Origin of the sequence: Chryseobacterium sp. HMWF035, assembly GCF_003094695.1 — a bacterium.
In the GTDB taxonomy this organism is placed as follows: Bacteria; Bacteroidota; Bacteroidia; order Flavobacteriales; family Weeksellaceae; genus Chryseobacterium; species Chryseobacterium gambrini.
In genome coordinates this window covers 1-57671 of record NZ_QEHP01000001.1, presented here as the reverse complement: position 1 = coordinate 57671, position 57671 = coordinate 1, and the positions used below count along the sequence as shown (strand labels likewise).

Annotated in this window: 52 protein-coding genes and 1 tRNA gene (1 of these 53 running past the window's edge); 30 read left to right on the top strand and 23 right to left on the bottom strand. The window is 35.7% G+C overall.

Annotated elements, in window-relative coordinates; translation table 11 throughout:
* The 14 genes from nhaA to DD829_RS00205 all read right to left on the bottom strand — a co-directional run.
* A protein-coding gene (gene nhaA, locus DD829_RS00270) for a Na+/H+ antiporter NhaA (protein WP_108411132.1) crosses the window boundary here: on the bottom strand, window positions 1-483 show its 5' end (the start). The gene continues 699 nt to the left of window position 1, outside the view; only the first 483 of its 1182 coding nucleotides appear in the window; the start codon lies at window positions 481-483; the stop codon falls past the left edge of the window.
* A 2-nt stretch (window positions 484-485) separates the two neighbouring features.
* Window positions 486-2696 (bottom strand): RelA/SpoT family protein, encoded by a 2211-nt coding sequence (locus tag DD829_RS00265; RefSeq protein WP_108411131.1) that lies wholly within the window; start codon window positions 2694-2696, stop codon window positions 486-488.
* A 112-nt stretch (window positions 2697-2808) separates the two neighbouring features.
* Window positions 2809-3174 (bottom strand): hypothetical protein, encoded by a 366-nt coding sequence (locus tag DD829_RS00260; protein WP_108411130.1) that lies wholly within the window; start codon window positions 3172-3174, stop codon window positions 2809-2811.
* A gap of 148 nt (window positions 3175-3322) precedes the next feature.
* A complete protein-coding gene (locus DD829_RS00255; protein ID WP_116547421.1) occupies window positions 3323-4297 on the bottom strand; it encodes an XAC2610-related protein in 975 nt (324 codons plus the stop codon).
* Window positions 4298-4375: 78 nt separating this feature from the next.
* On the bottom strand, window positions 4376-6307 hold the full coding sequence (gene acs, locus DD829_RS00250) for an acetate--CoA ligase (RefSeq protein ID WP_262497936.1): 1932 nt from the start codon (window positions 6305-6307) through the stop codon (window positions 4376-4378).
* A 79-nt stretch (window positions 6308-6386) separates the two neighbouring features.
* The gene (locus tag DD829_RS00245) at window positions 6387-8273 is read right to left on the bottom strand and encodes an AMP-binding protein (RefSeq protein WP_108408693.1); all 1887 of its coding nucleotides are present in this window, start codon (window positions 8271-8273) and stop codon (window positions 6387-6389) included.
* A gap of 108 nt (window positions 8274-8381) precedes the next feature.
* Window positions 8382-8741: a response regulator transcription factor gene (locus DD829_RS00240; RefSeq protein ID WP_108408692.1), complete on the bottom strand. Its 360-nt coding sequence runs from the start codon at window positions 8739-8741 to the stop codon at window positions 8382-8384.
* Between the two features lie 138 nt (window positions 8742-8879).
* The gene (tnpA, locus tag DD829_RS00235) at window positions 8880-9317 is read right to left on the bottom strand and encodes an IS200/IS605 family transposase (protein WP_108408696.1); all 438 of its coding nucleotides are present in this window, start codon (window positions 9315-9317) and stop codon (window positions 8880-8882) included.
* A gap of 71 nt (window positions 9318-9388) precedes the next feature.
* Complete coding sequence (locus tag DD829_RS00230; RefSeq protein ID WP_410493794.1) at window positions 9389-12100, bottom strand: ATP-binding protein; 2712 nt, start codon at window positions 12098-12100, stop codon at window positions 9389-9391.
* Window positions 12093-12287, bottom strand: a complete 195-nt coding sequence (locus DD829_RS00225) for a hypothetical protein (protein WP_108410728.1) — start codon at window positions 12285-12287, stop codon at window positions 12093-12095. Before DD829_RS00225 ends, DD829_RS00230 begins: the two co-directional genes overlap by 8 nt.
* Window positions 12288-12365: 78 nt before the next feature.
* Window positions 12366-12593, bottom strand: a complete 228-nt coding sequence (locus DD829_RS00220; RefSeq protein ID WP_108410729.1) for a DUF6814 family protein — start codon at window positions 12591-12593, stop codon at window positions 12366-12368.
* A 43-nt stretch (window positions 12594-12636) separates the two neighbouring features.
* Window positions 12637-14217, bottom strand: a complete 1581-nt coding sequence (locus DD829_RS00215; RefSeq protein ID WP_108410730.1) for an MFS transporter — start codon at window positions 14215-14217, stop codon at window positions 12637-12639.
* 229 nt (window positions 14218-14446) lie between these two features.
* A complete protein-coding gene (locus DD829_RS00210; RefSeq protein ID WP_108410731.1) occupies window positions 14447-15826 on the bottom strand; it encodes a porin in 1380 nt (459 codons plus the stop codon).
* Window positions 15827-16017: 191 nt separating this feature from the next.
* Window positions 16018-16434: a terminase gpP N-terminus-related DNA-binding protein gene (locus tag DD829_RS00205; protein ID WP_059137148.1), complete on the bottom strand. Its 417-nt coding sequence runs from the start codon at window positions 16432-16434 to the stop codon at window positions 16018-16020.
* 160 nt (window positions 16435-16594) lie between these two features.
* On the opposite strand from DD829_RS00205, the gene DD829_RS00200 reads away from it, so the two are divergent.
* From DD829_RS00200 to argH, 8 genes are all read left to right on the top strand, one after another.
* A complete protein-coding gene (locus DD829_RS00200) occupies window positions 16595-17191 on the top strand; it encodes a GNAT family N-acetyltransferase (protein WP_116547419.1) in 597 nt (198 codons plus the stop codon).
* On the top strand, window positions 17163-18350 hold the full coding sequence (argG, locus tag DD829_RS00195; protein ID WP_108411367.1) for an argininosuccinate synthase: 1188 nt from the start codon (window positions 17163-17165) through the stop codon (window positions 18348-18350). The genes DD829_RS00200 and argG overlap by 29 nt, the downstream gene beginning before the upstream one ends.
* Before the next feature lie 253 nt (window positions 18351-18603).
* Window positions 18604-19569 carry an N-acetyl-gamma-glutamyl-phosphate reductase gene (gene argC, locus DD829_RS00190; RefSeq protein ID WP_185140295.1) on the top strand — a complete coding sequence of 322 codons (966 nt, stop codon included), beginning with the start codon at window positions 18604-18606 and terminating at the stop codon, window positions 19567-19569.
* A gap of 617 nt (window positions 19570-20186) precedes the next feature.
* Entirely contained in the window at window positions 20187-21326 is a 1140-nt protein-coding gene (locus DD829_RS00185; RefSeq protein ID WP_116547418.1) for an aspartate aminotransferase family protein, read from the top strand.
* 306 nt (window positions 21327-21632) lie between these two features.
* A complete protein-coding gene (locus DD829_RS00180) occupies window positions 21633-22604 on the top strand; it encodes an acetylornithine carbamoyltransferase (RefSeq protein WP_108411534.1) in 972 nt (323 codons plus the stop codon).
* 82 nt (window positions 22605-22686) lie between these two features.
* A complete protein-coding gene (gene argB / locus DD829_RS00175; RefSeq protein WP_108411535.1) occupies window positions 22687-23481 on the top strand; it encodes an acetylglutamate kinase in 795 nt (264 codons plus the stop codon).
* On the top strand, window positions 23456-24538 hold the full coding sequence (locus DD829_RS00170; protein ID WP_116547417.1) for a M20 family metallo-hydrolase: 1083 nt from the start codon (window positions 23456-23458) through the stop codon (window positions 24536-24538). Before argB ends, DD829_RS00170 begins: the two co-directional genes overlap by 26 nt.
* Window positions 24539-24970: 432 nt before the next feature.
* Window positions 24971-26275: an argininosuccinate lyase gene (argH, locus tag DD829_RS00160; RefSeq protein WP_116547416.1), complete on the top strand. Its 1305-nt coding sequence runs from the start codon at window positions 24971-24973 to the stop codon at window positions 26273-26275.
* Window positions 26276-26422: 147 nt separating this feature from the next.
* Here argH and DD829_RS00155 read toward each other — a convergent pair whose 3' ends face one another.
* The gene (locus tag DD829_RS00155) at window positions 26423-26884 is read right to left on the bottom strand and encodes an Lrp/AsnC family transcriptional regulator (RefSeq protein ID WP_076393695.1); all 462 of its coding nucleotides are present in this window, start codon (window positions 26882-26884) and stop codon (window positions 26423-26425) included.
* Window positions 26885-27048: 164 nt separating this feature from the next.
* Here DD829_RS00155 and DD829_RS00150 point away from each other — a divergent pair, with 164 nt between their 5' ends.
* From DD829_RS00150 to DD829_RS00095, 12 genes are all read left to right on the top strand, one after another.
* Window positions 27049-28035, top strand: coding sequence for an L-histidine N(alpha)-methyltransferase (locus DD829_RS00150; protein WP_108408633.1), 987 nt, complete (start codon window positions 27049-27051; stop codon window positions 28033-28035).
* Between the two features lie 21 nt (window positions 28036-28056).
* Window positions 28057-29238 (top strand): ergothioneine biosynthesis protein EgtB, encoded by a 1182-nt coding sequence (gene egtB, locus DD829_RS00145; RefSeq protein WP_108408632.1) that lies wholly within the window; start codon window positions 28057-28059, stop codon window positions 29236-29238.
* A 9-nt stretch (window positions 29239-29247) separates the two neighbouring features.
* The gene (locus tag DD829_RS00140; protein WP_108408631.1) at window positions 29248-30153 is read left to right on the top strand and encodes an ABC transporter ATP-binding protein; all 906 of its coding nucleotides are present in this window, start codon (window positions 29248-29250) and stop codon (window positions 30151-30153) included.
* Window positions 30153-31715, top strand: coding sequence for an ABC transporter permease/substrate-binding protein (locus tag DD829_RS00135; RefSeq protein ID WP_108408630.1), 1563 nt, complete (start codon window positions 30153-30155; stop codon window positions 31713-31715). Before DD829_RS00140 ends, DD829_RS00135 begins: the two co-directional genes overlap by 1 nt.
* A 190-nt stretch (window positions 31716-31905) precedes the next feature.
* Entirely contained in the window at window positions 31906-32580 is a 675-nt protein-coding gene (locus DD829_RS00130) for a DNA-3-methyladenine glycosylase family protein (RefSeq protein ID WP_228408089.1), read from the top strand.
* Window positions 32581-32764: 184 nt separating this feature from the next.
* A complete protein-coding gene (locus tag DD829_RS00125; protein ID WP_108408629.1) occupies window positions 32765-33655 on the top strand; it encodes an aspartate carbamoyltransferase catalytic subunit in 891 nt (296 codons plus the stop codon).
* A 312-nt stretch (window positions 33656-33967) separates the two neighbouring features.
* Entirely contained in the window at window positions 33968-35044 is a 1077-nt protein-coding gene (locus tag DD829_RS00120; protein ID WP_108408628.1) for a carbamoyl phosphate synthase small subunit, read from the top strand.
* 3 nt (window positions 35045-35047) lie between these two features.
* Window positions 35048-35494, top strand: coding sequence for an IS200/IS605 family transposase (gene tnpA, locus DD829_RS00115; RefSeq protein WP_116547415.1), 447 nt, complete (start codon window positions 35048-35050; stop codon window positions 35492-35494).
* A gap of 180 nt (window positions 35495-35674) precedes the next feature.
* A complete protein-coding gene (gene carB / locus DD829_RS00110) occupies window positions 35675-38854 on the top strand; it encodes a carbamoyl-phosphate synthase large subunit (protein ID WP_108409345.1) in 3180 nt (1059 codons plus the stop codon).
* A 118-nt stretch (window positions 38855-38972) separates the two neighbouring features.
* Complete coding sequence (locus DD829_RS00105) at window positions 38973-39461, top strand: hypothetical protein (protein ID WP_116547414.1); 489 nt, start codon at window positions 38973-38975, stop codon at window positions 39459-39461.
* 137 nt (window positions 39462-39598) lie between these two features.
* A complete protein-coding gene (locus DD829_RS00100) occupies window positions 39599-40219 on the top strand; it encodes a hypothetical protein (RefSeq protein WP_116547413.1) in 621 nt (206 codons plus the stop codon).
* A 12-nt stretch (window positions 40220-40231) separates the two neighbouring features.
* Entirely contained in the window at window positions 40232-40663 is a 432-nt protein-coding gene (locus tag DD829_RS00095) for an SRPBCC family protein (protein ID WP_116547412.1), read from the top strand.
* A gap of 40 nt (window positions 40664-40703) precedes the next feature.
* Here DD829_RS00095 and DD829_RS00090 read toward each other — a convergent pair whose 3' ends face one another.
* Window positions 40704-40943 (bottom strand): hypothetical protein, encoded by a 240-nt coding sequence (locus DD829_RS00090; RefSeq protein ID WP_116547411.1) that lies wholly within the window; start codon window positions 40941-40943, stop codon window positions 40704-40706.
* A 34-nt stretch (window positions 40944-40977) separates the two neighbouring features.
* Window positions 40978-41823 (bottom strand): hypothetical protein, encoded by an 846-nt coding sequence (locus DD829_RS00085; protein WP_116547410.1) that lies wholly within the window; start codon window positions 41821-41823, stop codon window positions 40978-40980.
* A 112-nt stretch (window positions 41824-41935) separates the two neighbouring features.
* Between DD829_RS00085 and DD829_RS00080 the strand changes: the two genes are divergently transcribed.
* From DD829_RS00080 to DD829_RS00055, 6 genes are all read left to right on the top strand, one after another.
* Complete coding sequence (locus DD829_RS00080) at window positions 41936-43087, top strand: ATP-binding cassette domain-containing protein (protein ID WP_108411685.1); 1152 nt, start codon at window positions 41936-41938, stop codon at window positions 43085-43087.
* A gap of 21 nt (window positions 43088-43108) precedes the next feature.
* Window positions 43109-44986 carry a hypothetical protein gene (locus DD829_RS00075; protein WP_116547409.1) on the top strand — a complete coding sequence of 626 codons (1878 nt, stop codon included), beginning with the start codon at window positions 43109-43111 and terminating at the stop codon, window positions 44984-44986.
* Window positions 44987-45202: 216 nt separating this feature from the next.
* On the top strand, window positions 45203-45808 hold the full coding sequence (locus DD829_RS00070) for a DUF2911 domain-containing protein (RefSeq protein WP_108411168.1): 606 nt from the start codon (window positions 45203-45205) through the stop codon (window positions 45806-45808).
* A 2-nt stretch (window positions 45809-45810) separates the two neighbouring features.
* Window positions 45811-46341: a GNAT family N-acetyltransferase gene (locus DD829_RS00065; protein WP_108411169.1), complete on the top strand. Its 531-nt coding sequence runs from the start codon at window positions 45811-45813 to the stop codon at window positions 46339-46341.
* A gap of 383 nt (window positions 46342-46724) precedes the next feature.
* Complete coding sequence (locus DD829_RS00060) at window positions 46725-47084, top strand: cupin domain-containing protein (RefSeq protein ID WP_076393650.1); 360 nt, start codon at window positions 46725-46727, stop codon at window positions 47082-47084.
* A 10-nt stretch (window positions 47085-47094) separates the two neighbouring features.
* A complete protein-coding gene (locus DD829_RS00055) occupies window positions 47095-47325 on the top strand; it encodes a hypothetical protein (RefSeq protein WP_108411170.1) in 231 nt (76 codons plus the stop codon).
* Between the two features lie 47 nt (window positions 47326-47372).
* Here the strand turns inward: DD829_RS00055 and DD829_RS00050 are convergent, their stop codons facing one another.
* Both DD829_RS00050 and DD829_RS00045 read right to left on the bottom strand, forming a co-directional pair.
* Window positions 47373-48116, bottom strand: coding sequence for a dienelactone hydrolase family protein (locus DD829_RS00050; protein WP_108411171.1), 744 nt, complete (start codon window positions 48114-48116; stop codon window positions 47373-47375).
* Window positions 48117-48538: 422 nt separating this feature from the next.
* Complete coding sequence (locus DD829_RS00045) at window positions 48539-48970, bottom strand: type I restriction enzyme HsdR N-terminal domain-containing protein (RefSeq protein WP_116547408.1); 432 nt, start codon at window positions 48968-48970, stop codon at window positions 48539-48541.
* A gap of 7 nt (window positions 48971-48977) precedes the next feature.
* Here DD829_RS00045 and holA point away from each other — a divergent pair, with 7 nt between their 5' ends.
* From holA to DD829_RS00025, 4 genes are all read left to right on the top strand, one after another.
* Window positions 48978-50015 carry a DNA polymerase III subunit delta gene (holA, locus tag DD829_RS00040; protein WP_108409519.1) on the top strand — a complete coding sequence of 346 codons (1038 nt, stop codon included), beginning with the start codon at window positions 48978-48980 and terminating at the stop codon, window positions 50013-50015.
* Between the two features lie 184 nt (window positions 50016-50199).
* Window positions 50200-51141 (top strand): thioredoxin-disulfide reductase, encoded by a 942-nt coding sequence (gene trxB, locus DD829_RS00035; protein ID WP_108409520.1) that lies wholly within the window; start codon window positions 50200-50202, stop codon window positions 51139-51141.
* A 232-nt stretch (window positions 51142-51373) separates the two neighbouring features.
* Window positions 51374-51461 (top strand) — tRNA-Ser (locus tag DD829_RS00030).
* A 250-nt stretch (window positions 51462-51711) separates the two neighbouring features.
* Window positions 51712-52923, top strand: coding sequence for a site-specific integrase (locus DD829_RS00025; protein WP_108409521.1), 1212 nt, complete (start codon window positions 51712-51714; stop codon window positions 52921-52923).
* A 95-nt stretch (window positions 52924-53018) separates the two neighbouring features.
* On the opposite strand, the gene DD829_RS00020 is transcribed toward DD829_RS00025, so the two are convergent.
* The 4 genes from DD829_RS00020 to DD829_RS00005 form a co-directional block, all read right to left on the bottom strand.
* Window positions 53019-54695 (bottom strand): DUF262 domain-containing protein, encoded by a 1677-nt coding sequence (locus tag DD829_RS00020; RefSeq protein ID WP_116547407.1) that lies wholly within the window; start codon window positions 54693-54695, stop codon window positions 53019-53021.
* A 59-nt stretch (window positions 54696-54754) separates the two neighbouring features.
* A complete protein-coding gene (locus DD829_RS00015; RefSeq protein WP_116547406.1) occupies window positions 54755-55693 on the bottom strand; it encodes an STING domain-containing protein in 939 nt (312 codons plus the stop codon).
* Window positions 55690-56751, bottom strand: a complete 1062-nt coding sequence (locus tag DD829_RS00010; RefSeq protein WP_116547405.1) for a hypothetical protein — start codon at window positions 56749-56751, stop codon at window positions 55690-55692. The genes DD829_RS00015 and DD829_RS00010 overlap by 4 nt, the downstream gene beginning before the upstream one ends.
* A gap of 668 nt (window positions 56752-57419) precedes the next feature.
* Window positions 57420-57671, bottom strand: a 252-nt coding sequence (locus tag DD829_RS00005) for a hypothetical protein (protein WP_228408088.1), incomplete at its 5' end; no start/stop codon positions are given.

The following is a 57671-nucleotide window of genomic DNA, read 5'->3' as shown; positions in this document are numbered from 1 at the left end:
CACAATTGCCAAAGCAGCAAGGAAAATTTTAATGGAATTCGGAATTCTTTTTCCCAGCATGGAAATAATTGCCAGTGAAAAAGCAATATCTGTTGCCATCGGAATTCCCCAACCATTTCCGTATGAAGTTCCGAAATTAAAAAAACTATAAATAATTGCCGGAACAAGCATACCGCCTATTGCCGCAAATATCGGCAGAGAAGCATTCTTAAATGAAGAAAGTTCACCTTCCACCATTTCCCTTTTAATTTCCAATCCTACCAAAAGGAAGAAAATCGCCATCAAACCATCATTAATCCAGATATTAACGGGATATTTCAGATGAAAAATTTCTGTTCCTGCTTCTCTGTCCAAAAAGTGCTGAAAGCTTTCCGCAAAAGAGGAATTGGCAATAAGTAAGGAAACTAAAACACAGAAAATCAGGATAATTCCCGAAGCCTGACTGCTTTCGAAAAATTTTTTAAAATATACCGTTAAATTCATATCTAAGATTGTAGTCGTCTCACTCTGGAGACGCCGTTAATATCATTCAGTTTGGTGAAGGTCTGCTCGAGCTGGCTTTTATTTTTTACCTCCAGAATGATCGTTCCGGTAAAAATCCCGTCGTTGGATTCGATGGACATACTTTTCATATCCATTCCCATTGCGCCACTGATAACGGTGGTAATATCATTGATCATTCCCATTCTGTCGAGTCCCTCAATTTCTATTTTTACTCTGTTCTTGAAGCTTTCCGCATTCACCCACTTCGCAGGAATTACCCTGTAATCGTATTGTGCGCGAAGGTTGATCGCATTCGGACAATTGTCGCTGTGTACTTTGATCCCGTCTGAAATCGTGATGAATCCGAAAATTTTGTCTCCCGGAATTACCGTACAGCATTTTGCATAGCTGTAATTCAGTTTTTCTTCATCTTTTCCAAAGACGATCATGTCGAGATTCTGCTCTTTCGGCTCTATAAAAGTTGTATTTTTCGCAGGCGATTTTCTGAATCTTGAAAGCAGGTTGTTGAATACATTTTTACTTTCAATATATTTTCTTAAACTGCTTGCATCCAGTTCGTTGCTTTGGAATTTTAAAAATAGTTCCTGTGAACTTTTAAGATTAAAGAATTTTTGAAGCTTATTGATTTCCTCATCATTAAAATTAATTTTCGCATGACGAAGTTTTCGCTGTAAAATTTCTTTTCCGTCTTCAACCAGTTGATTTTTTTGTGAGTTTAAATAACTCTTGATCTTGGATTTAGCCTTTGAAGTAACAACAAATTCAAGCCAGTCGGATTTTGGTTTCTGATTTTGGGAGGATAAAATATCAATCTGATCGCCATTCTGCAAAACATACGAAATCGGAACCAGTTTTCCGTTGATTTTCGCACCTAAACATTTCATTCCCAGATCGGAGTGAACGGAAAAGGCAAAATCCAGAGCGGTTGCATTGGTAGGTAAAATTTTAATCTCACCTTTTGGCGTGAACACAAAAACTTCTTTCGAATACAAATTCAGTTTGATATTATCCAGTAGTTCCGAAGTGGAAAGATCCTGCTGCTGTTCCAGAACTTCGCGGATCTCTGTTACCCAGTTTTCAAAATTCCGGTCTTCGGAGCTTTGTTTGTAACCTTCTTTGTATTTGTAATGCGCTGCAACGCCTTTTTCAGCAATTTCGTCCATTCTTTCGGAACGGATCTGTACTTCAATCCATTTTTTATCAGGACCGAGAACCGTTAAGTGTAAACTTTCGTATCCTGTAGAACGCGGCTGTGTAATCCAGTCCCGCATTCTGGATGGATTACTGTGATAAACATCCGTTACAATGGAGTAAATTTTCCAAGCCAGGAATTTTTCGTTTTTGGCATCCGATTTATAAATTATTCTGATGGCGTAATTGTCGAAAACCTCTTCAAAGGAAACGCCCTGTTTCAGCATTTTCCTGTAAATCGAAGAAATGGCTTTCGCACGTCCTTTAATTTTGAAATTTAATCCTTCTTCATTTAATTTCTCAGAAACTTCTTTTTTAAATTCCTCAATATATCTTTCGCGGCTTTCTTTGGCAAGTTCTAATTTCTCCGTAATTTCTTTGTAAACATCCGGATTGTTATACTTTAAAGAAAGGTCTTCAAGCTCAGATTTGATGTTGTATAATCCGAGACGATGCGCCATCGGAGCGTAAATGTATACGGTTTCGGAAGCAATTTTCTTCTGCTTGTCCGGAGCCATGCTTTCCAGAGTACGCATATTGTGAAGACGGTCTGCAATCTTAATAAGAATTACCCTGAAATCTTCAGACAGCGTCAACAGAAGCTTTCTGTAATTCTCAGACTGCACCGAAATATTCTGATGATTCATGATGGAGATTTTCGTGAGTCCGTTCACGATATTGGCTATTTTCTCTCCAAAAATTTTCTTCAGGTCTTCATAAGTGTAGTCAGAATCTTCGATCACATCATGCAGCAAGGCACACGCAATGGAAGTGGCTCCCAAACCGATTTCCGTTGCTACAATTTTGGCAACAGCAATGGGATGGTAAATGTAGGGTTCACCAGATTTTCTTCGCTGATCTTTGTGCGCATCGAGCGCTATATCGAACGCCTTTCGGATGAGCTTGTTATTTTCCTCATCTAAAGTTCTGTATGTATTCGAAATCAGATCCTTATACCTTGCAAGGATATCCTTGTTTTCCTGTTCTAAGTCGTAACTCATTTGTGTAAAAGCCTATATTTACACGAAAATACGAAATTTTTTGCAGTTTTCAGCATTAAAAGATCCGCAGAACGCTCTGCGGATTTCGGTTATTAATTTTTATCTTGAATGGTTAAAATTTTACTTCAGAATCCATTCCGGCAGTAGAGGTTTTTATTCTTATATCCGGACTGTCGTGGATTTCCGCTTTATTTCTGGCATCGATAAACCTTTTGATGTTCATATAATTTGCCTGCTCAATTTCTATGTTTTCAAAAAGATAGGTTTTTAGCACATTATTCCGGCTGAAAATAGAGGAAGCATTATCTGTCTGATGGTGGTCTTTTACGGCTACACTTACCAAATATTGGGAATGTAGCTCATCATCATGAAGATAGACAATATATTCTGAATCTGTGAAACCTGAGTTTTCAAGGTCTGTTTCTATTTTTTTATAATCGCTGTGATGTCCAAATAATCCAGCTAATATATTTGACATAAGCAATAGTTTTTAAGTTGATTATAAATTTAGTGATATTAACCCATGTATTTTAATAAAATTTTAATTAAATAATTGTTTTAATGTAAAATCTATAAAAAATAATAATTTATTTGAAAGTATCTATTGGAAACCGTTTGATTTTTTTCTAATTAATAATTTCCAGATTTTCTATATTTTCATTTTTAAAAGAATTGTAAACATTTGAGATATTATTTCTCCTCGTTTCGGTTTTAGCATTGATGATGGTTTTTGCCGTATTCACCATAACCTCGATCTTATTATTAAAAATCGTATAACGCACATTGCCACTTTCGAAAGAAAGCGAATTTTCTTTTTTTGAATAGAAAAATACATCACGGTAAAGAAGTTCAATATCTCCGTTTTTTTTAGTGAAAAAATAATACAGATGGTTTGTTTCAGTTTTAATGAGGTACATTTTTTTGTTGTTTTCCAGCGTGTAGGAGAAAAGAATGTATTTACTTACAATATCAGTATCAATGGTTTTGTATTTATAATTGATGTATCTGTTTTTCCATTCTTTAACTGCCGTTTCATAATAAAGACCGGAAGCATCGAGCTCTTCTTCAGATTGTTTCAGAAGAAAAGGTGAGCCATTTTTTATAATGAAATCGGAATATTGATGCCAACAGCAGCCAGACTTAGTCATGACATGAATCTGCTTTTTAGCTTTATCGACATCAAAAAAGCCACAATAGTTTTGGGCTAGATCTGAAAAATCTGCATTTTCAACAAATGTGTTATTTTCATAAAGATAAACCACAAACGACGGACCGCCGTAGCAGCTTTCATAACCATATTTTATTGCAATGTCTTTTTTACCGTCAAAATTAAAATCATCATAGATAATAATACTTTGATGACCATATGGGATTTCTGCAATATTGGATTGGGTATTTTTAAAATCATACTCGCTTAAATTTACCGTTTGCGTGATAAGCGGTTTTTTATTTTTTAAACTAAAAACTTTGAGGATCTGTGATGTTTTGTCTCTTGAGTTTTTAGTAACTGTCGCATAGTAATCTTTAGAAAAATCTGATATTTTATAGTTTTGAGCGTTCAGAAAAACAGTTGAAAATGTCAGAAGAATAAGCTTTTTCATGATGATAAATTGAATTTAAAAATAACAAAAAAACCTCACATTTCTGCGAGGTTATATATAGGTTTTCAGTAAAAAATATTAGATTCTTTCGTTCTTGATTTCTTCAACAATTTCAGGATTTAAAAGGGTAGTGATGTCTCCGAAGTTGCTGAAATCTCCTTCTGCAATTTTTCTGAGGATTCTACGCATGATTTTTCCGGAACGTGTTTTCGGAAGTCCTGAAACAAACTGGATTTTATCAAGCTTCGCAATCGGACCGATCTGATCTGAAATCAACTGATTAATTTCTTTTTTCAGGTTTTCCTTATCTCTGCTTTCTCCGGATTCTTTCAGGATCACGAAACCGTACAGCGCATTTCCTTTGATGTCGTGAGGATAACCTACGATTGCAGATTCCGCTACAGCAGGATGTTCATTGATGCTGTCTTCAATTGGGGCTGTTCCTAAATTGTGTCCGGAAACAATAATCACATCGTCTACACGACCTGTAATTCTGTAATAGCCGACTTCATCTCTCAAAGCACCGTCTCCAGTGAAATATTTCCCCGGAAAAGCGGTAAAATACGTTTCCTTGTATCTTTGATGGTCTCCCCAGATCGTTCTTGCAATTCCCGGCCATGGAAAACGGATGCAGAGATTTCCCGTCACCTGATTTCCGGTAATTTCGTTGCGTTTATCGTCCATCAGAACAGGCTGAATTCCCGGTAAAGGAAGTGTAGCGTACGTTGGTTTTGTAGGGGTAACGAAAGGGAGAGGAGAGATCATAATTCCTCCGGTTTCTGTCTGCCACCAAGTATCTACAATCGGACATTTCTTGTTACCTACATGATCGTTGAACCAATGCCAAGCTTCATCATTAATGGGCTCTCCAACAGAACCGATCACTTTTAACGAGCTTAAATCGTGTTTGTCTACCCATTCTGAACTTTCTTTAGCCAGAGAACGAATGGCAGTCGGAGCTGTGTAAAACTGTGTAATTTTATGTTTTTCAATCACTTCCCAGAATCTGTCCGGTTCAGGATATGTAGGAACGCCTTCGAAAATAACAGTGGTTGCACCGTTTAAAAGCGGTCCGTAAAGGATATAGGAATGTCCTGTAATCCAGCCGATATCTGCGGTACACCAGTAAATATCATTTTCTTTATAATTGAATACATTTTTAAAAGTATACGCGGTGTACACCATATATCCGGCACAGGTGTGAAGCATTCCTTTAGGTTTTCCCGTAGAACCGGAAGTGTACAGAATGAACAGCGGATCTTCTGCATCCATAATTACGGTAACGAAATCCGGAGAGGCGTTTTCGTAAAGATCTTCCATCCAGAAATCTCTGTGCTCCTTCATTTTCACTTCATTGTTGGTTCTTTTTACCACCAAAACTTTTTCTACGCTCGGTGTTTTTTCCAGAGCTTCGTCTACAATGCTTTTAAGATCTAAAACTTTGTTTCCTCTGTAGCTTCCGTCTGAGGTGATGACCATTTTTGCACCGCAGTCATTTACTCTTGAAGAAACTGCCGATGCCGAAAATCCTGCGAAAATAACGGAATGAACGGCTCCCAGTTTTGCACAAGCCAGCATTGTGATGGCTAATTCAGGGATCATGGGAAGATAAATGCAGACTCTGTCGCCCTTTTCGATGCCCATTTCACGAAGAACATTGGCGGTTTTGTTCACTCTTTTATAGAGTTCGTTGTAAGAAATATGCTGTGCTTCTTCTTTTGGATCGTTCGGTTCCCAGATGATTGCCGTTTTATCGCCTCTTACCGCTAAATGTCTGTCGATGCAGTTTTTGGTAATATTTAATTTAGCATTTTTAAACCACGAAATTTTGGCTTCATTCATATCGTATTTCACAACCTTGCTCCATCTTTGATACCACACGAAATTTTCATCTGCAATTTTGTCCCAGAATTTTTTAGGATTTTTGATCGATTTTTTATACTCTTCAAAATATTGCGGTAGGTTTTCTATCTGATAGTTTCTCATATCCTTTCTTTTTTGAAATTTTATTATTTAAATTTTTAGTCTATTTTAAAATCTGTTTAAACTTTTGTGGTTAATCCTGAAATAGTTTAAACAATTTTATATTTTATCTTCTGTAATCTCCAATTTTTTCCTGAATTTCTTCAATGATCTTTTCATCATCAATCGTCGACGGAATCTGGAATTCTTTTCCGTCCAGTAAAGTTCGGATCAGCTTTCTTAAAATTTTTCCTGAACGGGTTTTAGGTAAGCGTTTTACAACCATCACATTTTTAAGACAGGCAACAGCCCCTATTTTTTCTCGGACTGTTTTTACGATATCCTTTTCTACTTGATCTTCGGAAATAGATGAACCGTTTTTTAAAACAACCGTTGCAAAAGGAATCTGTCCTTTCAGCTCATCATCAATTCCTACAACAGCGCATTCTGCAACATCAGGATGAGAGGAAACAATTTCTTCCATTTCTGAAGTGGAAAGACGGTGTCCTGCAACATTAATAACATCATCCACTCTTCCGGTAATGAAAATGTAGCCGTCCTCATCTTTTATGGCTCCGTCTCCGGAAAAATAATAGCCTTTGTACTGCGAGAGATAGCTTTTCTCAAAACGGTCATTATCTTTCCAGATTCCCAATAAAGCTCCGGGAGGAAGCGGTAATTTTATAACTAAATAACCTTCATGATGCGCATCCAGTTCATAGCCGTTTTCATCGAAAATTTTAATATCATAGCCGGGAATTGGTTTTCCTGCGGAAGCTCTTTTTATTTTGTATTCTTCATTAAAAGTCATTAAACCCAACATGGGTGAACCGGATTCTGTCTGCCACCAGTGATCGATTGCCGGAACGCCGATGTGTTCTGCAAACCAATCCAGAGTGGCAACATCACATCTTTCTCCTGCTAAAAACTGCTTTTTGAAGTGGCTTAAATCATACTTTTTCACCAATTCTCCATTCGGATCTTCTTTTTTGATGGCTCTGATTGCAGTAGGAGCGGTAAACATGGCTGCTACTTTATATTCGGAAATAATTCTCCAGAATGTTCCCGCATCGGGCGTCATAATAGGTTTTCCTTCAAAAATAATCGTTGAATTTCTGTTGATTAAAGGACCGTAAACGGTATAACTGTGACCAACTGCCCATCCGAAATCGGAAGCTGCCCAAAAAGTTTCTCCCGGTTCGATTCCATAAATATATTTCATTGAAAACTTCAACGCGGTGGCGTAACCTCCTGTATCTCTTGCAACACCTTTTGGTTTTCCCGTTGTTCCGGAAGTATACAGCAAATAGAGTGGATGAGTGGATTCCACCGAAACGCAATCCGCAGGTTCTGAATCCTGTACCAATTCTTCGTAATCAATTAATCCATCAAACATTTCATGTTGATTATCAACCAGTTTTCTGTTGTACACAATGATGTGGTCTACTTTATCCTGAGCCAGTTCGATCGCTTTTTCTACCAAAGGCAGATAAGGAATTCTTTTTGCGATTTCGACTCCTGCGGTTGCCGTAATTAATGCTTTTGGTTTGCAGTCGTCAATTCTCACCACCAGTTCATGCGGCGCAAAACCTCCGAAAACCACATTATGAATGATTCCGATTCTTGCACACGCAAGCATGGAAAACAAAGTCTGTGGAATCATCGGCATATAAATAACGGCGGTATCGCCTTTTTTTAAACCTAAAGAAATTAATCCTCCTGCCAATTTTGAAATTTCTTCTTTGGCTTGATTGAAGGTGTAGGTTTGCTTTTGGTTCGTTACCGGAGAATCGTAAATAACTGCAACCTGATCTCCAAAACCCTCTTCAATATGTTTATCAATACATAAATAGCACATATTGAGTTTTCCGTCCGGAAACCATTGGTTGTAGTGGTTTTCGTCATTAGAAGTAATGGTTTTCGGAAATTCAAACCAACTGATTTCCTGAGCCTGTTCTTTCCAGAAATTCTCTTTGTCTTCTATGCTTTGCTTAAATAAAATATCTGTATTCATATTAGTTTTTGTGTTTTTGTCATTGCGAGGAGCGTAGTGACGAAGCAATCTTTTAATATTTTGTTGAGATTGCTTCACTTCGTTCGCAATGACGGTGTGTAAAATGTATTAAAACATTTCTTCTATCTGCTGCATGAGTTTTTTTATTGAATAAGGCTTTGTAACGTAAGCATCGGCTCCCATTTCCAGACCTTTTTCGATGTCTTTCGGATTGTTTTTGGCACTTAGGAAAATTACTTTTGTATCTTTCAGTTTTTCATCCTGTTTAATGATTTCTAAAGTACTGTATCCATCAAGATTCGGCATCATAATATCCAGTAAAATGACGTCGGGAGTCATTGTTTTCAGGAATTCCAGGACTTCTGTTCCGTCTCTTGCAATAAATACATCGTATCCGTTTTTCTTAAAGCTGTATTCCAGCGACATTAATATTTTGTGCTCGTCATCGGCAATGATTATCTTCTTCATATTGTGGTTGTCTTATTGTTCAACTGCATTGTTTTTTTGTTTCTTTTGGAGAACCCGAAGGGTTCAATTTAAATAGCCGTAGGTGTAACCTATGGAATAATGATTCGTATCAAACCAACCCGTAAGGGTTGAATTTTATTAATTTAATTCCGGCTCGATTCCATGTTCTGCTAAAAGTTTTTTAAATTCGTCATCAAAAGTCTCTGCTTTATGGTGATGTTTCTGATTTTTTATATAATTTATTATTGTTTCTTTATCCTTTAATGAATAGGTAAACGCTCCATATCCTTCCTGCCATCCTGAAAATTCAGGAAATAATCCCGATTCTTTCATCCATAAATTGGATGCAACTTTTATATCTTTTACAAGGTTGCTGAGAGTGATATTCGGATGAACGTCACAAAAAATATGAATGTGATTCGGCATTCCGTTAATTCTATATAATTTACACTTTTTATTTTTTAAAATTCCCCAAATATATTTGTATAGCTCTGATTCATTTTCTTCATTAATTGTTTGTTCCCGATGCCTTGTTCCGAAAACAATATGATAAAATATTTGTCGATACGTTCCCATTTTTTTTTTTTTTTTTTATTATTGAACCCTTCGGGTTCCGGCATCATTTTATTCATCTGTTTCCATGGGTTTCACCTAAGGCTATTTAAATTGAACCCTTCGGGTTCTCCTCCTTCTTGTTCTTTTGGCAGGGCAATCGTAAAAGTAACACCCAATCCGCTGTTTTCTGCTTTTATGGTTCCGCCCTGAGCTTCTGTGATTTTTTTTGAAATAGCCAGTCCCAGTCCGCTTCCCGTTGGTTTCAAAATATTTTGATTTTTCGACTGGTAAAATTTATCGAAAATCATTTCCAGATCCTCTTCGGGAATATGCTTTCCGGTATTGAAAATTTTAATGATTAACCCATCTTCTGTTTCTGATAATTTGGTCTGAATAGTTCCCTGTTCATCCGTAAATTTCAAAGCATTTCCTAAAATATTCTGAAAAAGCTGTATCATTCTTGCTTCATCATATTTAAATAAAAACTGATTGAGAAGATTGACTTCACTCAGATGAATATTTTTCTGCTGAATAAGATGCATAAGAGGGTTGACTGCTTTTTTGTACGTTTCAAGAATATTATTTTCCTGAATGTGCAGTACGATTTCACCATGCTGCAATTTGTCCAGATACAGAATATCGTTGATGATCTCACTCAGCCTGTCGGATTCTGTGATGATGTTGTTTAAAAATTCCTTTTTAATTTCCAAAGGAATATCGTCATCATCGGCTAAAATTTCTCCGGCGGAACGGATGGCGGTAATCGGGGTTCTTAATTCATGGGCAACAGAATCCAGAAAATCGTCTTTCTGACGGTCTTTGATGATGAGGTTTTCATTGGCATTTCTCAGATCATCGGATAACTTCTGTAGCTCTTCCGATTGTTCGGTAAGCTTTTTATTAAGCGTGATGGTTTCTTTTGATTCTTCAAGAATGTTTAAAACTTCCTTTAAAGAAATTTTATCTTCTTTGGTTACCCCTTCGATAAGGATTTTGGCAGAAGCCGTTCCGATTCTACCCGCAAGAAGGTTTTCGGAGAACTTAATAAATCTGGAATCGGCGGTTTCCGTCTGCGAATCAATATTATATTTTAAATTAAAAATTCTTAATGCTTGTTCCGTTTTGTTTTTACCTAAAAATCGTTCCAGAATATTTTTAATGTCGGAAACGTAGGCTGTTCCGCGCCAGATAAAAGCATTTTCGTGGTTTTGAATGTACTTATCAATGTCTACATACAATTCAGCAAAATTTCTTTCACGGTAATTGCCTTTGGTGCTCACCGAAATGATAGAAAATAAAGCAGTGTTCACTAAAAGCGACCAGAAGAAAATTTGTGGGATTCTACCCAGAAAAGAAATTTTAAAAAAGTCAAAAGCGTCATAAAGCTCTCTTAAAACACCTTTAAATTCCTGATTGTAAGAGAAGTAGTATTGTGGAATGATTAATCCGAAATAGCAGATTGCCAATCCTGCCAATAAACCGATAACAGCACCTTTATAACTCCCTCGTCTCCAGAAAATAGCTCCGAAAAAAGCAGGTGCCAATTGAGCAATGACAACGAAAGAAATGAGTCCGACAGAATCCAGCGAAGTTTTTAAAATAAAGTATTTGTAAAAACCAAAAGCCATGATAATCAGCGCAAAAATGCTGAATTTTCTGATGTTGGTAATATTTCTGGTATTCTGAACTTCGTTTTCAGATTTAAATTTACCCAAAAGTCCGTAAGGAATGATCAGATTATTGGAAAGCATGATGGATAAGGTGATCGCGGAAATAATAATCATCGAAATGCATGAGCTTAAACCTCCCAGAAAAACCAAAACCGTAATTAAGGTATTGTCAAAATACTGCGGAATCAGGATAGAGTAGAACTCCGGATTGACGTTCTGTCCATTAAAAATCAGTCTTCCTCCCCATGCAATAGGAAAAATGAAAATCGTAAAAATCAATAAATACAGCGGAAAAAACCAGATGGCTGTTTTGATGTGTTTTTCCTGTCGGTTTTCTACGATTGCGGTATGAAACTGTCTTGGAAGAATACAGATTGCTGTTCCGGAAATCATGCAGAGCACCATCCAGTTCATAGCGCCTTCAATACCGTTGAACGTATTTTTTTCTTTAAAATCTTTGAAAAGACTTGCCTTTTGGTAAATATCCGAGAATCCGTCAAATGCAAAGTAAATAACGAATAATCCTAAAATAATGATAAAGAACAGTTTAAGAAAACTTTCCAGTGCAATAGCGGAAATTATTCCCAAACGTTTTTCCGAAGCATCAACATAACGTGTTCCGTAATAGGATGAAAATAAAGCAATTAAAACAACAACGAAAGTTGCGTTATCCGTTAAAATGTTTTTAGAAATCGCTGTTTTGGTTACCAGATGAAAAGTTTCAGAAATAGCCTTGATCTGCAAACCAATGTACGGAACAATTGCCAAAAGACAAACCACCGTAATAATTGCGCTGAAACTTCTGCTGTTCCCATATCGTAAAGAAATAAAATCAGCTAAACTGCTGATCTTATTCACTCTAGAGATTCTTACAATCCTTGTGTTGATGTAAATCCATGCAGGAATTACCATAATCGGTCCCACATAAATCGGAAGATAATTAAGTCCGCTTGTTGCCGCCACACCAATGCTTCCGTAGTACGTCCATGCGGTACAGTACACGGCGAGGGAAAGCGCGTAGATGTAAGGATTGTTGATCCAAAGCTTGCTCTTTTTCTTCTCCGCCAGATGAGCGACTAAGAACAAAAGTGCCAGATAAAACAAAACTACGGTGAATAAAGCGAAACTACTCATCATATTTTTTTACGATTACAAAAGAAATAATGATGGAAACCATCCAGACAGCGAAAATATAAACCAGAATCATCGGGTAACCGAAAACTTCCAGGTCATTGTTGAAAAGCAACGAAACAGGAATGCTGAAGGCTATCAGAAGTCCGATGCTCAGAATGATAAGTTTTTGTTCGTGTCTTTTTTTCATATATGATAATTAGATGAATGATAATTGATTATCTGACATTTTTGTATCATCAATCAATTATCATTCATCATCAATAGATTAAACTTTATCGTCAGAATATTCCCCAATTAGTGCATAGTAGCCAAAAATTGCCATTCCGCCGGAAATAATCGGCATCAGTACACAAAGGATAATGACTCCAAAAACCAGATCTTCCTGTTTTCCTGAGGTGATTTTTGGAATTCCCATTACTGTAATTCCGAAATATCCTACAACTAATGCAATGGCGATCCAGAGTACGCCTAATATTTTTTTTAGTCCGTTCATTTTAGTAGTTTTAAAATTAATAAATTTTTAAGTGATTCAGGGATTAATCGTGAATATTATTGTTCTTATTTTTTAGATAAATTAATCCGACTAAAAGACAGACTCCAGCAACGCCTATAGGATACCAAAGTCCTTCCAGATACCATTCAGGATGTCCTCCATCTTTTCCTGTGGTTACGAGATAAGTGGCAACAGCAGGAAGCAGCCCTCCAAAAACTCCGTTTCCGATATGATAAGGCAATGACATCGAGGTGTAGCGGATTCTTACCGGGAACATTTCAACTAAAAATGCAGCAATAGGACCGTAAACCATCGTTACAAAAATCACCTGAATAAAAACTAAAAATACAAGATACCATTTTGTGCTGTCGTTGATCTTTATCGATTTAGTTACTTTTGCTTCTTCTGCTTTTCCGTCTTTCATCACAGGTCCGGTTGGAGACCAGTGTACAATGCTGTCTTTTTTAGCTAAAGTTCCGTCCGTGAAAAGCGTTTCTTTGTGGAAAGTGATTAAACTGTCCGTCGCAATTTTGTCATGAATTTTTGACGTTCTTTTTTCAACCAGACCGCTTTCTGCAACGGTTTTGGATTTTAAATCAACGCTTTTAAACATATTGTCATAAATCGGTCTGTATGCGAAAATCGCGATCAGCATTCCGGTCATCATGATTGCTTTTCTTCCAACTTTATCAGAAAGCCATCCAAAGAAAACGAAAAAAGGAGTTCCTAAAAACAAAGCAGTTGCCATTAAATAATCCACCTGAATCGATTCAATATTCATCACTTTCTGAAGGAAGCTCATCGCATAAAATTGTCCTGTATACCAAATTACCCCTTGTCCCATTGCTGCCCCGAATAAGGCAAGAAGAACAAATTTGAAGTTCAGTTTGTTTCCGAAACTTTCCTTTAACGGATTTTTGGAAGTTTTTCCTTCACTTTTAGCTTTGGCAAAAAGCGGAGATTCTTTCATGTTTTTTCTGATGATGTAAGAAACCCCCACCATTAATATCGAAATCCAGAACGGAACTCTCCATCCCCAACCGTCAAATTCCTCAGTGGAAAGAGTGGTTTTTGTCACCATAATTACAATAAGTGAAATGAAAAGTCCGGCTGTTGCGGTAGTCTGGATCCATGAAGTCCAGTAGCCTCTTCTTCCGGGTTGTGCATATTCTGCCACGTAGGTCGCAGCTCCTCCATATTCTCCTCCTAAAGCCAATCCCTGTAATAATCTTAAAATTAATACCAAAACAGGAGCCATAAATCCTATAGTTTCATAACTGGGAATACATCCGATAAGGAATGTAGAAAATCCCATAATCAGTAAAGTAACTAAAAAAGTATATTTTCTCCCGATAAGATCACCTAATCTTCCGAAAAACAGCGCTCCGAAAGGTCTCACGACAAATCCTGCGGCAAAAGTAGCTAATGTAGATAAAAATGCTGCAGTAGGATTATCTGCCGGGAAAAATTTAGTAGCCAGTACAACGGCAAGACTTCCGAAAATGTAGAAATCGTACCATTCGATCAGTGTTCCGAGAGATGATGCTGTAATGACGCTCCAGATCGTACGATTCTTTTGCTTATCCGTCATATTCTCGTAGCTTATTTCATTGTTATCGCTCATATGCTTTAATTTTTGATGTTAGTTTAAGTTGATTGGATTTTGATAGTTTTTGTTTTTTATCGCAAGGACACAAGGAAAATTTTAAATGCTTTATGTTGTAAGGCGCAAAGATTTTATCTTCGATAAAATTTAAAAGGGACTTGCTGAAAATCTTTGATTTTCTTGCGTCTTAAAAACGTTCAGGTTTAAAAAAAACTTTGCGATTGTAAAAAAATAATGATTAATATTTTTATAAATAAATCTGGAACTGTACAATGAATTCCCCTTTTGAAGAAGGGCTTTCCGTAGGGCTCGTATAAACCGGTCTTGTTGAATACTGTGTGGTAATTTTCGCATGATGACCGTCTATGAACCAGTTTGCACCCACATCAAACTGTGACGAAGATTTGTCAAATGCTTCAAAATTCTTGTGAGTATATGCTGCGAAAGGCTGGATTCTGATTTTCGGTTTTTCTGCCTGACTTGGCAATAGCAATCCGGCTTGTGCATAGATAATATTCCCTGTTCCGATGGTCGGCTGTAGATTTCCTACTCCTGCAATAGCTTTGCTTCCCGTAAAATTCGGATCAGAAGCAGCAATGTTCATAATTCCTAAATTTCTCACGTAATTCGGACCAAACTGATAGTTGTAATAACCTGCATACGCGGAAACTGCCATTTTATTTTTAGCATTTCCCAAAGGAATATCTGCAAAAGCATCTACAGCAACAAGCGTAATGTCATGCTTTTCAATGGTGGAATTTACAGAAGTTCGGGTTCCGTCTTTTTGATGGTAAAATCCTGCGCCAAGATTAAAAACTTTTTTGGTTCCCAGATAAGAACCCACTTTGAAAGGCAATACATTGGATTCTTCATCTAAAAACTGATACTCTACATATCCGGCTTTTGAAAAATTGGGGTTTCCGTTGTTGTCCACGGCAACCGCTTTAGCAGGATCGGTAACATTTACCGGAGTTAAATCCGTTGCAAAAGGTTTGTTTAAGCTGAAACGGTATTCCAGTTTTCCGTATTTACCTTTCGCAAACATTCCCAGTTGTCTCGCAAACTGATCAGAATTGTCGATTAAAGGCCATGTAAAAATAGGGGAGTCAACCGTAAGGAAGTTTAATGTTGATGCCATCGTCATTCGGGAAAGTCCCATGTAGTAATGAAGTCCCGCCCCTAAAGACAAGGTAAATTTTCCTGCTTCTCCGGGTAAAAATACAGCGTATTCGTTCCATGCATCATGGAAAAAGAGCTGCGGTTTTTTACCGTTTCCATAACCTCCTGTTCCTGAAGTTCCCGAACCGCCTCCATTGATAAATGTCTGATTGTTAATCCCAAAATGCGCTAAGATCATATATCTTTTGGAAATCTGAGCGTACGCCAAAGTACGTAATCTCCTGTTTCCCAGACTCCATGAATTGTCTGTGGGTTCTCCGCCAACCATACTTCCCGGATTCATCTGCGTGTTCCTCAACCAAAACTGATCCCATAAAATGAACCTGACATATTTATCGCCCTGCTGATTGAGATTAATTTTTAATCCGCTTCCGTAATCCGGCGAACCTTGAGCGTGTAAAGAATTGCTGATTAAAGCCAATCCAATAAAAGTGATTAATTTCTTCATAAATTATCAATTTTTGGCGTTGTTTTTTGTGAAAGCCAAATTGTAATTAAAAATTTATTTAAAGAAATTTAATATATATTAATGGTAAGTATATAGATAGATCTTAAAGTTCTAAGTCTTGAGTTTAGTATTTATTGGTATTGAGCAGGATTTTAAATTTTCAATTCATTTATTTTCAATTGATTTTGTAGTTATTTCTTAAATCTCTCCCATTTGATGAGCATATATTTGTCTGCAAACTGAGTGATAATTAATCCTGAATTCTTCAGATTTTCTTCTTTGCTCATGTAGTCAATCAGTTCATTTTGTTTTAGGATTTTATACACCGGATGAAATTCAGAATGCGGAGGTCTTGTAATATTGTATTTCTTGATCCATGAACTGATCGTCACATGAGAAACGCCAATAATTCTTTCAATTTCACGAAAACTCAATCCCTCGAGATAGAGCTGTAAAGCTTTGGTTACGTAGTAATCATCTATTTGTTTTCCCAGTTTTTTTACCGTGAAATAATAGTTGCAATCTTTGCATAGAAAGCGTTGTTTGTTGTTTACAATTCCGCTTTTAACCACTTTGTCTGTGTTGCATTTCGGGCAGCGATTTTCCATAAATATATCTTTTTAGCAAATATATAATAATTTAGCAAAATATTAATTTCGTGTAAAGATAAAATTACCTGTATATTAATTTAATTCAATAAAATTATCTTTTTTATTTGGTTTTAAAAGAAATTATATTTTAAATTTGCCAAAAAATTTAGATAAATAAATGGAAATAGAAATTTCCTCATCCATGCATCTGATGTATGTGAGTGAAATACAGCAGGAAATGTACGATTCTGCACAGCGCAGAGGAACGGGGATTGCCAAACGTTCCATAGAATACCTCAGTAAAAAAATTACTGAAGGTAACGCTGTAGTCGCCACCGATAAAGGAAAGTGGGTGGGTTTCTGTTATATAGAAACATGGTCTCACGGTCAGTTTGTTGCCAATTCCGGGCTTATTGTCTCTCCCGAATTCAGGCATTTGGGAGTGGCAACCTTAATCAAGGACAAAGTATTCGCTTTGTCCCGAAAAAAATACCCAAACGCTAAAATTTTTGGATTAACTACCGGTTTGGCAGTCATGAAGATCAACAGCGATTTAGGATATAAACCCGTTATTTATTCTGAACTTACTCAGGATGAAGAATTCTGGAACGGCTGTAAAAGCTGCGTGAATTATGATATTTTAATGAAAAAAGAACGGAAAAACTGCCTTTGCACAGCAATGCTTTTCGTTCCCGATAATACAAAAAACAGCACTGAAAATAATCAGTCTGAAAACAGATACAATAATGAGCAAGAAAGTAGTTTTAGCATTTAGCGGAGGTCTCGATACCTCTTACTGCGCCAAATATCTCAGCGAAACACTGGGATATGATGTGTATGCAGTTACTGTAAACACCGGAGGTTTTTCCAAAGATGAAGAAAAAGAACTGGAGAAAAAAGCCCTGAATCTTGGGGTAAAAGAATACAGGTGCGTTGATGCTCAAGAAGATTATTACAATTCTTGTGTAAAATATCTGATTTTCGGTAATGTTCTGAAAAACAATACCTATCCTCTGTCTGTAAGTGCGGAGCGTACCATTCAGGCGCAGGAAATTGCAAAATATGCGATTGAAATCGGCGCGGATGCAATTGCGCACGGAAGTACGGGAGCGGGAAATGATCAGGTTCGTTTTGATCTCATTTTTCAGGTAATGTGTCCGAATTTAGAGATCATTACGCCCATTCGTGATATGGCTCTTTCCCGTGAAGAAGAAATCGAATTTTTGAAAAGTCACGGCTATGAAATGGAATTTCAGAAAGCACAATATTCTGTGAATAAAGGACTTTGGGGAACTTCAGTTGGTGGAAAGGAAACACTGACTTCAAGAAATTATCTTCCTGAAGAAGCTTTTCCGTCACAAATTAAAGAAAATCAACCCTCTGAATTGGAAATTGAGTTTAAAAATGGTGAAATTATCTCTGTAAACGGAGAAAGTTTTGAAAATCCGGTTTACGCGATTCAGAAAATCGAAGAATTGGCTTCGGCTTACGGAATCGGGCGTGATGTTCACGTAGGAGATACCATTGTCGGAATTAAAGGAAGGGTAGGTTTCGAGGCAGCGGCGGCTTCAGTGATTATCAAATCCCATCATTTATTAGAAAAACATACGCTTTCAAAATATCAGCAGATGATGAAGTCCCAATTATCCGACTGGTACGGAAACTGGCTTCACGAAGCACTTTTCTTAGATCCTGTGATGAGAAATATCGAGTCTTTCCTTATTGATTCTCAAAAAACAGTCAGCGGAAAAGTATTTGTAACCCTCCATCCTTACCGATTTATCTTAAACGGAATTGAGTCTGAACATGATTTGATGTCAGACAAATTCGGAAGCTACGGAGAAGCAAACAAGGCATGGACAGGCGAAGATGTAAAAGGCTATACAAAGATTGTTAGCAATTCTTTAAACATATATCATCAGATCAATAAATAAAATTTGGGCAGCTTTATCCGCCTGTAGTTTATCCTGAGCTTGTCGAAGGATAACAGTCTTTTATTCGTCCTTCCACCTCACAAAAGGATTTCCGTTCAAGTCGGGCTGCGAGAGAGTCGAAGACCAATGAACCCGAAGGGTTCAATACGAATAGCCGTAGGTAAAACCTATGGATTAAAAGATGAATATAAACAAAGAACCCTAAGGGTTCAATAACAATAACCGTAGGTGAAAACCTATGGAAAATAATAAAATGAAAAAGAAAATAGGAATCATCGGAGCCAACGGTTACACAGGAAGCGAACTGGTTCGTCTGTTGGTTCTTCATCCCAATGTATCATTGAGTTTTTTATATAGCCGTTCAAATTCGGGAACAAAAATTTCAGATTTGTACCCGGATTTAACGACGGTTTGTGAAATGGTTTTAACGGATCAGCCTGAAGAAGTCGATATTCTGTTTCTATGCCTTCCTCACAAAGAAAGTCAGAATTGGCTGATTCAGAATTCTGTAAAAGATGAAACAGTGGTGATTGATTTAGGGAACGATTTTCGCCTCGATGGAAATTTCGGAAACAGAAATTTTATCTACGGATTACCTGAAATCAATAAAAAACAACTTTCAGGGGCGAAAAGCATTGCCAGTCCTGGATGTTTTGCCACAGCAATTCAACTCGCTCTGCTTCCTTTAGCTCAAAAAGGTTTGTTGAATGAAGTATATACAACAGGAATCACAGGTTCCACAGGTGCAGGTCAGTCTTTACAGGCAACGACCCATTTTACTTGGAGGAACGATAATATTTCGGCGTATAAAACTCTGAAACACCAACATGTAGATGAGATTTTACAACAATTAGTTTCTTTTAATATCAATGAAGTTAGTCTCAATTTTATTCCATGGAGAGGAGATTTTGCGAGAGGAATTTTTACAAGTTCCACCGTGAAAACAGATGCAGAACTTTCAGAAATCTATCAGTTGTTTGAAGATTTTTATGCAGATGAACCTTTTGTACAGGTAAGCGAAAAAGCAATTGATTTAAAACAAGTTGTCAATACCAATCGCTGTGTGATACAGATTGAAAAATGTGGGAATGTTGCGGTCATTCACTCAGCGATTGACAATTTGTTGAAAGGCGCTTCCGGACAGGCAGTTCAAAACATGAATATCGCCATGGGCTGGGAAGAAAATTCAGGATTGGACCTGAAGCCTCTTGCATTTTAGAGGTGAATTCAGAATGTGAATTGTCAATAAGTCAATTGTGAATTTTTACAGCATAATTTAAAACGACCTAGGAAACGGAAGCGTTAAGAAATTTTGAAGAATTTCCGTTAAAAAATTTCTTCTGTTTGAGTGGCGGGACAAAAAACTCTTGAAAAAACGAATTATTGCTTTCCGCCCGAGTTTAGAAATTTTAGGAAATTATTTAAAATTTTAGCCGGAGTTTCCAGTCTTGAACTTTTGTTTCTTTTGTTTCAAGACAAAAGAAATCAATTAAATTAAAAATATTAAAAATCAATTCATTAATTGCGATGGATTGGGAGGGAAATTTAGAATTAATCTTAAAAATGACCTAGGAAAATGGAGCGTTAAGAAAATTGAAATTTAATCCGTTAAAAAATTCCCACTGTTTGAGCACGAGACAAATTCTCAATCAAAGAACAAATAGTCAATTCGTGCGAGTTTTGGGGATTTTAGGATTCAATTTAAATTTTTAGCAGAATTTTCCAGTCTTGAATTTTTGTTTCTTTTGCTTCAAGGCAAAAGAAAAATTAGAAAAGAAAAATTTAAAGATGATGTTGTAAAAACTAGCAACTATCAATCAAAAACAATCAACTAAGATGAATTTATTCAACGTATATCCATTATTCAACATCAATCCGGTAAAAGCACAGGGATCATTTCTCTGGGATGATAAAGGAGAAAAATATCTTGATTTTTACGGAGGTCATGCGGTGATTTCTATTGGGCACAATCATCCCCATTATCAAAATCAATTAAAAAGTCAATTAGATAAAATATCATTCTATTCAAATTCGGTTCAGAATGAATTACAGACTGAACTGGCGGGAAAATTAGGAAAACTTTCAGGCTTGGAAGATTACAACTTATTTTTATGCAATTCAGGAGCAGAAGCCAATGAAAATGCCTTAAAACTGGCTTCTTTCCACAATGGAAAAAATAAGGTACTGTATTTTTCAGGTTCCTTTCACGGCAGAACTTCGGCGGCAGTTTCGGTGACGGACAATCCAAAAATCGTAGCTCCGGTAAATTATGATGAAAGATTCATTAAGTCTGAATGGAACAATATCGAACAGCTTGAAGAAGTTTTTGAAAAACAGGGAAATGAAATTTCATCCGTCATCATTGAAGGAATTCAGGGAGTGGGTGGAATTATGATTCCAACAGTTGAATTTTTAACTAAAATCAAAGAATTGTGCGGAAAATACAATGCTGTCTTGATTTTGGATGAAGTTCAGTCGGGATATGGAAGAAGCGGCTATTTCTTTGCACATCAGGAATTTGGGATTGAAGCAGATATCATAACCACTGCAAAAGGGATGGGAAATGGTTTCCCGATTGGTGGCGTTTTAATTCATCCGAAGTTTCAGGCAAGTAATGGTTTATTGGGAACGACTTTCGGAGGAAATCACTTAGCTTGTGTAGCGGCAATTGCGGTTTTAGACGTCATGAAAGATGAAAATCTCATCGAAAATGCTCAGAAAATGGGCGAATATATTGAAAATGAAATTAAGGATTTTCCACATATCAAAAACATCCGAAGGAAAGGTTTGATGATTGGGATTGAACTCGACAGAGACTGCTCGGAAGTGAGGAACAGCCTTTTGTACAATCATCATATTTTCACAGGAAACTCTAATGATAAAGCGGTCTTAAGGATTCTTCCGGCGCTTAATATTAAAAAAGAAGAAACGGATCTATTCATAAATGCTTTGAAAGAAGTATTGGAGAATATTTAACCTGTGAAAATTATGTGGTCTGTCATTCAGAACATAAACTGAAGGTTTACGAACGAAGTTCAGAAGTGTAGTGAAGAATCTCTTTTATAATATTAATAGATTCTTCCTTCGTCAGAATGACAAACACAATTATCATTAGCTGAGTAGAACGCCCTTGCGAACGAAAATGTTTTCAAGTTAAATAAAAAAAACTTTGCGACCATAGCGTTAAAAACTCAATCAAGTAGGTAAGATAAAAAATCTTTAAAATCAATTCAAAATGAAATGGATATTCCATTTGTCCATTAAAAAAATAAAAATTACCAAATGAAAAAATTCACCTCTGTAAGCGATGTTGAAAACTTACAACAAATCATAAAAAAAGCTCTACAAATTAAAGAAAATCCTCTTTCGGAACCCGAAAAAGGAAAAGGAAAAACTATTGGACTTGTATTTTTAAATTCAAGTTTGAGAACCCGTTTAAGCAGTCAGATTGCAGCACAGAATTTAGGATTAAATGTTTTAACCTTAAACGCAGTACAGGAAGCATGGAACTTAGAATTTGCGGATGGTGCAGTGATGAACGGAGATACGGTAGAACATATCAAAGATGCGATTGAAGTATTGAATCAATATTGCGATATTATCGCCGTTCGTTGTTTTGCAGGAATGAAAAGTAAAGAAGATGATGTGAATGAAAGCATTTTAAGCCAGTTTGAGCAGCATGCAAAAGTTCCGGTTATTTCTCTGGAATCTGCGACACGTCATCCTTTGCAAAGTCTGGCAGATTGCATCACCATTACCGAAAACTGGCACTTCGACAAGCTCAGTGTAAACCGTAAACCGAAAGTGGTTTTAACCTGGGCGCCTCACATCAAACCGATTGCTCATGCGGTAGGAAATTCTTTCGCAGAATGGATGCAGGAAATGGATGTAGATTTTGTCATTGCCAATCCGGAAGGGTATGATTTAGATAAAAACTTTACAAAAGATGTGAAAATTATTCATAATCAGGAGGAAGCGTTGAAAGATGCCGATTTTATTTATGTGAAAAACTGGTCGTCTTTTGATAATTACGCAGCAATGCCTGAAGTAAAAGAAAACTGGATGCTGACGAATGAAAAACTGAAAAATACCAATCAGGCAAAGGTAATGCACTGTCTTCCGGTTCGCCGTAATGTAGAGTTGAGTGATGAGGTGATGGATGGTGAAAATTCAATCATTTATCAGCAGGCAAAAAACCGGATTTTCTCTGCACAGGCAGTGTTTTCGGAAATTTTGGATGAGTTGAATGCATAATACAATCAAACCTAACAGGTTTTTAAAACCTGTTAGGTTTCCCCTTGCAAACTTTGACAAGGCTTTCCAAAAAGTATATACAATGAAAGAAAAATTATACATCATTAAAATTGGCGGAACGTTAATTGATGACGAGGAATTATTAGAACAGTTTTTAGAGCAGTTTGCAGAAATTCAGGAAAAGAAAATTCTGGTACATGGAGGAGGAAAACTGGCAACAACTTTAGCCGACAAACTGGGAATTGAGCAAAAACTCGTAAACGGAAGAAGAATAACCGATAAAGATACGTTGGATATTGTCGCAATGGTTTATGCGGGAGGAATCAATAAAAATATCGTGGCAAAACTTCAGCAGAAAAAGTGTAAAGCCATTGGTTTTTCGGGAGCGGATGCGAACTTAATTAAAGCCAAAAAAAGAGAAAACGCCGAAATAGATTTCGGATTTGTGGGAGATATCACCGAAAAAAGTGTAAACAGAAAATTAATTTCAAAATTGCTGAAACTGGAACTGGTTCCTGTATTTTCGGCAATTACCCACGATAAAAAAGGACACCTTTTCAATACCAATGCAGATACTATTGCTTCGGTAATTGCACAGGCTTTATCCGTAAAATATGATGTGGAATTGTTATACTGCTTTGATAAAGAAGGAGTTTTGGAAGATGTGAACAATCCGGAATCGGTTATTAAAAATATCTCCGAAGACGAATTTTCAACCCTAAAAGAGGACGGAAAACTTCACAAAGGAATTCTTCCTAAACTGGAAAATGCTTTAGGAGCAGTGAAAAATAATGTCAATAAGGTATTCTTAATTAAAGAAACCGAACTAAAAAACCATATAGAAAACCATCATGCAGGAACTGAAATCTGTTTATAGCAAAGAAGAATTGCGGGATAACGCGGTTGAATTATTAAAAAAGCTGATTGAGATTCCGTCATTCAGCAAGGATGAATTTAACACGTCGGTGGAAATTGAAAATTTTTTCAAAAAACATCAGATTCCGACAAAACGTTTTAAAAATAACATTTGGGCGGTAAACAAAAATTTTGATGTTTTCAAGCCATCTATTTTGCTGAATACCCATCATGATACCGTAAAACCGAACAAAGCGTATACTTTGGATCCGTTTGTTCCTATTGAAAAAGACGGGAAATTATTCGGATTGGGAAGTAATGACGCGGGAGCCTCATTGGTTTCGATGGCGCAGGTTTTTTTACACTTTTATGAAAAAGAAAATTTACAATATAACTTAATTATAGCTTTGACGGCAGAGGAGGAGATTTCAGGTTTTGACGGTATTGAAGCGCTTTTCCCCCAATTACCCAATATTGAACTCGCCATTGTAGGAGAACCCACGCAGATGAATCTGGCGATTGCAGAAAAAGGACTTTTGGTAATTGATGGTGAAATGAAAGGCACTCCTTCTCACGCCGCTCATCCGAACAATGATAATTCGATTGTGAAATGCATGGAAGATTTACAGAATATTTTAAATTTCAGATTTCCGAAGGTTTCAGATTATTTGGGTGAAGTTAAAATTACTTTGTCAGGAATCCACGCCGGAGTTCAGCATAATGTCGTTCCGGAATCCTGTACTTTCACTTTAGATGTAAGAGTTACGGATGAATATTCCAATAAAGAAGCATTTGAAATCATACAGTCTCAGATGAAATCCACTTTAACCGCAAGATCTTTCAGGCTGAATTCTTCTAAAATCGAAATGGATCATCCTTTTGTAAAAGCAGGTTTGGAAATTGGGAGGACAACGTACGGTTCCCCAACTTCATCGGATCAGGCGATCATTCCGTGTAAATCAGTAAAGCTCGGTCCCGGCGACAGCACACGTTCTCACACCGCGGATGAATTTATTTTCATTGAAGAAATCGCAGAAGGAATTGAGATTTACATCAAGATTTTGGAGAAAGTTTTATAAGCTGGAAGTAGGAAGAGGGATGATGGGAGTTTATGAAGCATAAAAATATCGACCTAAGAAAATGGAGCGTTAAGAAAAATAATTTTATGAACGTTAAGAAAATCCCACTGTTTGAGTGCGACGGAAATATCAAATCGAAGAACAAATATTCAATTCGCGCAAGTTTTGGGGATTTTAGGGTTCAATTTAAATTTTTAGCCGGAGTTTCCAGTCTTGAATTTTTGTTTCTTTTGTTTCAAGACAAAAGAAAACATAAAAGAAATATATTCAGTTATGTCATTCTGAAAGAAACGAAGTGGATTGAAGAATCTTTAAATTTAGATAGATTCCTCCTTCGTCGGAATGACAAAATCAATTAATAAAGGAAGATATAAAAGTTGGTTGTAAACATCCGTCACCCAACTTCCAACTTCCAACAAAAAAGAAATTTTTATGAAAAAAATATGGCAGAAAGACGATAACGCCACCAATATATTAGTCAATACATTCACAGTCGGGAAAGATCTTGATTTTGATGAACGTCTGGCAAAATACGATGTCAAAGGTTCAATGGCACACTGCAAAATGTTGGCAGAAGTAGGGATTATTTCCAATGAAGAATCTGAGAAAATGTTATTTGTCTTATCGGAAATTTTAAATGAGATCGAAAACGGCACCTTTGAAATCGATAAAAATGCGGAAGATATTCATTCTCAGATTGAATCAATTTTAATTGAAAAATTAAGCGATAACGGAAAGAAAATTCACACGGCGCGTTCCAGAAACGATCAGGTTTTACTGGATATCAAATTGTATTTATTGGACGAAATCCGTGATATTACAGCATTAACAGACGAATTCTTTCAGATATTAATCAAACTGGCGGAACAGCATAAAAATGTGTTGCTTCCGGGATATACGCATTTGCAGATTGCGATGCCTTCCTCATTCGGATTGTGGTTTGGAGCTTATGCAGAAGCGTTGTTAGATGATATTGAAATGCTGTTTTCAGTTAAAAATATCATCAATAAAAATCCATTGGGTTCTGCGGCGGGTTATGGTTCGTCTTTCCCGATAGACCGTGAAAGTACGACATATAATTTAGGCTTTCAATCGATGAATTACAATTCCGTGTATGCTCAGATGACGCGTGGGAAGTCTGAGAAAATGCTGTCGATGGCAATGGCGACTTTAGCCGGAACATTAGGAAAATTCTCTTACGATGTTTGTCTGTATTTAAGTCAGAATTTCGATTTTATAAGCTTTCCGAAGGAATTTACAACAGGAAGCAGTATTATGCCTCACAAGAAGAATCCGGATATTTTCGAGTTGGTTCGTGCACGTTGCAACAGAATACAGTCATTACCGAATGAATTTATTTTACTGACGAATAACCTTCCTTCAGGCTATCACAGAGATATGCAGCTTACGAAAGAAATCCTTTTTCCTGCGATTGATTCCTTAAAAGAATGTCTGGAAATTTTAAATTATACATTACCCAATATTCAGGTGAAAGACGGAATTTTGGAGGATGAAAAATATAAATATCTCTTCAGCGTAGAGAAAATTAATGAAGAAGTAAAAAACGGAAGTTCCTTCCGGGATGCTTACGTAAAAGTAGGGCAGGAGATTGAAAATAATGCGTTCGATTTTGAAATTGGAAATTTAAACCATACGCATCAGGGAAGTATCGGGAACTTGTGTTTAGATAAAATTGAATATCAGTTTAATAAACTGAAAAATAAGTTGTTGGGATAATTTTCAATAAGAGAATTGTTTAGAATTGTGTATGAGATGCTTCGACAGGCTCAGCATGACACCGCTGCTAATGAATCGCTGTAAAACAGTTAGTATTAGAGATGTCATGCTGAGCCTGTCGAAGCATCTTTATTTATCAGATGAAATTTAACCCAGATCAATCTTAAACTTCGTAGACTTTTTCACCTCGTGCAAAACAATAGAACTGTGATATTGCCCGATATTAGGTATGTTTGAAATCACATTCACCGTAAAATCATTATAAGAATTAATGTCTTTTGCAATAATTTTCAGCATGTAATCATATTCACCGGAAAGACTGATGATTTCCTGAACTTCATCATGCTGCATGATGTTTTTCTCAAATGTTTCCAGAACTTTTTTAGACTGTTCTTTAAGACGCACATTGCAGTAAACCACAATATTTAAGCCCAGTTTTTCACGGTTTAAAAGACCCACATATTTCTCAATAATTCCCTGTTTCTCCAGTTGCTTGATGCGTTCGTACGTCGGAGTGAAAGTAAGACCAATTTTTTCTGAAATTTCTTTCACCGAAAGTGTAGAATCTTCCTGAATAATACTGAGAATCATCCTGTCTTTTAAATCCATATAGTCTATTTTGAATGGTAAATATACAATTTTATAAAAATTAAAACTAAATTTTTTGTGTTTTGAACTCAAAAATCCCTTCATAAACAGCCCGAATATTAATCTTTGTATTTTAGGCAATGGCAAAATAATTGCTGTAATCTGCGTACGAAATCCAGATTAATATGAACCGAAATACGACTACGGCAACAACTTCATTGGCTGATTACGACACCCATCATAAATTTAAAAGTGAAATTTTAGACGGACTGAAAGAGGAGCCTAAACATTTATTATCCAAATATTTCTACGATAAAAAAGGCGACGATCTTTTTCAGCAGATCATGAATATGCCGGAATATTATCTCACCGATTGCGAACTTGAAATCTTTACCGGAAAAAAGAGGGAACTCGCAAATGCGATACGAGCATTCGACGAACCTTTTGATCTGGTGGAACTCGGAGCGGGAGATGCTACAAAATCCTCTCATCTGCTTGAATATCTTGTAAAGCAAAACGCAGATTTTACCTATATGCCGATTGATATTTCGGCAAATATTATTTCTGTTTTGGAGGAAAATCTTACATCTGAAATTCCGGGGCTTAAAATGACGGGGCTCAATGGAGAATACTTTGAAATGCTCGATAAAGCAAACAAAATTTCTTCCCGCAGAAAAGTCATTCTTTTTTTAGGAGGGAATATTGGAAATATGGAAATTGAAGAAGCCTATCAGTTCTGTAATGCATTGAAATCGAGACTCAATCCGGATGATATTCTTCTCATTGGTTTTGATCTGAAGAAAAATCCACACACCATTCTTGCTGCCTATAACGATAAAGCGGGAATAACGGCATCGTTCAACCTTAATCTTTTAGACAGAATTAATGAAGAGCTGGATGCAGATTTTAAAACGAATCAGTTCAAACATTACCAAACCTACGATCCGCTTTCCGGAGCCTGCAGAAGTTACCTGATCAGTCTGGAAGATCAGTCGGTACATATTGAAGAGGAAGAGGTAAACTTTAAGGCAAATGAAGCTATTTATATGGAAATTTCTCAGAAATATTCGGAAAAAGAAGTCGATATAATGGCAAGAAAAACAGGTTTTAAACCGTTAAAACAGATTTCGGACACCAAAGGCTGGTTTGTGGATGCGATCTGGAAAGTCTAATTTAAATTAAAAGCTAAAACGATGATCGAACAGAATACACTAGTCAAAGAAAAACAGTTGCTTGAGAATTACCGCAGAATCAGAGCGCGGTCTGTGGAAATATGCGAACCACTTGAAACAGAAGATTTTGTAGTTCAGCCTGTTATAGATGTAAGTCCGCCAAAATGGCATTTAGGACATACCACATGGTTTTTCGAAACTTTTATTTTGATCCCGAATCTTGATGGTTATGAGGTGTTTAATTCCCAATATAATTTCGTTTTCAACAGTTATTACGAAACCATTGGGGCAAGAGTAATCCGGACGGACAGAGGAAATTTAAGCCGACCTTCGGTTGCAGATATTTTTCAGTATCGGAAATATGTAGATAAACAGATGGAAACTTTTCTTTTAAACAACGACTTATCCGATGATCTTCAAAAACTGTTTGAATTAGGTTTAAACCACGAACAGCAGCATCAGGAATTATTATTAACCGATATGAAATATATTCTCGGACACAATCCTTTATTTCCCGCTTACAACGAAAATTTTCCTTTGGAAAAGTCAGAATCTGAGAATCTTGAAATGCTTTCTTTTAAGGAAGGAATTTATGAAATAGGATTTGAAGGAGAAGAATTTTGTTTTGATAATGAACTGAACAGACATAAAGTATATCTCAATGATTTCCAAATCTCAAACCGATTAGTAACCAATTCAGAATATCTGGAATTTATGAATGACGGAGGATATGAAAATTTCAGACATTGGCATGCGGAAGGTTGGGAATGGGTGAAAGAAAATCATGCAAAGGCTCCCTTATACTGGCATTTTATTGAGGGTAAATGGATGCTGTACACGTTGAACGGTTTAAAAGAAATCACTCCCGACGAAGCCGTTTGTCACATCAACTTTTTTGAAGCATCGGCTTTTGCCTCTTGGAAAGGAATGCGTTTACCTACCGAAGCGGAATGGGAAGTCGCTTCCGGAAAATTTGACTGGGGAAAACGCTGGGAATGGACAGGAAGTGCTTATCTTCCGTATCCCGGCTTTGCAAAAGAAGAAGGAGCGGTAGGAGAGTATAACGGAAAATTTATGGTCAATCAAATGGTGTTAAGAGGCGCTTCATTAGCAACACCAAAAGGACACAGCCGGAAAACATACAGAAATTTCTTTCCCACATCACTGCAATGGCAGTTTACGGGGATCCGACTGGCTAAATAATTCCCATTGATGATTACGGTAGAATCTGTTTCCAAAAGTTTTAAAAATCGTCCCGCAGTGGACGATATTTCCTTTGCTGCCCATGAAAAGGAAATTCTGGTATTGCTGGGAACAAGCGGCTGCGGAAAAACAACTACTTTAAAAATGATCAACCGGCTTATTGAATCAGATTCGGGAAGAATTTTAATCGATGGTAAAAATATCAAGGATCATAACGTTGAGCAACTGAGAATGGGAATCGGTTATGTCATGCAGAATTCAGGGCTTTTTCCTCATTATACGGTTGCAGAAAATATCGCTGTCGTTCCGAAACTTCAAAAATGGAACTCAAAGCAGATTAAAGACAGAACGGAGGAGCTTATTCAGAAATTACATTTATCCGGTGATGTTTTAAACAGATTTCCCCACGAATTAAGCGGCGGACAACAGCAGCGCGTCGGAATAGCCAGAGCTTTAATCGCCAATACTCCGGTCTTACTGATGGACGAACCTTTCGGAGCATTGGATAATATGACGAAATCCGAGATTCATAATGAGTTTAAAACGCTGGACGAGCTTAAAAATAAAACCATCATTCTGGTAACCCACGATGTATCTGAAGCTTTCGAATTGGGACACAGAATATGCCTCATGGATAAAGGAAAAATAATACAGATCGGAACTCCGAAAGAAATGATTTACCGTCCTACAAATGATTTCGTGAAAAATTTCTTTGCCAATAACCGTTTAACATTAGAATATCAAATCACGAAAATTTCAGATCTGCAGTTTAAAAATGTTTCAGAAAAAAGATTTGATGAAGATCAGAATATCTGGAATGTTTTGCAGGATCTCAGTACAAATTCCGGAGATGCTGAACTTTACAACACAATTACAGCTTCTTTTAATGAATACCGACAAAAACAGTTGACCTGATGCAGCAAAGTTTATGGCAGTTTCTTGTTGAGCAGCAACACAAAATCTATATTCAGGTGATCCAGCATTTGGGATTAACCTTTATAGCCCTGTTGTTGGCAATTGCTGTCGGTTTGCCGTTGGGAATTCTCATCAGCCGGAAAAAGAAATTAGCCACTCCGGTTTTAACGGTTGCCGGAATTTTACAGACCATTCCAAGCATTGCCTTGCTCGGTTTTATGATTCCCGTTTTCGGGATCGGACCACAACCCGCCATTGTCGCACTGTTAATTTACGCTTTATTACCCATCATCCGAAATACGTATACAGGAATTTCGGGAGTAAATGACAATATCATTGAAGCGGCAAAATCTTTGGGAATGACAAAAAGCCAATTACTTCTGAAAGTAGAATTGCCTTTAGCAATGCCGGTTATCGTTGCCGGAATAAGAACTGCCGCAGTAATCAACGTTGGAGTCGCAACGTTGGCTTCTTTTGTTGCAGCGGGAGGTTTGGGAGAATTTATCTTTGGCGGAATTTCCCTGAACAATTCAAATATGATTCTTGCAGGAGCAATTCCGGCCGCTTTACTGGCAGTTATTGTGGATCAGATGATTGCTTTTGTTCAGAAATCAGAATACCGTACAATCAGAAAAATGATATGGATTGTTCCTTTATTATTGATTGTCGTCGAAGGAATTTATTTTGGGAATAAAAACTCATCAACCCAATTAAAAGCAGGTTTTACCCCTGAATTTATGGGAAGAAAAGATGGAGATATCGGCTTAAAAAAGATTTATCAGCTGGATGTCAATCCTTCGGTTGTTAATGACGCTCTCATGTACAAAGCTCTGTATGAAGGCAAATTAGATATCATCAGCGGATATTCTACCGATGGAAGAATAAAAGCATACGATCTTTTGGTTCTTGATGATGATAAAAAAATATTTCCGCCTTACTTCGCAGCTCCTATTATTAAAGAAAAAACGTTGCAGAAATATCCTGATCTCGAAAAGACGCTCAATCTTCTTTCAGAAAAAATCAATGATTCCGTGATGACCGAACTGAACTATCAGACAGATTATCTTCATCAGGTTCCTGAAAAAGTAGCAAAAGAATTTTTAATCAGGAATAATCTGTACAAAGCGCCTCAAGAAGCAGGAAATCAAACCGTCCGGATCGGATCAAAAATTTTTGGAGAACAATATATTCTTGCCGAAATCTACCGAATGCTCATCGAAGGAAACACAAACTATAAAGTTGAAACTAAAACAGGATTAGGCGGAACAAAAATCTGTTTTGATGCCTTAATGAATGATGCTGTCGATTTTTACCCGGAATATACAGGTACCGGATTGCTGGTTCTGCTCACTCCGGATCATAAAACGATTGAAAATGTGACCAAAAGCCCTGATCTTACCTATCAGTTTGTACAAAATGAATTCATCAAAAAATACAAGATCCGTTGGCTGAAACCGATTGGATTTAACAATGCGTATGCGCTCGTTATGCGAAGAAAACAGGCAAATCAGCTAAAAATAAAATCTATAACAGATTTAAAAAACATGGAGACCGAGAAATAATTTCCGCTGTACTAATTTTAAATTTAACCACAAAAGATACAAAGGGCTTTATTTAAAGTATTTCAAAAGTCTGCAAAGAGAAAAAATCTTTGATTTTTTTAAACTTATATGCTCTTTTTTCCATTAGGTATTAAACTTAAGAAACTAAAGTGTTTAAATCTTTTATGGTAAAAAAGTGTAAACAAATTTAATGATAAAGATTGTAAAACAAAACACAAAAGACATGACTGATGAAATACTGACTTTCAATACCTCAAATTTTCATGAGATGTGTGATTTTCTCGCGAATTGTGATCAGCATTTAAAATCAATTATCGAAAATCATGGTTATCCTCCGATGTGGAACCGAGAAAATACTTTTGAAACCCTCGTTCATATCATTCTGGAACAGCAGGTTTCTCTCGCTTCAGCCTTAGCCGCATTACATAAACTGAAAGAAAAAATTACAGAAATCACTCCTGAAAACATTCTTAGTCTTACGGATGCCGAAATGAGAGAATGCTATGTAAGCCGACAGAAAAATACATATATCAAAAGTCTGGCAAATTCAATTCTGGAAAGAAAAATCAATCTTGAGAAATTCCGGAAAATGTCTGATGAAAAAATTCGGGAAACATTAATCAGCTTAAAAGGAATCGGAAACTGGACGATCGACATTTATCTTATGCTTGCTCTGCAACGAACCGACATTTTTCCTATCGGAGATCTTGCCGCCGTGAATGCTTTGAAAAAAATTAAACGGCTGCCTCCGAAAATATACAGAGAAGAAATCATAACAATCAGTAAAGAGTGGAAACCGCTCAGAAGTGTTGCTACAATGGTACTTTGGCACTATTACTTATCAGATTCGGCCAGTAAAAAATGATGGTTTTTTTATAAATTCAATTTTCATTTTGTCAGTTTACAGAATTGTTATATCTTTGCACCTAATGAATAACACAGTATTTATATCATTAGAATTACCGGGCGTAGACGCCCTTTACGATATTTATTTATTTTAAGCGAAGATATTTTCTTCGCTTTTTTTTTGTAAAAAATTTAAAGACAATATGTTTACGATTACAGAACTAAGCAACGAGAGAATCAACAGTATAGTAACAGAAGCATTAGCTTTTGCGAACGGGAAAACTGCCAAAATTGAAGGAGAAGTTTTCTGTTCCAATCTTTTCTTCGAAGACAGTACAAGAACGAAAACAAGTTTTGATATTGCTGAAAGAAAATTAGGATTGCAGGTAGTTCCTTTCGATGCTTCCCACAGTTCCGTAAACAAAGGAGAGAGTCTTTATGATACGGTAAAAACCATCGAAAGTCTGGGCGTAAATCTTGTCGTAATCAGAGATAAGAAAGACCGGTATTTCGATGAACTGAAAAATATAAAAATTCCGGTGATCAACGGAGGAGACGGAACAGGAAACCACCCTTCACAATGTATGCTGGATTTAATGACGATCTATCAGGAATTCGGAAAATTTGAAGGATTAAAAGTAGGAATCGTCGGAGACGTAAAACACAGCAGAGTGGCAAATTCCAATGCCGAAGCTTTAAGAAGACTAGGCGCAAAAGTATATTTCTCAGGACCGGAACAGTGGTTTGATGAAGGAGCCTTAATCAACGGAACCTATCTGAATATTGATGAAATGATTCATGATGTAGATGTTCTGATGTTATTAAGAATCCAGCACGAAAGGCATGATGCCAAAATGAGTTTCTCCGCTTCAGAATATCACAAAAAATATGGCTTAACCAAAGAAAGGGAAAAAGCCATGAAAAAAAAAGCCATCATCATGCATCCTGCACCCATCAACAGAGGAGTGGAAATTGATGACGATTTGGTAGAATGCGAACGCTCAAGAGTTTTCAAACAAATGCAGAACGGTGTTTTCGCAAGAATGGCAATTTTAAAAGAAGCCTTGGAAAAACAAGGATATACTTTTAAATAAGAACCAACGTAAAAGAGCCAAGCTAAAAGTAAAAAGAATCAAGTAGTAAGCCGACCCGCAAGGGTCAAACAACAATAGCTGTTGGTAAAACCCTTGGAAAAGAAAAAAAGATGATGACCAAAGCCCTGAAAGGGCGATCTGTTAATAGCCGTGGGTAAAACCCATGGAAATAAGAAAAAGAAGATAATCAAAGCCCTAAAAGGGCGATCTGTTAATAGCCATGGGTAAAACCCTTGGAAACAAAAAAGCTAAAGATTATCCAAGCCTCGTAGAGGCGACCTGTTAATAAAAAAGAAAATCTAAATAAAGAAAATGAAGAAAAAATTAATACTGGAGTCCGGTGAAGTGTTTCACGGAGAAGGTTTCGGAGCAGAATTGGAAACTGCAGGAGAGGTGGTTTTCAATACCGGAATGACAGGATATCAGGAATTGATCTCTGATCCGTCTTATTGCGGTCAGATTGTTTGCATGACCTATCCGCTTATCGGAAACTATGGAATTAATAGAGATGATTATGAGAGTATTGAACCGGCAATCAAAGGTCTTATCGTAAAAGAACTTTGTGATCTGCCATCCAATTTCCGTACTCAGATTACTTTAGATGAATTATTTAAAAAGAAAAACCTTTCAGGAATTTCAGGAATCGATACCAGAAGACTGACAAGAATTCTTCGTAACCACGGAGTGGTGAAAGGAAAAATCGTAAACGCTGATGCCGATGAAAGCACAGTAGTTTCAGAATTAAAATCAACCAGCTTCCCAACCAATCAGGTAGAGCAGGTTTCCACAAAAACACCTTATGCAAATCCGGGAAGAGGCCTAAAAGTAGTATTGGTAGATTTTGGTTCCAAATTAGGAATTATCAGAGAATTATCCCAAAGAAACTGCGATATCACAGTCGTTTCTCAGAACGTAACCGCAGAAGAAATCTTACTGATGAATCCGGACGGAGTGATGCTTTCTAATGGTCCCGGAGATCCTGAAGATAATCAACAGGCTTTAGAAATGATCAGAGGAATTTTAGGAAAAGTTCCGATTTTCGGAATCTGTTTAGGACACCAGTTAATTGGTTTGGCTTGTGGCGCAAAAACCTTCAAATTAAAATTCGGACACAGAGGTGGAAACCATCCGGTGTTGGATTTAGAGAAAAACAAAGTAGCGATCACTTCTCAGAACCACGGTTACGCAGTAGATCAGGAAAGTTTAAAAAATACAGACTTAATAGAAACACACATCGCACTGAACGACAGAACAAACGAAGGTCTGAAACATAAAATTCACCCTTGTTTCTCCGTTCAGTATCACCCTGAAGCAAGTCCGGGTCCTGAAGATGCAAATTATTTGTTCGATGAGTTTATTGAATTAATGGAAAACTTCAAGAATAAATAAGAAATGTCAACATTTCGCCAAATATACTATCAGATTGTATTTAGTACGAAGTACAGAAAACCTGTATTGAGTATTGAGCATGAGGATGAATTATATAAATACATTTGGGGAATTGTTAAAAATAAAAACTGTAAACTTTATAGAATTAATGGAATGCCGGATCATATTCATTTATTTACAGATCTACATCCATCAGTTTCATTAAGCAGTTTTGTAAAAGATATAAAGGTTTCAAGCAATTTATGGATAAAGCAAAGCGGTTTATTCCCTGATTTTGAAGAATGGCAAAGTGGTTACGGAGCGTTCACTTATTCAGAGAGAGAAAAGGATATCATCGTTAATTATATTAAAAATCAAAAGGAACATCATAAAACTGAATCTTTTGAAGATGAATATAAAAACTTGCTAAAATCTCATGGAGTTGAATTTGATGAAAAATATCTTTGGTAAATTATGTTCAACCCATTTTATGGGTTGTCCGAATGGGATTAAAATTCCCAATCCATAGGTTTCACCTACGGCTATTAAAATTCAGCCACTTCGTGGCTTCCCAAAAGCAAAAGAACCATGAGATGGTTCAACAAAAATAGCCACGGATGAAATCCGTGGGATAATAAAAAAAGAAGAAAAATGAAAAGAAACGACATAAAAACAATTTTAGTAATCGGTTCAGGTCCTATCATTATCGGTCAGGCGGCGGAATTTGATTACGCAGGAACGCAGGCTTGCTTATCTTTAAAAGAAGAAGGCTACAAAGTAATTTTGATTAATTCAAACCCTGCAACCATTATGACGGATGTTGAAATCGCAGATAAAGTATACATCGAGCCGATTTCACTTCAGTTTGTAAGTCACATCATCAGAAAAGAACGTCCCGATGCACTTTTACCAACGCTTGGAGGACAAACTGGACTGAATATGGCGGTAGAACTGGAAAAATCAGGAATTTTGGAAGAATGCAAAGTTGAGGTGTTGGGAACAAAACTTTCAGCCATCAACAGAGCGGAAGACAGAGACCTTTTCCGTGAACTGATGAGAGAACTGAACGAACCCGTTCCGGAATCTGATATCGTAAACACAGTAGAAGGAGCATTAAATTTTGCCGACAGAATCGGGTATCCTGTTATTGTTCGTCCGGCTTTCACTATGGGTGGAACAGGAGGAGGTATCGCTTCCAATGAAACTGAACTTAAAGAAATTGCTGAATTAGGATTGAAACACAGTCCCGTAACACAATGTCTGATTGAAAAATCAATCGCAGGATTCAAAGAAATAGAATACGAAGTAATGCGTGATGCAAACGACAACGCCATTGTGGTTTGTAACATGGAAAATATAGATCCGGTTGGAGTTCACACAGGAGATTCAATCGTTGTGGCGCCTTCTCAGACGCTTTCAGACAGGGAATACCAGTTGTTGAGAAACGCTTCACTGAAAATCATCAGAGCATTAGGAATTGAAGGAGGATGTAACGTACAGTTGGCTTTAGACCCGCATTCATTCGATTACTATATCATCGAAGTAAACCCAAGAGTTTCGAGATCATCCGCTTTAGCATCAAAAGCAACAGGTTATCCGATTGCAAAAATCGCTGCGAAGATTGCGGTAGGTTTAACACTGGATGAAATCATGAATCCGGTAACAGGAAAAACATACGCTTGTTTCGAGCCGGCTTTGGATTATGTAGTCACTAAATTTCCAAGATTCCCTTTCGATAAATTCGAAACAGCGGACAGAAGATTATCAACCCAGATGAAAGCTACGGGTGAAGTAATGGCAATCGGAAGAAATTTCGAAGAATCTTTACAGAAAGCCATCCGTTCTCTGGAAACAGGAATTAAACATATTGGTTTAAAAACCAAGCAGGCAGCAGCTTTAACGGCTGAAGAAATTGAAAGAAGAATCAGAGTTTGTGATGACGAAAGATTATTCATCATCGGAGATGCTTTAAGAAGAGGGTACGACTGGGAACAGATCGTAGAATGGAGCAAAATCGATAAATTCTTCATCTGGAAAATCAAAAAACTGATTGATTTCGAAAAGACAATCGCAGAAAATAAATTCAGTAAAGAAATTTTACTGGAAGCCAAAAAACTAGGTTTTGCAGATGTAAATATTTCAGTTCTTTGGAACGTGACGGAGCGTGAAGTGTTCAACTTCAGAAAAGAAAACGGAGTAATGCCGGTGTACAAAATGGTAGATACCTGCGCTGCGGAATTCGAATCTGAAACCCCTTATTTCTACGGAACTTACGAAGAAGAAAATGAATCTGTGGTTTCAGATAAAGAAAAAATCATCGTTCTTGGTTCAGGACCCATCAGAATCGGACAGGGAGTTGAGTTTGATTACGCAACGGTTCATTCGGTTTGGGCAATCAAAGAAATGGGCTACGAAGCGATTATCATCAACAATAATCCGGAAACCGTTTCTACAGACTTCTCGATTTCAGATAAACTATACTTCGAACCTTTAACGGAAGAAGATGTAATGAACATCATCGAGCTGGAAAAACCAAAAGGAGTGGTCGTACAGTTCGGAGGACAGACAGCCATCAATTTGGCAGATAAATTAGCCGCTCACGGAGTTCAGATTCTGGGAACTTCCCTGGAAGATCTGGACAGAGCGGAAAACAGAGACAAGTTCGAAAAAGCGCTTCAGGAAATGCAGATTCCGCAGCCTTTAGGAAAAACATCGGTTTCAAAAGAAGAAGCGATAAAAATTGCCAACGAAATCGGTTATCCGGTGTTGGTTCGTCCGAGCTACGTTTTAGGAGGAAGAGCAATGGAAATCGTGTACACGGAAACAGAACTGGCGCACTACATGGAAAATGCAGTGGAAGCAAGCCCAGAACACCCTGTTTTGGTCGACAAATACATGGTGGGAAAAGAAGTGGAAATTGATGCGATCTGTGACGGTGAAACAGTAATCATTCCGGGAATTATGGAGCACATCGAAAGAGCGGGAGTTCACTCCGGAGACTCGATTGCAGTGTATCCTCCACAGAATATTTCACCAAGCGAAATCGAAACTTTGGTTGATTACACCAAAAGATTAGCGAAAGGATTAAATGTGATCGGATTAATGAACATCCAGTATGTTCTTTTCGAAGGAAACGTGTATGTGATCGAAGTAAACCCAAGATCATCGAGAACCGTTCCTTTCTTATCTAAAATTACCGATGTTCCGATGGCAAATCTGGCTACAAAAGCAATTTTGGGACAGAAACTGAAAGATTTAGGCTACGAAAGCGGACTGGTTCCCAATAAAGAAGGGGTTTTCGTAAAAGTTCCGGTGTTCTCTTTCTCAAAATTAACGAAAGTAGATATCTCTTTAGGACCTGAAATGAAGTCTACAGGAGAGGTTATGGGGAAAGACACCACTCTGGAGAAAGCTTTATACAAAGGATTGGTTGCGGCAGGAAGAAAAGTTCCGATGCACGGCTCAATTTTGTTCACGGTTGCAGATAAACACAAGCAGGAAGCAGCTGATCTGGCAGCAAGATTCCACGAAGTTGGTTTCAGAATCTGGGCAACGGAAGGAACAGCGAAATTCTTTGAGGAAAAAGGAATTCCATGCAAAATAGGATATAAAATCGGGGAGGAGAGTGTCAACCTGATCGACCTGATCCAGAAAGGAAAAGTACAGTACGTTGTCAACACCATGACGAAAGGAAAACAGTCGGAAAGAGACGGTTTCCAGATCAGAAGAATGAGCGTAGAAAACGGCGTACCTTGTTTAACATCCATGGATACAGTAGAAGCGATCCTGAAAGTTATCGAAAGCATGAGTTTCAAAATGGAGACGATGTAATTTTTAGATTATTAACGGATGATATAAATCAAACCTAACAGGTTTTTAAAACCTGTTAGGTTTTTTGTTTTAATAATAAGAATGTCTAAATTAGATTTTTATAGCATAATCTAAAACTATGTGTGAGAATAAAAAATATATAATTTTTTGCACCTGTAACGAACAAGAATTAAATAGTATTCTAAACTTAGAAATAGAATCGTTTAAAATATTTGACAATAAAGAAGAATATAATAAGCAGATTTATTATTGGAAATTAGAAAAAACTGTCCGGGAATTAACATTTGAAGAAAAGCGTAGAATTATGGGGCAGATTATTAGACCTTCAGAAAAACTTGATCAAGACCTTACTGCTGAATTTGTTATGGAAGCTCTGAATAATAATGCTGAATTTGATTTTGACTACAATCCTGAAGATGGAGATGAATTGCTTATCGGTGTAAGTTATAAATATCCTCAGGTTGGAAATCATTACAGACCTCTTCTGCCACAGCCTATGACATTTGTTTATGAAAACAAAGAATGGTACTTTGGGTATATTGATCATTTTAGATATAAACAAGTAGAACTCAAAAAAGGTAGTATTACATTCCGTAAAAGTATATGAGGAAAAGACTAATGTAATGTCTGAATTTTGAAAACTTTGTGATATATATTCGTAAAAACTTTTTTTTCAATTTTTAGTTCAAATTTCATCAAAAAAATAGGTAGTTCGCTAATCATTTTCTATAATCACAAAATGGGATGTTAAAAAAAATAATAACGTCAATTTTAAAGAATAGCAGTGAAAATAAAAATTTAGATAATGCTTCCGATTCACTTGTTTTGGAAAATATTAATGAATTTTTTGCTGAATATCCGATAAAAGATGTTCAATGTAAGCACAATATTTTAATAGATTATGAAAAGATTTTTGAGGTCTATGACGGTAAATTTGGATATTTAAGTTATCTGCAATTTAAATCTTCAGATGATTCAGAAATTTTTTTAGGCTCTTATCCGATGAACGGAGCCGATTTGTGGAAATGTAAAAAATGTGGAAAGCTCAAATTCTTTTATACCGAAACAGGCGGTCATTTTCCTCAGACTTTATCTGTTGATGTGGATTTTAATAAGAAATATCTTTCAGATCCCTTTGCAAAATCAGTCTCCATAAAAGCCGAAAAATTGAGTGATTTTATCACTACATTTGGTTTTTCCGAATTGCAAAATTCTGAAAAAATAGAAAAATTTAACGGAATTAAAGTTATTGATAAATCAAAAAGCTATATTTTTGGTTATCATGAATTTAATGGAGATATAGCTTTTAATGTGATTGCAGATAAAACTACTTTGAGAAAAATATATGATTTTGAAAATTCATAAAAACACAAAACGATGTCAGCACAAAATTTCTCTTACACGTTCACCACTTCAAAATCCCCTGAAGAAATCTTCAGTACTTTAATCAATCCCCGAAACTGGTGGATTGATCTGCATCATGAAATCATTACCGGAAGATCTGAAAATCTGAATGATGAATTTATTTTTGATGCCGGAGATGGAGTTCATCACACCGTTCAACGACTTATAGAAGTAAATCCTTACGAAAAAATTGTTTGGGAAGTGATAGAAAGCAAACTCACATTCGTAAACAAAATGGACGAGTGGACCGGAACAAAAATTTGTTTTGAGATTTTCAAAGAAGCCGATAAAACAAAAGTTGTTTTCACGCATGAAGGCTTGATCCCACAATTTGAATGTTTTGGTGGGTGTTCTGGTGCATGGTCGCAGTATATGGAAAAGTTGGAGAAAGATTTGAATCAATAAAATTTTAAGATTTTGAAAGAAAAATTATCTGCTCTGTTTATTATTCACTATAATTATAATATTTAGAATTCATTTCATTAAGAAAAGTATCAATTTCAGTATGTTGTTGGTAGGATCTTTCTTTTATTTTTTGAAGACTCTTTTTTTGTTCATCCGAAAGCTTGAATTCAGATTTTTCATCATCTAAAATTCCTTCTATATAGCCTAAAACCCTCTCCAAAATATTTTCAGGGGCATCTTTCAGAATTTCATTGATATTTTTTAATGTAGCAGATTCCATCTTTTTTGTTTTAAACAAATTTATAAAATATTACTCAATTCATTTTATAATAAGTTTTCTTAAAATATTTACTCGGTTTAATATAAACCTTCTTTCTTTCCGCATCAAAAATCCAGTTGAACCTCCTCAATAAATCTGCTCCGAAATAGCTGGATTTCTGAATTTTAAGCTCGCCTGCGAAAAATCCTGCTGAAACATCTTTCAAAATAAAATTTCCGATTTTAAGAACAGGCAAAATTCCGTTTTTGGTGATAACGCTTTGTCCGGATGAGTTCTTCAATGTTTTTTCGCCGGTTACTTTTAGCTTTTTGTCGAGTTCTTTGCCATCTGCAAATTCATTGCTGTAGAGAATCCCACCGGAATATCCGGATTGAAGAAGAAAATAAGCTTCTACATTTTGCTTTTCAATGATACTGTTCGCAGGAATAAAAAGCTGTTCATTTTTTAAAAGTAATGGAACTGACTGATAACCCTTTAAATCCGGCATTTTATCATACACTACAAATCTGCTGTTATCATAATCGATCTTAAAAATTTTTCCTTTAAAAATTCCGGTTCCGATTTTTCCGTCTGCTTCATGACCGGTCAGTTCATTATCGAAAAATCTAATATTTTCATATTTCTTTTTGCCGATTTTTATCGTATTTCCGTTGCTTATTTCATCTTTAAAAATAATATGATCTGCATTTCTTTTCCGGTCCGGAGAAATGGACGCATCTTCCATAGCAATCTGAAACATCAGATCCAGAGAATCTTTGTCATTTACTAAAGTTTTAACAATGATGTTGTTATGCTTTGTAATTCTGAACGGAATGATTTCCTGAGCCTGAATGGTTGATAAAAAAGATAATAACAAAAGCGATGAAATTATTTTGAACATCTGATTCTAATTTTACATAAAAATAAAATTAGTTTTTATTTGAGCCAAAAGAATTGTGGGGAAAAGAAATTTTATATCTTTAAAACCTAAAAATTAATAACTCTGAAACCAAATGACGAAACATCAGAAAAGAGTAGCCGAAGTCTATCATTTTTTCGACAATAAAGATACTGTTTTAGGATTTAGAAAATTACTGGACTGTGCAATGGATACTCAGAATATGGAGATCTACAAAGAAGCTGTCGCATTAACTGACTGGAAAGAACAGTTTCCTTCGTACACGGATGAGCTCATCGAAAAATCAAAAAATCTTCTTCAGAAAATAGAAAAAATTCCGGTAAAAGAACAATCACTGGAAAAATCTGTACTGAGAGCCAGAAATATTTTAAAGTCCTACGGAAGCAACCGCTTTTCGCTGGGTCCTGTTTCTGTGGAAATGAATAAAGGACAGGTTTACGGTTTGGTAGGCGAAAACGGAAACGGAAAAACAACGTTACTCAGAATTCTGGCAAAGGAAATTTCCCACAACGAAGGAGAGCTGAATTATTCTTTCAATGAAGAGCCTAAAAATGAATACGATCTCCGTACAAAGCTGGTTTACATTCCGCAGAGAACGGCAAAATGGTACGGAAGTTTAAAGGACAACCTGAAATTTGTATTGGCAAATTACGGCGTGAAACCGGAAGAAAACGAAACACGAACTTTAATGATGATCGCCCGTCTCGGACTTTGGAATTACAAACATCTGAAGTGGAGCGAACTTTCTTCAGGCTACAAAATGCGTTTTGAATTAGCCAGAACACTGCTCAGAAAACCGGAAATTTTATTACTGGATGAACCTCTTGCCAATCTGGATGTTTTGGCGCAGCAGGTTATTCTGGAAGATTTAAAATCGATTGCAAATTCGGTTAACAATCCTATTGCATTGATTTTGAGTTCACAGCAGCTTTACGAAGTAGAGAAAATATCAGACAAAGTCATATTCCTGAAAAACGGACAGTACAAAGACAATTCTGAATTGGTAAATGAAGAAAACGACGGACTGATTATCGAAATTGATACCACAAATTCCAGAGAAGATTTATTGAAAGCATTTGAAGGCTTCCCTCTTGAAAAACTGAATTTCAACGGGGGAGTGTATGTTGCTCATTTTTCAGCAGATACAGAGTTTCATACGGTGATGTCCGCGCTCGGAAATGCCAGAATGAATGTGGTGTACATCCGTAATATTTCTTCTTCAACCAGAAGATTTTTCGTAAGCTAATTTTCTCAAATTCAACAAAAAATGCAAAAAATAAATAAAATCAATCAATATCTGCTCGAAAAATATCCGACGGTCTGGAATACCAGAATTGTATGGATGCTTTTGGCGAGTGCAGTTCTTCATATTTTCTTTTTTATCGTAGGTTATATTTCTCACGCAGATCCGGTCTCTTTACAGAAAATGAATGTAAAAGATGATTATTTTCGTGAAGGAATGATTTTTATCCACCTCATTATTTCCGTTCTCATGATGGTGGGATGGCTGATTATGATGTTTAAAAATAACGCATTCAAAAACTTTTATCCTTCTTCAAAAGGGAAATTGTTCCTGCAGTTTGTTCAGTACTTCATTATTATTTTTGCAGGTACTACTTTTTATTTTTCTTATATGACGGGTTTTAAATTGTTTATCAAAAACAAATATCCCGATCAGGAAATGACAGAAAACATCAACGTTATTAATAAAGCCAATGCTTTTCTTTCTCAGGATCTTGAGCATTATACTTTGGATAACAGAACTTTTCCAAAGTTTTACGATCTGTATTGCGAGACCGACATCAATAAAATAGACCGGAATCAGAAATATTTTGTGTACTATAACAGAGTTTATCAGTTCTATAACTTATATTCAAAAACCGTTTATAAAAAAGATAAATACGGAGATTTCCTTTTCCCATCAGGTGAAACCGAAAAGAATCTGGCGTATGAAGAAAATAAAAAAGGTTCTAAAACATACTATTTCAAGAAAGATGTAGTGGATATGTCACCTTACATCAATACCACGGATTTAACGTATTATAATTTTTCTGATGTATTTTATAGTGATGATTATTCAGGAAAGGATTATTTGAGGATGCAATATTCCGGTGAAGAGCTTTATGACGGATATAATCAGACGATTAAAGACTCTTATAAAAAGAAGAGATTCGAAATCAACAGATTTACAACGGATCTGCTGAATAAAAAAAATCCTGTTGAAATTGAAAAGCTGCTAAAAAGTTTTCTTGATATTTCGAAGAAATTCGGAATAAACAATAACCTAGATTCAAAAAGCTGGGTGAAAGTGATCTATCATCCCAATGATTTCAACGTAAGATATTTTATTAAAAAATACAAACCTCTTCCGGATGAAGAATATGATGTAAATAATGTGCCAATGGATGAAGACGGAAATTATATATACACTAAAACTGTTACAGATTCTGCGGCTGCAGTGGTTGACGGTGAAGTGGTAAATGATTCCGTTCAGATCAGAGACTTTAATCCGGATATTGATAATCAGCTTTCTCCGGCGGAATATTTTAAGAATAACACCACAGATTACTACTATTATTCAGACAATCTTCAGAATCTTCTGAATAATGTGGATCTTATAAAATCTACGGATTTCTTTTCAGAGAATATTCATATTTATATCTGGATCGCATTTTTCCTTGCTACCATTATTTTCAGCTTCAGAATAACAGGGCTTAAATCTCTTCTTTTCAGCGTGATTAGTGCAGGCGTTTTATTTTTGGCAGTTGTTCTGGTAACAGTGTTATTTTCTGCTTCGAGCGGAAGAAACGGAATTGAATTTTTTGTTTCCTATTTTGTTTTTTTCATAGGACTGGCTATTTTACTCCTTCCGATTGTGATGATGAAAAGCCTTAAAAAACTTATCGCTTCAATCCTTATCAATATCTCTTTAAATGGTTTTGTACTTTTTGTATTGCTGATCTTTTTTATCATTAATATCCATCAGGAAGAAAGCTGTGAACAGATCAATATCATGTCTTATGACTGTCCGACAATTATCAAAACATTAGGATTCAATCTCAGCTATATTATTTTAGCCTGCGGATTCATCTTTATGTATCTGTATACTTCCGTTCTGCATAAATGGAAAGCAATGCCGAATTAATTTTCATTAACAATTGAAACTTATCTAAACTTTTGATTATTCTGAAAATAGCTCTATAAAATATCTTTAGTTTCTTTTATGGTTAAATTTAAAACCTGTTGAAACAATAAAAAGCCTATTTAAACAAAGAGTGGAAAAGGCTTTTTTAACAAATTTTATCATGGCAGAAAATGATTTTTATATTCAATTTCGTAATTTTAGGCAAAATTTAAAAAAGTGAAAAAGTTATTATTTGCGATTTGTATATCAGCTTCAGTTTTCAGTTTTGCGCAGGATTATTCTGTACCGGCAGCAAGTCCGCGCCAGAAAGTAGAGCAGCAGTTTTCAATGTCTAAAATCACGATCGATTACGGAAGACCGGGGGTAAAAGGACGTAAAATCTTCGGAGAACTGGTTCCTTACGGACAAGTTTGGAGAGCGGGAGCCAACTCGTCTACTAAAATTACCTTCGGACAGTCTGTGAACTTCGGCGGAAAAATTGTTCCTGCCGGAACATACGGATTATTCATCGTTCCGACAGAAAAAGAATGGAAAGTGATCTTGAACAAAGATTTCCAGCAATGGGGAGCCTATACATATGATGCAAAACAGGACGTTGTAGACGTTACCGTTCCGGTTAATAAATTAGCAGATAAGCAGGAATGGTTCGAAATTACTCTGAATCCTACCGGCGAAAACTCTGCAAATCTCGTGTTGAAATGGGACATGTCTCAGGCAGAAGTCGCTTTAAAACCTTCAAGTCCGGAAGCCGTAAGTAAAATTGCAGACAAGTTGAAGGAAATCAAAAAGATAGAATCTGACGCAGCAAAATCAAAAGGCTAAACATGAACTTTTCTATTCAGACTGTTTTAGAAAACGAAAAATATCAGTTAATCCCCTTGCAACAAGGGGATTTTGAGTCTTTATACGAAGTGGCTTCCGATCCTAAAGTCTGGGAACAGCATCCCAATAAAGACCGCTACCGAAGAGAAGTCTTTGAAAATTTTTTCAGAGGAGCAATAGAAAGCAAAGGCGCCTTTAAAATTATTGAGAAAGAAACAGGAGCAGTTTTAGGAAGCAGTCGTTTTTATGATTATGATGAAGCAAAGAACAGTATTTTTATCGGCTACACGTTTTACGGAACAAAATCTTGGGGAAAAGGAATCAATCCGCAGATTAAAAAATTAATGCTCGATTATATTTTTCAGTTTGTAGACGTGGTTCATTTTCATATTGGGAAAGAAAATTACCGTTCCCAGATTGCTTTGGAAAGACTGGGCGGAAAGAAAATCGCAGAGCAGGAAGTCGCGTATTTCGGAGAACCGACCAGAACTAACTTTGTATACGAAATCAGAAAAGAAAGCCATTGGGTTTAATTTTTTTTTTGCAGATTTCACATATGGAGTTTGTTTAAATTTTTTTAATAAAAATATTCTTGTTGGAAAATGCAAAGACGCAAGATTTTTATTTATCTCAAATTTTTAAGGCGCAAGAAAATCAAAGATTTTCAATAAGGATTAATGCTTAATTTTATCGCAGATAAAATCTTTGCGCCTTAAGATAAGACAATATTTAATGAATATTTCGCGCCTTTGCGATTGTTATAACTATTAAGTTTTAACATCCTATGGTTTAACAATTCAGATCTTATTGATCTGCGTTAGTTTTTATAAGTGAAACGGCTTTGTGAAACTAAAAAGCGATCACTAATAAAAAACTTGGTTTACTTAGTGTTCAAAAAAATAAAAAAATAAATAAAATGAAGAAATATAAAATTCAGCAGTCCCCATTCGTTGTTCCTACCACAGACGGGAAACTCATTGAAGAACATTGGGGAAATTCAACAGGAAATTCCAATATTTCTATTGCACACATGGTTGCACCGCCCAACTGGAGCGAGCCGCATCAGACTCCCGAATTTGATGAATTTACCTTAATTATTTCAGGAAAAAAACAATTTGAAATTGACGGCGAAATTGTTGTCTTAGAAAAAGGACAAAGTATTTTAATAGAAAAAGGAGCAAGAGTGCGATACAGCAATCCGTTTTCAGAAGAATGTGAATATGTTGCCATCTGTCTTCCTGCTTTTTCTATGGATCTTGTAAACAGGGAAGAATAAGAATAAAAGTATGGCGCTGCAAATTTGTCCGAAATGTAAAGAAAATACCTTTACGTGGTTTATCAACGGAAAGTCTCATGTAACGGTTTGGAGCTGTTTCAATTGTGATTATGAAGCAAAGGAAAACGAAAGTGAGGAATGCATCTGCGAAAACTGCGGAAAGAAAACAAAAACAAAGCTTAAAGATAAAGAAACCGAATATTTCTGGTGTTCTGACTGTAACACGACAAGCGAACTATAAAGAAAACGACCTCTAAAATTGGAGGTCGTTTTTTATAAGGATTATAACTATTTCAGTAGCTCTTTCAAAAACATCAGCGTGTGGTTCCACGCTCTTTTTGCCATCACTTCATTATAATCCGGCGATTTCGGATCGGTAAAAGTATGTTTGGAATGTGCATACGTGATGATTTGCCAGTCCGCATTTCCATCATTCATTTCCTTCACCAGATTATTGTAATCCTCCGGACTTACCCCTCTGTCATCGGCAGGATTTTCCACCAAAATTTTTGTTGAAATCGGTCCGTTTTTTCTCGCCTGATCCTTTCCGATGCTTCCGTGGATAGAAACAACGCCCACCACAGGAAGATTTCCCCTCGCTGATTCCAAAGCTCCGGTTCCTCCGAAACAATAGCCGATAACCGCAATTTTTTCAGGAATTGCCCCGTTTTTTTTCAATTGTTCCAACGCAAGTGAAATCCTTTTCTGGTACGCTTCATAATTTTTCTTGTAATATCCCGAATTTTTCGCAGCCGTATCCATATTGGTCGGAATATTTCCCTCCCCATAAATATCTGCAATAAAAGCAACGTATCCTTGTTTTTCAAGTTCGGCAGCAGCCGTTTTCGCTTCATCATCAATTCCTTTCCACGCAGGAAGAATCAGAACTCCGGGAAGTTTTTTCCCCGCATTGGAAGTTACCAATCCATTAAGTTTCTGCGCGCCGTCCTGATAAGCGACAGGTTTCAGATTCTGACCAAAAAAAGTCACCGAAGTCATTAAAAACGAAGACAATAAAAGTGAACGTATCATATTTTGTAATTTAATTTTTTTTAGAAGCTGTTTCCCGCTTTCGCTACTCGCTTTTTCTTGATTTCGGCGGTGGCTTCGCCACCGCCGAAATCAAGAAAAGAGCTCAGACACGCCGCTCAATCGGGGCTAAATATCGGTCTGTTTTATCAATACTGCAACAATACCATCAATACTTCTGCCAAATTCAGCCAATCATTATTAAGATTTAATCAATAAAAATTTTGAACTTCAGTTATTTATCCCAAAAGTTAAGATTTTCCTGTCCGGATCCTTTCATATTGACCTACCATCGTATTTTTAATTATTGAAAATAAATCCAAAGCTTAAATTACTAAAAATAACTCAGAACCAATAAAAATATAATTTCATTTAATTTTTCACAACCAATTTAACCTCTATCAACCTTAACCTTACCCTCAATCTCACTCCGGCTTATAAAACAGATACTGCTCATTCTCATAATACGCATGAATGTGCTGCAAACCATTCGTTAGAACAATCTCTTTCGCTCCGATTACAGAATTATATCTTGCGGTTTGTTCAAAAGTTTTCTCCGTTAATTTAATTTGGGGAGCTTTGCATTCAATTAAAATTTTAGGCTGTGTTTTTTCGGTAATTAAAAGATCAACTCTCTTCGTTAAACCATTTAAAACAATCTTTTTTTCCGTAATTAATGCAGAAGCAGAGTAGGATTTTACCGTAAGATAATAATGGATCCAGTGTTGGCGTACCCACTCTTCAGGAGTCAACAAAAGGTAAGTTTTACGAACCAAATCATAAATAAAAAACTTATCTTTGTCTTTCTTGAATTTAAAATCAAAAGTTTCCTGAAAATTCAGTTTTGGAAGTTCCATTTATAAGATGAAAGAATTAGATTTAATCCTCAAAAATATTAAAAATAAAGAAGTTTTACCGATTTATTTTTTTCACGGAGAAGAACCCTATTTTATAGATCTTGCTGTAAAAGCTCTCGAACACGACTTTCTGACGGAAGATGAAAAAGCATTCAACCAGACCGTAGTGTATGGCAAAGATACCACTTATCAGGAAGTTCTCTCTTTGGCGAGACAGTTTCCCATGATGGGCGACAAACAGGTAATCATTGTAAAAGAAGCACAGGATTTAAGACTCGCTGAAAGCGAAAGCAATGCTTTGGAAATGTACGTTCAGAATCCTGTTCCGTCCACCGTTCTGGTTTTTGCGCACAAACACAAAAAATTAGACAGCCGAAAGAAAGTCACCAAATCGTTAGAAAAAGCGAAAGCATTATTTTTAAGCGAATCAATCCGCGAAAACAACCTTCCCAAATGGATTGCAGACGAATGTGCCGCACTAAAAATAAAAACAGCTCCGAATATCTCACATCTTTTAGCGGAATATTTAGGAAACGACCTTTCAAGAATTGCCAATGAGCTGAATAAACTGAAAATTATCCTGAAAGAAGGTGAAATTTTAGACGGAACCATCATCGAAAACCACATCGGAATCAGCAAAGAATACAATGTTTTTGAATTACAGAAAGCTTTAGGAACAAAAAACGCCAACGCAGCATTTAAAATTGCACATTTTATGGGCAAAAACCCTAAAAACAATCCCTTTGTCATGATGTTGGCAAGTTTATACAATTACTTTTCCAATGTTATTATTTACAACACCATGATTGGTCAGCCGCCTCAGACAATTGCTGTACAAATGGGAGTGAATCCTTATTTTATAAAAGATTATGCAGAGTCGGCAAGATTATATCCTTTAAAACATGCAACCAGAGTCATTTCAATTTTAAGAGAATTCGATATGAAAGGAAAAGGATTGGGCGCAGTAAATATGAGCGAAGCCGAACTGATTAAAGAATTGGTTTACAAAATTATAAATGTCGATAAAATTAAGATGAAAGTATGATTTTGATAATTGTTGTTTGTTGATTGACCTTAATTTTACCATCATCTGACAGCCAACATCTAACAGCTACTATCGAAATTCAACATATTAGATATTGACAACTATCATTAAAATAACTTTAAATAAACAGTAAAATTTCCGAAATTAGCACTCGGAAATTTTAAATTTTTTTGAAAAGCAGAATATGGAGCAAAATATTTTAGATTGTGTGATCGTTGGATCTGGACCTTCTGGTTTCACAGCGGCAATTTATGCAGCAAGAGCAGACTTAAAACCTGAACTGTACACAGGTCTGGAGCCGGGCGGACAATTGACTACAACTACTGAAGTCGACAACTTTCCGGGATATCCGAACGGAATTACAGGTCCTGAAATGATGATGGATTTGCAGAAGCAGGCTGAAAGATTCGAAACAAAAGTACATTATGAAATGATTACTAAAGTTGAATTTTCAAAAGAAGTAGGAGGAGTTCATAAACTGTACGCAGGAAATAAAGAAATTTTTGCTAGAACTGTGATTATTTCTACCGGAGCTACTGCGAAATATTTAGGTCTTGATGACGAAAAAAAATATAATGGAGGAGGAGTTTCCGCGTGTGCTACATGTGACGGATTTTTCTACAGAGGAAAAGATGTTGTGGTAGTAGGAGCAGGAGATACCGCAGCGGAAGAAGCTACTTATCTTGCAAAGCTGGTGAACAAAGTAACCATGTTGGTAAGAAAAGATGAATTCAGAGCTTCCAAAGCAATGATTCACAGAGTGAATAATACGCCCAATATTGAAGTGAAATTCCACCACGAGTTAATTGGAATTGAAGGAGAAAATAACCTTGTAGAAAGAGCAGTGGTCATCAATAATCAGACTCAGGAAAAATCTACAATTGATGTTCACGGAATCTTTATTGCTATAGGTCACAAACCGAATACGGATATTTTCGTGGGACAGATTGATCTGGATGAAAACGGATATATTGTAACAGAAAAAGGTTCTTCAAGAACAAATCTTCCGGGAGTTTTTGCAGCGGGAGATGTTCAGGATCACATCTACAGACAGGCGATTACAGCGGCAGGAAGCGGTTGTATGGCAGCCATGGATGCAGAGAAGTATCTTGCAGAATTGCATTAATCTTCAGATTAGATATTAAAATATGAAACGCATCTTTCGGGATGCGTTTTTTTTTGTTAACAATACAGACAAATATTTTTACACAGCCCTAATTGCAAGGTTTTTTAAAATAATTCATCTGATTTTTAGTTCATTATTAATTTTTGTTAAAATTTATTTTAAAATATTTTGTCAGAATTCAAAAACGTTCTATATTTGCACCACTGAAAACGACGATCTAATCGGAGTTTCTGGAGAGTTGGCAGAGTGGTCGATTGCGGCAGTCTTGAAAACTGTTGACTGTAACAGGTCCGGGGGTTCGAATCCCTCACTCTCCGCCAGTTGGGAAACCAAAATAAGCTAAAACGCTGTAAACATCAATGTTTACAGCGTTTTTTGTTTTAGCGCAGTATTAAAATAAAACAAAAAAGACCATAATAAAAGTGACCTATTCAGTGACCGATCAAGAAAATATCAAAATAGGTCACTGAAATCTTTGGAAAGCCTGACCAATAGGCAGTCTAACGATTGAACATCTTGCAAAAAGTGGTAACTATTAGTAAATTATTAAACCATTAAAGTTATCACACAATGAACAAAACATTCAACCTTTTATTCTACATCAAAAAGAATAAAATCAGAACAAACGGAACCGCTCCTATCTATTTACGAATCACAATAGATGGCAAGGCAGCAGAGATTGCGGCTAAAAGGTATATCGACCCTAAGAAGTGGGATAATAAAGCACAGAAAGCTATAGGTAATAGCCAAGAAATTAAGACACTGAACTCTTATCTTAAAACTTTAGAACAGCAAGTATATGATTTCCACTTTTTAATGCTGAAAGAAGAAATTGTTGTTAGTGCAGAGAGTTTAAAATCTAAACTGCTTGGAACGGATATTGAGAAAAGAATGCTCATTCCCATATTCCAGGAGCATAATGACAAAGTGGAAGCTTTGGTCGGTCAGGATTTTGCTCCCGGAACACTGGAACGTTACAAAACATCTTTAAAGCATACCCAGGAATTCATTTATTGGAAATACAAAGTTTCTGATATTGATATCACGCAAATCGATCACGGTTTTGTCAGTGATTATGATTTCTGGCTACGTAGTGTCCGTAAATGCGCAAACAATACCGCTGTGAAATACCTCAAAAATTTCAAAAAGATCATTCGTTTGTGTATGGCGCACGGTTGGATCACCAAAGATCCTTTTCTCGGCTATAAAGCAAAAATAAAAGCTGTGGAACGTCCTTATCTTACCAAAGAAGAAATTCAGATGATCTACGAAAAGGAATTTACATCAGACCGATTGAATCAAGTTCGGGACATTTTTCTATTTAGCTGCTACACCGGATTGGCTTATGTGGATGTAAAGCAATTGTCAAAATCTAACATCAACGTCGGGATTGATGGAGACCAATGGATTTTTACTCATCGTCAAAAGACCGATACCTCAACCAGAGTTCCGTTATTGCCTGTGGCTCAGGAGCTGGTTTTAAAGTATGAAAATCATCCGCAATGTGTCAATTCGGATATTCTGTTTCCTGTTCTCAGCAATCAGAAAATGAATTCTTATCTAAAAGAAATTGCGAGTGTATGTGGAATCAATAAGGATTTAACGTTTCATATTGCAAGGCATACGTTTGCTACTACTGTTACGTTGTCCAATGGTGTTCCCATTGAAAGTGTGAGTAAAATGCTTGGGCATACAAATATCAAAACGACACAGCATTATGCAAAGATCCTGGATAAAAAAGTGAGTGATGACATGGCTATTTTAAAGAAAACTTTTAAATAATAAATTTGGATTATCAGACTAGTTGAATTAGCCAATACAAAATCACTTAAGTTCTTCAATTGAATATAATTGTCGTATTAAGTATTGGCTAAATTCTAAATATCATCACTTAGTTCAAGTTCCTCCTCTAACTCATTATCATTTTCTGTCTGGACTTCATTTCCTGTTGTTTGACTAATTAATTTTAACTGTAATTGATCGCAGACAGCAGTTGCTCTTTTATCAATAAATGTTTCAAAATCGTTACTCATTACTCCAAATTCATCTTTATCAAATATCAGATGACTTTCTAGTGATTTATCTATCTCGCTGTTAGATTTTATAAACTCATTGATGTATTCTGCAGGTGCTTTGGCCTTAATTTGTCTTTTATTTAAATAATCATCTACAATAGTGATGTTGAATATATGATTAACTAAGTTATTAGAGATGTGTGGAAAATTTTTTCTCATATATGCCTTAGGGAAAAAATGATGGTAATTTTTACTTGTTGAAACTTTGAGCCAAGAATTATCAATTCTTACGCTCAAATTATTATTAAATGACCTTGGATTATTCATAGAATATAAGCAAAGTATAGCTTTTATTAAGCTTCGACCAGTACTGAAATAACCTATATTTAGTAAATTCTCTTTGTCAATGTTCGTATTCCATTCATAAGTAGGAAGTTCACCACTAATTATCTTATCAATTTTATCTATATCTTGTGCAAGTTTACCTTCTACACCATTTGAATATCTGAAACCTAAGGAGCATCTCCAAAAAAAATCTTCTAACATCTTTAACATATTCCCCGATGGCGTAACTTTATGCTTATAAAAGTAATAGCTAAATGGAACAATCAAAGCATTATATGGCAATAGTCTAGATACTGCTATTCCATAATTTCTGAAAAAATCAACTGTCATTTTTATTGAATCGGTAGCAGAAGTCCAATAATCAATAAATTCATTCTTATCGAGCTTTAAGATTTGTTTCCTAGTAACGTCTTTTGCTATAAGCATTGATACAACCTGTAAAACAGTTGAAGAAGAAATAGTTTCGTAATTTACTGCTGATAGTTCTTTCTTTAATTCTTCATATTTTTCTGACAAATCAAATTTTCTATTTGCATCGTATGTTTTAGCTACCATTATTTCAAATAATGTGAGCTCTTTCCCTCCTACATTTAGACGGGTAAAAACTTCAGTTGCAACGTTAATGTCTGCATTTTTCAAGTTTACACCTCTAAAATTATATCCTTCCAATATTTGACGATATTTAGTTAATAGAGGTTGTTTATCATTTGGAAAACTTGCTAAAAAAGCAAAATCAGTTCTCATAAGATCTGCCAACCTTATAAATGTTTTATCAGCTCTTTCGCCAACATCTGTTATGACAATATCATTATCAGAATCACATTCTAAATCTATAAAAATTTTTGAATAGTCATCTATTTTACCATCGTCACGCTTTATAGAAACACCTTTAACTGCCGCAAAGAATGAAGTAATTCTTTGCTGTCCATCTAAAACATAATTTACAAATTCACCTTTGTTTTGAGTTGGAAGAGAAAGATTGCCAATGTTTCTTACCGATCTTAGCTCTTCATTTGTTCTCCAATATATAAATGTTCCTATTGGAAATCCCTTAATTATACTATCAATAAGTTTTGCAGAAGATTTTACATCCCAAACAAATTTTCTTTGAAATTGGGGAATCTTAATTTGTCCTGTAGTTATTTCATTTACTATTTGTTCAAAATTTTTATCGCCATTATCTAGTGTCGCCATTATGTAAAGAATTTATTTTAGATTAATGAAGTTTACTTTCAGTAGTAATTTATGCAATATTACAATTCGGAATCTCTTTTAACATTTACCATTTCATCAAAACCTCCTCTAATCAACAACATCTTTAAAGTAGTAATAAATCTTCTTAGCTCTCTATCTAAGATTGAATTGTAATCTGGACTTTGCTTATTAAAATCATTGGGTAATAGATTTGATATTGCATAATTGATTCCTGTTATTATTGTTGGAAAATCAATAAATTCTAGAGTATCATTTTTTATTTGAGTATCTACACTAATTTGCCTTGGCCGACCAGAATACTTAAATGATACATTTTCTGTGGTAAACATACCTTTTAGTCTTTCAAATTGTAAATTTACGTCTTGATTAATTTTTTCAGGAACAATAATATTTAGTTTACACTTTTGATAGTGTTCATTGTCTTTTGAAAATCCATTATTATCAATAATAAAACGGCAAATAGGTACAATTAAATTTTCATAATAGACCGAAGCTAGTGTTGCTGATGGGAAAAAATTAATTTCATCATCGCCGCTAGCCAAAAACAAATCTTTTATTGACTTTGTGCTATTAATAATGCTTGTAGTATCACTTGAATCAAATCTGGCAAGTGTCAAACCATTAAAGTCAGAAGGTAATTTAATTTCTTTATCAATAAGAAATGCACATTTCGATGTTCCTAATCTTCCTGTAAATAATCCTAATTCAAATAGCACATTATCTCTTGGTTGAAGCATTTCAACTCCACGAAACATTACATTATCGTCTTTTGTACCTATTAATATACCATAATCATATTGTAAAGATGCTTTCAATAAATCAGCTAAGAAATTTTGATTTATTTTAAAAACAGAAGTATCCCATACATTATCATTCCAAATTGTTACATCAAAGTTTTCTGATAAGACTTCTTTTACAAGTTCTGCAATTTTTAACTCTTCAGATGATGAGCCGATAAATAGTTTTTTTTTAATCATTTTGATAGTACGTTTATGTGTAAGTCTACGAAAATCGACTGGATTTCATTCAATATTAGTTTTAAATTCTCAAGTTTATCAGAATTATATCTAAAAATATATTCACGTCCGTCTACGGAAATTATATTATCCGAATGTGATTTATTTTCGCAAATACTTTTGATTTGAAGATATAAAATGGGTACGAGCTCATAGAAAGAAAGATTTTGATATTTTGAAACTTCGATATCATAACAGATTGCATTAATATCAAAGCTGGAAAGCTTAATTTCATTATTAGATAAAACCTTAATATTTTTTATAAAACGTATCATTTTTTTTAGCCTGCCATTAGTTTCAGTACTTCGATCATTAATTCTCTTGATGCTTAAGAAAGGATAATCCGCATTTTCTCTTTGATGTTTCTCTTTATTATAAATTTGAATTCCCCTATATTCTCCTTTATCATTAATAATTGAAGTTACATCATCGTACCAGTTTGCAATAACAATATCGACTTCTCTATTAAGACTTAGATTCTTTACCTTTATTGATTTTGGTTTGGTATTGTCACAAATGCTATATACATCAGAAAGAATTTCTTCACTCTTCAATCTATTATATCGTAAGTCTTCAAGAACATTACCTTGATATGATGACACATTGATTTCTTTCTCCATCTTGTCGATAGATGAAGAGAAATACTTAATTCTTTCTTCTGTATTTTCTAATATCTTCCTTACAGTATAATTATCAACTTGATAAAATTTTTCGGAAATAGTCAATAAGTCAATATCACTATATGCTTTTATATGGGTGTTTGTCATTACAGACCCTTGGTATCTAAAACTTACTTGTGATAGCCCCTTTAGTAAATGGTCTTTTACTCTTTCCCCTGCATCTTTACTTTTTTGTGTATACTCTGGTTCCACCCCTTTCATCGCAGTTCTGATAAATACCAGAACATCACTGTAAGAAATAGTTGATAATTCATCACTAAATGTTTTTGTTAATGCTTTGTGTTCTGGATTTATTCTATTACGAACAGACTCTGTAAGTTGGTTATAATTTTTTGGCATTATCGTATTACTATTTTTGAATATTGTTTAAATAATTTATAAAAGGTTTTCAAATATAGAAAACTGCATATTTACTTTTTTACGGATTTCCATAAAAACAAAAATAAAAACCGTTCGAAAATTCCTGTTCAGTATTTTCACTGAAATTAATTCCCGTTATAAATTCTTTATACTTCAAAATAGATCACAACTTCTTCAGAATTGATTATGATATGCTTCTTTTTGTGAAATTCATAACCTTCGACTTCACTGGTCAAAACAGAATTTGTCCAAGCTTATATAAAATTATAAATCAATATGTTTAGAATGAAGTTTTGCATATTTATGTTCTTCATGAGTGAGTTTATCAAAATCTATACATTGACTATTAATTGCTAATAAGTGTAATTAAAAGAATATATAAAAAATAAGCAAGGTTAAAAACCTTGCTTAAATCTGTGTTGTCCAGGCCTCGATCTGCAATGTTGAATCACATATTCTAGACGTCCAAAACGTATTCTAGTATAAGCTCTTACAAAAACAGGTCTCCATCCAGAGCAAAAAAAACAATTTTCCATTACGGGTAATTTTTAAAGTTAGCATCTTTAAAATTCCCCTGTTGAATTGTTTATTATAACAAAGATAGATAATTATCGTATTAATTCAAAATTGGATTACATTCAATCAACTTATTCTAAATATCTGTAAAAATGATCTAAAAAATGCTTTTCATTTACCATCGATTTTAATAACAGAGCATTACTTTCATCAGTATTACAATGTGGATTTTTAATACTATGATATCCCACTTTTTTTGTGAACTGTTCAGCTTCTATTTTTCTAAGTATTAATCTTATTTTTTCTGACATTTTTTCGTAGGCAAATGCTATTTTATATAGTGTAAAAGTTTTGATATCTGTAATAATATATCTATGTACAAT

Coding starts and splice junctions, on each gene's coding strand:
- DD829_RS00245 (WP_108408693.1), bottom strand. CDS start 8,273: ATGAATACAGATATTTTATTTAAGCAAAGCATAGAAGACAAAGAGAAT.
- DD829_RS00155 (WP_076393695.1), bottom strand. CDS start 26,884: ATGGATTTAAAAGACAGGATGATTCTCAGTATTATTCAGGAAGATTCT.
- DD829_RS00140 (WP_108408631.1), top strand. CDS start 29,248: ATGATTACGGTAGAATCTGTTTCCAAAAGTTTTAAAAATCGTCCCGCA.
- tnpA (WP_108408696.1), bottom strand. CDS start 9,317: ATGGGAACGTATCGACAAATATTTTATCATATTGTTTTCGGAACAAGG.
- trxB (WP_108409520.1), top strand. CDS start 50,200: ATGGAGCAAAATATTTTAGATTGTGTGATCGTTGGATCTGGACCTTCT.
- DD829_RS00220 (WP_108410729.1), bottom strand. CDS start 12,593: ATGAACGGACTAAAAAAAATATTAGGCGTACTCTGGATCGCCATTGCA.
- carB (WP_108409345.1), top strand. CDS start 35,675: ATGAAAAGAAACGACATAAAAACAATTTTAGTAATCGGTTCAGGTCCT.
- DD829_RS00215 (WP_108410730.1), bottom strand. CDS start 14,217: ATGAGCGATAACAATGAAATAAGCTACGAGAATATGACGGATAAGCAA.
- argB (WP_108411535.1), top strand. CDS start 22,687: ATGAAAGAAAAATTATACATCATTAAAATTGGCGGAACGTTAATTGAT.
- DD829_RS00200 (WP_116547419.1), top strand. CDS start 16,595: ATGGAAATAGAAATTTCCTCATCCATGCATCTGATGTATGTGAGTGAA.
- DD829_RS00230 (WP_410493794.1), bottom strand. CDS start 12,100: ATGAGTAGTTTCGCTTTATTCACCGTAGTTTTGTTTTATCTGGCACTT.
- DD829_RS00075 (WP_116547409.1), top strand. CDS start 43,109: ATGCAAAAAATAAATAAAATCAATCAATATCTGCTCGAAAAATATCCG.
- DD829_RS00255 (WP_116547421.1), bottom strand. CDS start 4,297: ATGAAAAAGCTTATTCTTCTGACATTTTCAACTGTTTTTCTGAACGCT.
- egtB (WP_108408632.1), top strand. CDS start 28,057: ATGATCGAACAGAATACACTAGTCAAAGAAAAACAGTTGCTTGAGAAT.
- tnpA (WP_116547415.1), top strand. CDS start 35,048: ATGTCAACATTTCGCCAAATATACTATCAGATTGTATTTAGTACGAAG.
- DD829_RS00130 (WP_228408089.1), top strand. CDS start 31,906: ATGATAAAGATTGTAAAACAAAACACAAAAGACATGACTGATGAAATA.
- DD829_RS00060 (WP_076393650.1), top strand. CDS start 46,725: ATGAAGAAATATAAAATTCAGCAGTCCCCATTCGTTGTTCCTACCACA.
- DD829_RS00205 (WP_059137148.1), bottom strand. CDS start 16,434: ATGGAAAATCGCTGCCCGAAATGCAACACAGACAAAGTGGTTAAAAGC.
- DD829_RS00185 (WP_116547418.1), top strand. CDS start 20,187: ATGAATTTATTCAACGTATATCCATTATTCAACATCAATCCGGTAAAA.
- argC (WP_185140295.1), top strand. CDS start 18,604: ATGAAAAAGAAAATAGGAATCATCGGAGCCAACGGTTACACAGGAAGC.
- DD829_RS00065 (WP_108411169.1), top strand. CDS start 45,811: ATGAACTTTTCTATTCAGACTGTTTTAGAAAACGAAAAATATCAGTTA.
- DD829_RS00025 (WP_108409521.1), top strand. CDS start 51,712: ATGAACAAAACATTCAACCTTTTATTCTACATCAAAAAGAATAAAATC.
- argG (WP_108411367.1), top strand. CDS start 17,163: ATGAGCAAGAAAGTAGTTTTAGCATTTAGCGGAGGTCTCGATACCTCT.
- DD829_RS00050 (WP_108411171.1), bottom strand. CDS start 48,116: ATGATACGTTCACTTTTATTGTCTTCGTTTTTAATGACTTCGGTGACT.
- DD829_RS00015 (WP_116547406.1), bottom strand. CDS start 55,693: ATGATTAAAAAAAAACTATTTATCGGCTCATCATCTGAAGAGTTAAAA.
- DD829_RS00020 (WP_116547407.1), bottom strand. CDS start 54,695: ATGGCGACACTAGATAATGGCGATAAAAATTTTGAACAAATAGTAAAT.
- DD829_RS00055 (WP_108411170.1), top strand. CDS start 47,095: ATGGCGCTGCAAATTTGTCCGAAATGTAAAGAAAATACCTTTACGTGG.
- DD829_RS00120 (WP_108408628.1), top strand. CDS start 33,968: ATGAAGAAAAAATTAATACTGGAGTCCGGTGAAGTGTTTCACGGAGAA.
- DD829_RS00135 (WP_108408630.1), top strand. CDS start 30,153: ATGCAGCAAAGTTTATGGCAGTTTCTTGTTGAGCAGCAACACAAAATC.
- DD829_RS00210 (WP_108410731.1), bottom strand. CDS start 15,826: ATGAAGAAATTAATCACTTTTATTGGATTGGCTTTAATCAGCAATTCT.
- DD829_RS00080 (WP_108411685.1), top strand. CDS start 41,936: ATGACGAAACATCAGAAAAGAGTAGCCGAAGTCTATCATTTTTTCGAC.
- DD829_RS00045 (WP_116547408.1), bottom strand. CDS start 48,970: ATGGAACTTCCAAAACTGAATTTTCAGGAAACTTTTGATTTTAAATTC.
- DD829_RS00010 (WP_116547405.1), bottom strand. CDS start 56,751: ATGCCAAAAAATTATAACCAACTTACAGAGTCTGTTCGTAATAGAATA.
- DD829_RS00170 (WP_116547417.1), top strand. CDS start 23,456: ATGCAGGAACTGAAATCTGTTTATAGCAAAGAAGAATTGCGGGATAAC.
- DD829_RS00085 (WP_116547410.1), bottom strand. CDS start 41,823: ATGTTCAAAATAATTTCATCGCTTTTGTTATTATCTTTTTTATCAACC.
- DD829_RS00095 (WP_116547412.1), top strand. CDS start 40,232: ATGTCAGCACAAAATTTCTCTTACACGTTCACCACTTCAAAATCCCCT.
- holA (WP_108409519.1), top strand. CDS start 48,978: ATGAAAGAATTAGATTTAATCCTCAAAAATATTAAAAATAAAGAAGTT.
- DD829_RS00090 (WP_116547411.1), bottom strand. CDS start 40,943: ATGGAATCTGCTACATTAAAAAATATCAATGAAATTCTGAAAGATGCC.
- DD829_RS00240 (WP_108408692.1), bottom strand. CDS start 8,741: ATGAAGAAGATAATCATTGCCGATGACGAGCACAAAATATTAATGTCG.
- DD829_RS00150 (WP_108408633.1), top strand. CDS start 27,049: ATGAACCGAAATACGACTACGGCAACAACTTCATTGGCTGATTACGAC.
- DD829_RS00260 (WP_108411130.1), bottom strand. CDS start 3,174: ATGTCAAATATATTAGCTGGATTATTTGGACATCACAGCGATTATAAA.
- argH (WP_116547416.1), top strand. CDS start 24,971: ATGAAAAAAATATGGCAGAAAGACGATAACGCCACCAATATATTAGTC.
- DD829_RS00125 (WP_108408629.1), top strand. CDS start 32,765: ATGTTTACGATTACAGAACTAAGCAACGAGAGAATCAACAGTATAGTA.
- DD829_RS00180 (WP_108411534.1), top strand. CDS start 21,633: ATGAAAAAATTCACCTCTGTAAGCGATGTTGAAAACTTACAACAAATC.
- DD829_RS00225 (WP_108410728.1), bottom strand. CDS start 12,287: ATGAAAAAAAGACACGAACAAAAACTTATCATTCTGAGCATCGGACTT.
- DD829_RS00105 (WP_116547414.1), top strand. CDS start 38,973: ATGTGTGAGAATAAAAAATATATAATTTTTTGCACCTGTAACGAACAA.
- DD829_RS00265 (WP_108411131.1), bottom strand. CDS start 2,696: ATGAGTTACGACTTAGAACAGGAAAACAAGGATATCCTTGCAAGGTAT.
- DD829_RS00100 (WP_116547413.1), top strand. CDS start 39,599: ATGTTAAAAAAAATAATAACGTCAATTTTAAAGAATAGCAGTGAAAAT.